The following is a 57,671-nucleotide window of genomic DNA, read 5'->3' as shown; positions in this document are numbered from 1 at the left end:
AATAGACGTAGCGTCAAAAAATCTGAAGTTGCTGCGCCGGTAGCTAATAATAAATATCCTAACAGCCAAGTAAGTGCCAAAGTAATAGATAGACGACTAATAGCAAGTTGTTCCCGACTACCCTGGCCTCGATAGAGAGTCCACAAGGAGGGAAAAAAGCCGATAATCGGAACTAAATATAAAAGCAACTGTGTTTTGGGGATGGGGTATGGGGGATTGGGCAGAAGAGGCAGAGAGGCTCTTTGCTGGGTGCAAGGGGGAGAATTAAAAATTACTTCTTTCCCCTCTGCTCCCTGCTCCCTGCTCCCTGCTTCCCTACTTCCCCACTCCCTAGTCTCTTTCGGTTGAAAATTTTCCATTAGGCTTAGTCTAACTCCTAAACTAGAGGGATGAATGAGACTCATATAGTTAGAGATAATAAGCTGTAAAGAAAGATTTCATTTAGTTCTATCCCGCAATCAGCTCAAAATGCAGACACGCAAGCTACTCGACTGGTGGCAAACATTCACACCTATAGCGCGAATCGTGGCGATCGCGTTATTCCTGCCGCTGTTAGTTCTCAATGGTTGGGCACTTTCGGTATTCTTTAATTATTTCCATTCTCTCATAGTCATTTTAGTTGGAGCCTCAGTGCTAGCATTTCTGCTCAACTACCCCGTGAGCTGGATGGAGCATCATGGTGCGAGGCGAGAGCAAGTTGCTATTTTAGTATTTCTCTTGGCTTTATCGATTTTATTGGCGTTGGGTGTTACACTTTTTCCGCTGGCCCTTACCCAAGCTCAACAACTGGTGGCTCGTTTGCCAGAGTTGATCGACTCTGGACGCTCTCAGTTGATGATATTAAACCAAAAAGCTGATACTTTTGGCTTACCGATTAACCTCGATGCTCTGGTAGTGCAAATCAACGATCGCGTCAAGGGACAATTGCAAGCGATCGCTGGACAAGTTTTAAATCTGGCGGTAGTTACAGTCACTAGTCTGCTAGATATTCTCTTGACGATGGTTTTGACTTTCTATCTTTTACAGCATGGGGGTGAACTCTGGCAAAGTCTAGTGGAATGGCTACCTGCTAAATTTCGCGATCCTTTTTCCAAAACAGTCCGCCTCAGCTTCCAAAATTTCTTCATCACCCAATTGATTTTATCTACTTGCATGGCCTCAGCCCTCATTCCTACCTTTTTGTGGCTGAAAGTGCCATTTGGGCTGCTATTTGGTCTAACTATTGGACTGATGGCTCTCGTCCCCTTTGGCGGTTCTGTAGGCATCGCCCTGACTACACTATTGGTAGCGCTGCAAGATTTCTCAATGGGTGTGAGAGTCTTGATAGCAGCAGTGATTGTACAGCAAATTCTTGAAAACTTAATTGCCCCCCGAATTTTAGGCAGCTTTACGGGTTTAAATCCAGTTTGGATTTTAATTTCAGTCTTAACAGGGGCAAGAATTGGCGGACTGTTGGGTGTAATTGTGGCAGTACCCACAGCTGTTGTGATTAAGACCGCTTTAAGTGCCTTGCGTCCTGGTAGCCAGACAAACGACAGCGCCACTGGGGAGATAACTGCACCCGTTGCAGCAAACGAGTCCCCGAAAGCTGACGCTAACAAGACTTTAAGTATTTCTGAAGCCACATTACCCTAAAATTAAATTTGAAATTCAGACTTCTCTGAAAATTCAAAATTCAAAATGAAGGAATTTTGGATTTTTTATTGTGGGTCAATGATCGAACCCATAAATAAAACGCTTCCCGTCTGATTATCCCTAATGGCACAGAAGAATGGATGGTCAACAATCATTCGGAATGGTTCTGGTTCCTGTCTCAAAGCTGTTAATACTATTCCCACTGAAGTAGCCGCAGCCGCTTCCGTGCCTTCTTCGTTCACTTCGACAAAAGTTTTATGCTTAACTTCGCTAATCTTAAGATTTTTACCAATGCCGGAAAAATTGGCTTTGCTGCTGAAAGCCTCCTCCATACCTAAAGTTTTTAAGGCATCATTGAGTGTAATATCATACTCTATTTTAAAGCGGGGTAAGCGAATAAACCCTTTTTGTTTGCTGAACTGAGTCATCCATTTTTCCCAGTTTTCAACATTCAAGTTCTGATAGAAGGCATTGAGGTTAGAGTTCTGTTTGGGCAGGAAGATATAAAAACTGAATTTACGATCTTTGCCGTAAGGTAAACTAACTGCCTGAAATTGTTTGTTTTCATAGTATCTATAGTCACCGCTCTGTGACATCATCGGGTGTTGTTTTTGTCTGCCAGATGTAATGTAAAAGGGGTATTGAGCGGTTTGATTTTTGTCAAATTCCTTACTCCATTTTCCTTTAAAATATATGGCATTAATCAGAAACAACACATCATTGGGTTTAATTGTTTCAACTATCTCAGTGATTTTGCCATTAGTATTCTCTTTTACCCAGTTATTGATAATACTAAGTGCAGCGGCATCTTTAAAGTTTAAATTGCTAACCTTGGCTTTATAGAAATACTGTACTCTCTGGAGGAAGTCTGGTCGAAAGCTATAATCTTGATTTGCCCAAAGTGAGTTAGCGATATTCAGTTGTACTTTCGCATCTGAATTGTCTAAAAGCTGCTTTAATGCCGCCGCGTAAGAAGAGTTGATTTCTTGCAGATTCATTCCCTGTAATTCCAGGGTTTTTGCGATCCCTAGTTGAGTCGTGCCGCTCGCGCCATTGTAGGTCATAGCTAGAGCGATCGCGACACTCGAAGGTGAGATAAAAACATTCTTCTCACCTTGATCATTTTTCAGAACTTCTGAAAACAGTTTGAAGCCAAACTTATTGCTAGACTCAACGATTTTTGCATCAGTCTTGAGTGTTTTTTTTTGCAATGGAGTTTCTGACTGAGGTAAACTAGATTGGGCAAGGGCACTTTTATTACTATCGACTTGAGAATACCCTAGTACACTAAATAGAACAACACTTGCAGCTGCCAGAGCATAACGTCTGCCAAGACTCACACCATAACGTCTTTGCATGAAATTTTCTCCCACACTACTATATTTCTGCGTGTTCATTATACCACCTCATTTGCCAAAGATTCCCGATCTGTGCTAAGAGTTGACGCAGATACTGTGTCAATGATTAACTATTGCATTTGCTCCAATAGAAACATGGGACTGTTACAGTTTTTGTAACAGCAAGTTAGTAGCTTAGAGAAATAAAACACAACTTGTGAGAGTTGCTGATTCCTAATTCAGGCGGCTATACAGGAGTTATGAAAAATTTTGATTTTTAGGAATTTTCATATTTATGTATAAACGTATTGTAAGCTACGTAATCACAAAATAACTACTTCTGTTGGGTTTTTATAGATAAAATAACCTTTCTCAGTTGTACGAAATACAGAACTTTCGTAGGGATGCACGGCTGTGCGCCCCTACAGGAAACTGTGCTTCAAATAGATGAAAAACGCTGTAAGTTCTACACAGATGACAGTTGTGCGCCCCTATTTCAATTGATAGGCACACTCCACCAAGCTAAACTATAGGTTTGAGTCGCTTCATTGAGCTTTTGACGAAACTGGATACGGATTTTGTAATTACCAGTAGCAGCAACGGGGCAGAAAATATGTTCTACACTATCGATTTGGCTGATTGAGGAGCAAACAGCACTAGTATCTGAATTTTGAGCATCAGCTTTTACTAAGTAGAGGTCGAGATTATTTAAACCGCGATCGCGAAAATTTTCGCCCACGTCATATTGCTGATTTTTATTTTTATCGTTGAGTTCTACCAATCGATCCCAAGTTAGGGTAATAGCAACAAAACTCCCCTGCTTTAACGGTTTTGCTAATATATAGTCAATAGATGCTCCAACATTGACTGTGCGATAATCCCAACCAATAGCCGGCACCGCAGCTGATGGCTGCCATTGACCAGCACTAAATTGCTGATAAGCGCGAAATACATTCAAATGACCCGCTCCCATTTGAGCATCCAAGGGAATCTTAGGATCTTTATAAGCATCTGAATCTAGCCAGTTTTGATTTTGTTTATCAATTAGCGTCCGGCTCATTCCCAACCTTAACCCATCACCGCTATCTTGGATTTTGTCTGCTGAATTCAGCAATACAGCTTTCATCACTTGATGATGCCGAGAATCGATGCTCCAGTGAGGTTGTTTTGTCCGCAACTGTCGGTCACCAAATTCCTGCAACAGAGCAACAGTAGCCGTAACTTGAGGTGCTGCAAAACTTGTCCCTGTAACCTTATTCAATTTGCCATCTGGATTGAGCAAAGGAATATTATTCCCAGGAGCAACTAAACTGATAGCGCGACGCCCACCAAGATCAAATTCCCTTCCAACTAGCTTTCCACTCACTCCTTGGTTCGCACTCGCGAGATTAGCCACGTCTACTTTGTTAAAAACTCCCCCTCTGCGGGATGAAAAAGCCACGTTCACTCCGTTAAAATTGTCTGTAGGAATGGGAATACCCCCCTTACCCTGGTTGCCAGCGATCGCATACAAAACATCATGAACGCGACTAGACCAGTCAACACATAAAGTTAGTAAAGCATTGCCGTCTAAAGTAGCGTCTGGTCTTGGATCGCGGCTCAAAGGTTCACCAAAGCTAAAGTTAATGGCACGGACATCGCCACTATTTTGTAGGGCTATGTGCTGTGCCGATAAGCACTCTTCTGCCTGACCCATGTTTTTAGTGGAACCCACCGCAGATGAATACAGTCGCGCTCCCGGAGCAACTCCTGGTAAAGCTTTGTTTTGACTCACCATGACACCAGCGACATTGTAGGCGTGGGAATCAACACCGCTATTTGATTTAGCTGGGCCATCGCGTAAGAATACTGCTGCTAAAGATATGGCGCGATTTTTAGACACCGCCTTATCCCACCCAAACATTCCCGGTCGGCCAATTTCCACTTGACCAATAGCAATCTTACGACCGATTAAATTATAAGGAGATTGGTGTAGCTTCAGAGCATCAATGCCATTAGTTCCCAGAGCAGATTCTAAAGCCGAAGCAATTACCGGCGCACTCAGACAAGAAGCACTTAATCCCCAAATTATCCAGGTTAGTTTTTTAGTCATTTGTCATTAGTCATTGGTCATTAGTCATTGGTCATTAGTTAGGAGTTAGGAGTTATTATTCTCCTCATCTCCTTCATCTCCCCATCTCCCAAAAAAGTCGGGATCAAAATTATGAGTCTTGCTCAATGTTTTGTTACAATGCGTACAGACGAGGACGCTTAAAACCCACTAGCCATGACCCAAAACCGATCTCAAAAGCCCATTGTAATTGCTCCATCTATCCTATCAGCCGATTTTAGTCGTCTGGGTGACGAAATTCGCGCCATAGACGCGGCTGGAGCAGATTGGATTCATGTTGATGTAATGGACGGTCGTTTTGTACCCAATATTACGATAGGTCCTCTGATTGTGGAGGCGATTCGTCCGATTACAACCAAGCCACTAGATGTCCACTTGATGATTGTGGAGCCAGAAAAGTATGTAGAGGATTTTGCTAAGGCGGGTGCCGATCATATCACCGTACACTGCGAGCATAATGCTTCCCCACACCTGCACCGCACGTTAGGGCAAATTAAAGAACTTGGTAAGAAAGCTGGAGTTGTACTTAATCCTGGTAGCCCTCTAGAGCTAATTGAATACGTTCTAGATTTGTGCGATTTAGTACTGATTATGAGCGTCAACCCTGGTTTTGGTGGTCAAAGCTTTATCCCTGGTGTATTACCCAAAATCCGCAAGCTGCGTCAAATGTGTGATGAACGCGGTCTTGACCCTTGGATTGAAGTGGATGGAGGACTGAAGGCAAATAATACCTGGCAAGTTTTGGAAGCGGGAGCTAATGCAATTGTCGCCGGTTCAGCTGTATTTAACGCTAAGGATTATGCTGAGGCTATTACAGCAATTCGCAATAGCAAGCGTCCTACGCCAGAATTAGCCAAGGTTTAATTTATTTTTAGATTAACTGTATTTCAAAAAAAGAAGGTGGCAAATTGCCCACCTTCTTTTTATTTATACATAAAAAACTGGAAGTTATTCAAATTTTGAACTTCCAGTAGTTGCTATATAAATTGAAAGTTTAGAAAGCAGAGATAATCCAGGTTGGGAGGACTAGGATTACAATAGTCGAAAGAGAAGCGTATGAGCTACTAGTTCTAACAGCGATGACAACGATTTCACCGAAACTTTTCTATTTCCGTTTCTGGTATTGATGTTAAGCGTTTGCTTTATTAACTAAAGCAACACCAACCACAGTATAGAAAGCTTTATAAGCATTACTTGCACCGTCTGCAGTCGGTGAAAGCTGTGTAAAGTTTGGATTGGGAGAAGCTACCGCTCCAAGTTCTCTTTGCTCAGACTTCCTCAGAAATAGAACCACCAGTAGCAACGGTTAGATCATCAGTCTTGGTGTAGGAGTTATTTACTCCATAAAATCCTGACTACTTTTGTAATCAGTTTGATTTATTTCAGAGTCAGAACTAATCATTGATTTAATTTTTTAAAATTAACTTGCTTGCCAATCACCTCTATTTTTGTTTAAGTTGTAGTTTTTATTAGTTTACCAATATCATTAGTATATATTTGCCATTTTGGCAGATTTTTGAAAAAACTATTAAATTAATCACTGATATAGAAAACCTGCCATGCTAGAAATGTTAAATTAGCATAGCAGGTTTTCAGACACTCAATCACCTCTAGGGCAGAATCTATTGATTCCAAATAGTTTTTAATTGAATCCACAACGTTTCAAGGAAATATCTTGAGTACTTTCTGGTTTTAATTGCGATTTACTTGATTGATGATCGTTGATTTGCTGTGGCATTCTCTGATCTAAACTACTACCACAAATTTCTGTTTTTTGCTTTCCAACTACCTCAAGATAAGCTCGGTCTTTGATTTTGCTTAAGCAGCTTGATGAACCATTGCTATCAGATATTGAATCATTAGCATGTTTCAGCATTTTTATATTTTCACTTTGCTGTTGATTTGTCCTACTGGCTTTAGAGTTTTCTTTTAACAATCGATTGTAGGTGCGATATGGAATGTAATGGAGAGGATTATAGCCAGCAAATCGCAGCATTAAAACACATGCCCACGAATATTTTCCAGCAAGAATTGCTTCAACTACTTTGTCAATTTGTTGAGCCTTCACTGTCTTATCTAAGTTACTACTAATGCCAGCAATGTCTTGATTCATCATAGTTTTTGGTTATCTGGGATGAAGTAAACTAGTTCAGTTTCTACGATTGTTGGTGTTTCAATTGAAATTTACAAACTGCACTAGCTTTTTTGCAGCTGTTTAATCACTGATCGGAAAATATGATCAATGGGAGTTAGAGGTAAAAATTTACCTTTTGTCTTGTATATGACTGGTAGGACAAAAGTCTCGCGTGGCTTTTGGTAAATGCAATTTTGTCCTCTTAAACTTTTTAACTCTTAATTCAATAAGTTTTACCTGTTCAACTGCTTGTATTTCTTACTACTGTTTAATTAAGCATTTTCCGGGAATTTTGCATATTGTTTTCAGCTAGTAGAGAAAATTTATTTATCTTTGAGCGTTAGCAAGGCTATTCGTATTTATACTATTTTTTGTCGCTAATGTCATCCACTAAATTAGCAGATTATTAAGCTAAATTTACTGAATATATTCCGATACGTACTTGCCTATTGTGCAACTTTGAATTTTGTCCCCCTTTACTCATTCATGAGGGGTCTTACCCCTCACACAATATCAATTTAAAGACTTTATTATTGTCGAGTCCCTAAAAAATATTAGCATGAACAATCAGGTAAAACAACTTATAAAAATAGGAATGTATAGAGACTTTAAAAACGCGATTAGCTATAGATAGGGAAAATATTTTTGAAATAATCTCCATTAAATAATATTATCTATTAGCCTTGGATGTCCTGATATATCAAGACTACAGCTTTAGCTTATCTAAATAAAATCGCTGTAAACTGCTCATGAATATTTCATAAGCATTAGCCAAGAATTAACAAATAGCTTATTTTAAAAGATAATTAGTGATTAGTCGTAAGATATATAGTTTTAATTATCATCAACTCAGTTAAGCAAAACACCGATAACGGGATGCTTTCACCAAAAAAGATGTAGCAGGCTAAACCTGTACAACCTTAGAAAATTCCCTAATAGAGAGAAAGCTAATTAACAGAGAATGTTGCTAAATCAACTTAGCAATAATTTGGATGTGTATTAATATCTAACAGATTTCTATAAGTGAGATTACAGATGCAGTTGCAATTGGGCTAAGTGGTAATAAAAACTGCCAATTGCTATGAGTTATTGATGAATGCCTTGCTCAACGAGGATACCTCGGTCTAGAACAAGGATATAGTCGCATGATGAAGATGGTACAAGCTTAATTAATCGGGGTTAAATTCTGTTGAAATTGGCGTTCCGACTGGATATCTAGCGCACTAATTGCTTCATCCAAAATCAGAATTGCTGGGTTCTTAATCAGTGCTTGATCGCTGGCAATTTTTTGTCGTTTTCCACCATAAATTATTGCACTGCGTTCTCCCACGAGGGTGTTATACCCCAAAGGCAGTTATTGATAAAGTCCTGTGCCTGGGCTAGTGTAAGCAGATGCGAACGCTTGTTCTAAAGTAAATTCCGAGCAACATCTGCCCACACATCACCAATAATTTTCAGATTAGGTATACGCTGTAACAGTTGTCTGAAGTGATAAATGTTAATTTGAGCTAGAAAACATGCACTTGCTGCGATCGCCCGATATGCTAAAGGTTGTTTGCAAAACAAATGGTCTACCCTAAAAGTTTGCTTAACTGATCAGCAACTGAGTTAAAATTTCTCGTCCAATAGTTGCGTTAAACGCAAGTAGTCATATTCGACCCTGCCAAACTAAGTACACAAGATTGTTATTGTCTTCAGTTTCCGCATCCATACCATAGATAGTTACATTGTCGCTTAGTTGAAACTCACGAAGAATCCAAACTTGGCTAAATTCCGATTCTAGATTTGTATTCCCTGCAACTATCCTCAAATTTTTGAGAATAGCCACTTTTGGATTGGGAGACTGCTGGTTAGTTATATATTTCACATCTCCCTGAACTCTTAATGACGAACAGGAGTTCATAGTTTGATTTCGGTTTTTTAGAAGATATTAGCAAGATTTATGCCTAAAGCTAGTAACATTTGCATTTTCTGAAAGAATAGTCTTGAATTCTCAATCCTTCAACTCTTACCATTACTGAAATTTTCCTTCGCTTCCGGAAACACTTGGAAAATAAAATCACAAATCTAGACTCTGCTTTTTTAGATGAAGACCGGAGCATCCCAAATGTGCAAGTTTATTTTCATACAGTATTTTGGCTTAGAGGGTGTTTGAAATAACATAGACGCTGACTTGACTTGCCGCAGCGAAAAGTGTATCGCGTCGTTTCCCGCTGTTGCCTGCGGCAACGCCAAAGGCGAACTGTTAGCGCTGCCTCTTCGACGCAGCACAAAGTCTGAGCCGTACCACTTCGTGGAAGCAAGCTACGCGAAGCGTCTCGTAGAGAGGCTTCCGACGCTCGCGGACTCGCTCTAAGCGTTGGCGCAGCCTCTCGAAGAGAAGCTATGCCGTTGGCGAAGCCTCTCGAAGAGAAGGCTTTACGTTGCGCTATCGGATTAGAACTTTGTAAGAGAGGAGCGTCACTTTTCAAGACAGGCTATTGCAAAGGACGCATACTTCTACGGAGAAGCAAGCTACGCGTAGCGTCTCGTAGAGAAGAACACAAACCAAAGAGGTTTGTACAAAGTTTTTGTACCAGTCCTATGTCTTTTGGCTTGCATTGGGATGCTTCCGATGAAAACAGGCTAAATTTGGCAACGTACATACTATACATGGAATACGACCGTTCGTAGGGCTACACATCTGTGCTACTCTACGTGTGTTGCATCAAAACGAGAACCGCTTTGATAGCCAATTAATTAATAACTAAGTAAATTCCCCAAATCGCCATTGCCCGTAAGTAAGTGCTAGCGCGGAAAGTACCAGCTGCGGTGATAGCTTCAGGCGTGCGAAATTGCAGACCATTGTCGTAAATTTGCTGCACCACAGCTTGCGTCAACCTCAACGCTTCATCCTTCATTCCCATCTGCACAAGAAAAGCCGCTAGCCCAAAGTTTATCCCCGTCCAGACTTCCAGGGGATGAGTAGCTTTGGGATTTTCTGGTGAACCGTCAGGACGAACACCATTAGCAGCACCAAACTCACCATTGCAGAATTTTAAAAAGCAAGCATCATAAACAGTTTTCAGGGCAGAAAGGGCGCGATCGCTCGGTACAATATCAGGTAAGTCCAGCAGACGGGCGTAGAATTGTCCGCACAATTGATCTGCCATTACCACATCGGAACCACTTTCACTATCAAGTCGATAATATTGCCCATTCCAAAGTTTTTCTTGGTAAATAGGAAGAGATTGGTGTAACCAAGTTTCATAAGTGGATTTTTGCGCTGCCAACTCTGCTGTCTTACCTGTCTGGTAAGTTAATAAAACATCGCTGATGGCGATTGCAGCCTCCAGCGCCGCTAACCACAACCCACCACAATAGGCGCTGACACCCTGCAACCGCCAATCATCAAAGGTTTGGTCAGGCGCACCAGAATTTTCCGGAATCCCATCGCCATCAAGGTCAAAAGTTTTCAAGTAGTCGAGAGTTTGAACGATCGCAGGCCAGCAATCTGCTAAAAATTCTACATCGTCAGCACCCGTGAGCAGAAAATCACGGTATACTTGCAGGACAAAATCACTACTTAAATCTTTCCATAAATTGCAGTCTTGATAGCTGGTGTAATTGGTTTTCTCCCAAACGTGTTCATTGGGTGCGCCTAAATCGTGGGGTGTTGCACCGGCGACTTTGCGAACTGCAATCGGGCTTTCTGCCTTAATTGTCATGTAATAGCCAATTATTCGGGGAGTATCATCACCTTGAGGAATCGCTCGTGCAAATGCCCGTATCACGGACTTTTCCAGTTCTGGAAACAGCATCAGCAGGGCAAAAGAGCCATACAGCCGTACATCTAGACTTTCATACCAACGGTAATCTAAGCACTCTAGCACTGCAAACTGACCGATGGGATCAAGTTCGGATGCTGCACTCCAAAGAGTACCGCCGCTAGTGAGGTCGTAAAGCTCATTAAATAGAGCCATCTTAAACCAGTTGGGTAAATCTTCCCGGTCGAGAATGGGTTTTTGCCAACTTTGAATTTGCGATCGCCAGATTTGGTATTCTTGTAGCGCAGTAGATGCGATCGCCCAAGCATTGTTACCACTTTTACCCCAAAAGTCTGTATATCTGCGGTAATAATTAACTCCAGCAGCAAATTCTGTGAGCGGCAAATCCCAAGCGACGACAAAGGGGATTTCGAGAGTTTCGCCTGGTTGGAGAGTAAAACGAAGTGCAATCGCAGCCCCTAATTGTGTATTTTCTGTTGCTGTCGTATCTAGATAATTAGGCAAAGAACCATCTTTAGCAAAGCTTTGCCACACCTCCTCACCCGTTCCTTCAGGATTCCACCGACTGTGGTGAAATACTTCCATCTGGGGATGCTTCAGTGTCGCAATACACCAGTTTCCATCGCCTTCTTGTAAAGCATCACTACTAACCCGACCGAAAAGACAGCCAAACTGTTGTGTATTTTCAACTATCTGGTTATAGTTCCCTTGACTTTCACCCCAGCGCGGTTGGTATTCGTAAACCGGACTACCATCATCGCGGACTCGCACTTGAGGAGATTTGAGAGCATTAGTAAACCAGCCCACCATATTTTGCCAACTGAGCATAATGCTGAGAGTAATCGGTGCATCTGTGGGGTTGTGGGCATTCCAGAGGAATATCGCCACAGGGTAGCTAGTTTCTTGGTAATTACCTGCCCAGATTGGTGAAAACTGCTCACAAGTCAACTGTGCTTGAAATACATTTTCATACACAAACCAGCTACGCGGGTATAGCGCGTGATAATTGCCCGTCCCCTCTGTGCCGATAAGTGTCGGATACCACTGCCAAGCCTTGAGAGTGCTGTCATCGGGCGTTTGCGTAGATAAAGCGTAGGCTTGGGAAGATGTGCTATTGGATTCAAATACACTGAATTGACAAGCGGGAACGTTTTTGAAGATATGCTCACCGCCGTCGATGTGCCACAGGTTAAAATCTCCCCGTGAAGAACGACCGATGCAACCTGCACCAAAGCCGCCTAAAGGCATACCATGCCAAGGGCCATCATCGGTATTACTTGCGTAGCGGACGGTATAAGGTTTCTCCCAGCCTAAGCCGATGGGACGGCTCCAAGTGCAAGAGGGAATTTCTAGGGAAAGTTGATTTGTCATCGCCTAATGTTACAGCGTGCAGTTACGTCAATGAAGACTAGCGCGATGTGCGATTTTTCTCAAGTTGTTTGTAAGCTAAACCACATCTAGTTTGTATAATCTGAAATTGTACATTTCTTGTGGGGTGGGCGACACGACATTCTCATGGCTATTCTCAACACCCTTATGTTGAGTTTAACTACTGAGCTTTAGCCACTTGACAAGTTTCTATTTTTCTTACAGCTATTTTCAGGTAAATAGACCACGCGGTAAGGGCACAGCATTGCTGTGCCCCTACGACAGATGTGGTTCAAATATATAAAAACTGCTGTAACTTGACACCAATGGCAGGATGCCCACCCCACAAGAATCGTCCGTTGATTCAGCAACGCCTTAATAAGCTTTGGTTGGCAGTTGTTCCTCTAATTTCAGCAATGCTGCAACTCGTACTTCTGTAGCGGGGTGACTGGAGAACAAATTGCCCAGAAACTGCCCAGAAATGGAATTGATAATTAACAACGGCTCAAATGCTGGATTGGCATTTAAAGGCATCTGCCTTGCTGAGGCTTCTAACCGTTGCAGCGCTCTGGCTAAGGCGCGAGGATTACCAGTTAATCTAGCAGAACCTGCATCCGCAGAGAATTCTCGTGTGCGTGAAATTGCTAGCTGAATAATCGTCGCAGCCACCGGCGCAAGCATTACTGTTAACAAAACACCCAAAGGATTTGCACCTCTGTTGTCATCTCGTGAACCACCACCAAACCATAAACTGTAACTCACCATTTGCGCTAGAAATGAGATAGCACCTGCAACAGTAGCAGCAACCGCTTGTGTGAGGGTGTCACGATTAATAATGTGGGTGAGTTCGTGGGCGATAACGCCTTCGAGTTCGTCCTCTGGCAATATATTCAAAATGCCTTCGGTGACAGCAACAGCAGCGTTTTCTGGATCGCGCCCTGTAGCGAAGGCGTTAGCACCAGGGCTTGGGACAATGTAAACTTTAGGCATGGGAATGTGAGCGCGATCGCTTAATCTCTGCACCATCCGATAAAGTTCTGGTGCTTCCCTTTCACTCACAGGCTGGGCCTGGTATACTGCCAGCGCAATCTTATCTGATTGATACCATGAAAACAGGTTTGTTACTGCTGCTAAAGCTATTCCTATTATTAAGCCACTACTACCGCCAATTACCCAGTAACTAATTGCAATTAGAAGACCACTTAGCGCAGCTAACAAAGCAGCCGTTTTGAATTGATTTGTCATATTTTTGCTCTCCTACTAATGCTGTGTAAATTTTTTAGAAAACAGCATTACTTAAGCTACATTTTGATTGTATCCAGCTAAACTTAGATATATGGTACAGAAAACCTCTCAGATAAGTACGGTTTTCTCACTTAATTTTTATAAATACTAATTTAGTTGTTTTTTGATTCTTTATCTATTGGTAGTAAAATTTATTTTTATAATTAACAAAAAGGCATCTATAAGCAAGTTTAGCAGAAGCTTCTCGATCATTTATTTGATGATGCATAATGTCGTTGCCAAGGCGATCGTCCATTCAGGGAAGGGGTGATCGCACAGAACAAAAAACTGCTCCTGTTTTAAATAACCTTCCTTGAGAACACTCTGATTCTACATACTTGCCCGAATAGCAGCGATCGCTGCATCATAGTTTGGCTCGGAAGCAATTTCTGGTATAATCTCGCGGTAAGTTACCTTACCACTTTGATCTACCACATAAATAGCATGGGTCAGTAGTCCTAATTCCTGAATTAGTAGTCCCCAGCCCCTGGCAAAATCCATGCTTCGGTAGTCTGAGAGCATAATGATATTTTCAATTCCTTCGGATACGCACCAGCGACTTTGAGCAAATGGCAAGTCTGCTGATACTGCATAGGCAACTATGGTAAACCATGACCGACAAAGACTCATGATACAAGCCCACGTAGGCTCCCTTACCTCGGCTTCGCCCTTCCCAATACCCAAATTGCGTGTAGTACTTATGTACAGTGGCTAGTTCCTAGAAGTTTTCCCTCGCTCCTATTTCCAAAGTTGGAAATAAAGATTTTCTTTAAAAATACTGTTGATAGTCGCAAACTGCCATGCCCCTTTCGTTGTTAGCTAGCAACGATCTCAACGAAAGTCGTAGTTAAGCTACGATTTTCGTTGAGCCAAAAGACAAGACTTTCTTCCGATGCTTCCAGCAAAGGTGAAGGCCTAATATAAAGCTATTAACTTCGTCAGCTTCCAATCAACATAGGCTTTATATGCCTTCAAAAGTTGTTGAGATATGATAATTCATCTTTTTTGAGAGGCTTAGTGAAACGTCTCTTTTTGCTGCTCACTTAAAGATAAAAAAATCGCTCTTTGTTTAACAAAATGCTACACCACCTTTATGACGATAGCAACAAGCAAAAATCTTACCTTGTTAAGTCAATGAAATGGATCTTAACAACTACTCTGATTTTAAGCAACACTACCCAATATTCAGCACAAGCAGCAGACCAAACTAAACAATCAGTCATTAATAAACAGCCTACACAACCAGTCAAAACACCTGCTTCACCTCAACAACCGACCTCTCGACCAGTTTTTAAATTGCCAAAAGCACCTGCTTTGTTAAGTCCTATATCTGGGCGTAGAGCAGGAATGGCTAGTCGAGATGATTGCCCTGCGGTTCCAACCCCGCTTACTGCCTTAGTACCATTTCAAGAGGGACAAAAGGTTGCGACCCAGACAAACAAATCAATTATCAGGGTTGTAGAGGGACTAACCACTTCTGAACGGCCTACATTTTGGTTTTACATCCCCTATACTAAGCATTTGTCTAACTCAAGCGCTGAATTTAGCTTACAGGATAGCGCAGAAAATGATGTTTATAGAAATGCGATCGCGCTACCTTCTAAGCCCAGTATCATTGGTATTTCTCTCCCTAGTACTGTTGCTTCATTAGAAGTAGATAAGACATATCACTGGTATTTAAAAGTACATTGTGATCAAGAAGCACCAAGCGTTCCTGTGTATGTAGAAGGAGGTATTAAAAGAATCAATTTAGATTCTCGTGTTATACAGCAATTGGAAGCAACAACTGATCCTCGACAGAAAATTATAATCTATGCCAAAGAAGGTATTTGGTTCGATGCTTTAAATATGCTGGCAAAAATACACATTTATAATTATAATAATGCATCTATTCAACAAGATTGGCAAAGTTTATTGCAATCCATCAATTTGGATAATATTGCTACGGCTCCTCTAGGAAATTTACCAAACCGCCAATAAGTTAATATCCAGCAAAGTATCTATAAGCCTAAATCTCTACAACCAATTACCAACTAAGATGTAGGGTGCCCAGTACATTGGACGGTTGTATTCAGAAGTTTTAAGTAGTTTTAATTGAGCAAAACGTAAAGCTTCTGCCGTAGTTTTACCAGCGATTAACTGGCGGTAAAATTCATCAATAAACAAAGCTGTGGAGTTATCACCAATTTCCCATAGGGAGGCTAAAGTACTCCGCGCACCAGCACGCAGGGCAACTCCTGCTAATCCCAATGTAGCTCGGTTATCTCCTGCTGCTGTTTCGCAAGCACTCAAAACAAGTAATTCAACTGGCTCTGTTCGTTTTTGCTCTCTACTTTTGAGCAAGCTATCTAATTCACTTACATTGATGCGTCCATCAGCTGCTAAAATAAAAGTGTCTTTTGCTTTAGAGCTAAATCGCCCGTGAGTTGCCAAGTGAACAATTCTAAAAGCTTGAGCGTTGATGGTTTTTGCTAAAGTCGTACTAGTAAAATTTTCATCCAATAATGTAGTTGTAGATACGCCTGATTCCTGAATTAATTTCAGTTCAATCTTAACGTTGGGAAGCGGTGCAAACTTTTCATTTTTGGGTGGTTGCGATAGTCCTCCAAGCAGGGCATTTAATTTTTTATGTGCTAGAGGTTTAGGAGTAAATAGTTGCAGTCCGGGGCTAACGGCTACAGAGTAGTTTTGGACTAAATATTCTTTGCCATCATATAATGCAGACATCGGGATATTTAGCAATAACCCGTCTGGGATAAAAACTATAGTATTCACTTTACTATTTTTGAGGTCTGTTTCAACTGGTTTAATTAACCAGTTATAAAGCTGTTGAGAAACTGCTTGAAATTGCTGATGAGCATCAGGTTCGACTATCGTATTTCGTATTTTTGTAATAGCTTGCTCTACTTGCTGACGGTTGACTTTAGAAGTTTTATGCATCAACGCTTGCTTGGGAAGTTTGATAATAATTTCTAAATGGTTATCTAGGATAATCGGGTAGAAAATTGCAGTATTCAGATTGTCGCGGTCTACTACTTTGTCCAATACCACAAATTGGTTGCTCAAGCAAGCTTCTCGGAAAAAATTGTCGAGTTCTGCAACTTGCAAAGCTTCCATTCGTTGACGTGCTTTATCTAAATCAGGCTTTCCTTGTCCTTTCTCTTGTAAAAGCAACTCTACAGACTGTCGATAAAGCGGTTCGATGCGATCGCGGAAATTCAACTGCACCTCTCGATTAACCGCAACTAAATCGCTGCGAAGAGACTCAAGAGTTATTACAGCAGCATCATAAGCAGATATAGCGGCTTCGATATTTCCCTGTACTTTGAGTAAGCGTCCTAACTGCCACTCAAGGCGATAAGTTATATCTGAGGCATCGATTTTTTGAGCCATAAACAACGCTTGCTGCGTCAAATCTTGCGCTTCTTGCCATTGAAAGTTATGCTCGTAAACTTCTCCCAAGCTGCCTAGTGCATAGGATTGGGCACGTTGATCACCGATTATTTTGGCTTGCTGAACGCTACTTGCCAAAATCTCTGCAATGTCTTTTTTGTTACCAATTTTGGTCAAAGTTTGAGCAAAATTGATCCGTGCATAAATACCAGCTTGATTAGTAGGCAGATTGGCTACTTGAGAGTGGATTGTGGGTATTAATGACTTTGCCTCAGCGATGCGTTCGTTTTCGACAAGCAAACTCAGCTGATTAATCAGGGCTTGAACTTTGGCCAGAGGGTTTGGTGCAATTTTGGCAGCATTTTCATAATGAGCGATCGCACCTTTAATATTACTTAACGACCTAGCAGTATTACCGAGGCTAAATTCCGTCAAACTAATTTCTAGAGGCAGTTGCAGACGTTGAGCGATTTCTAAGCTTTGTTGTAAGATTTTCTGGGATAACTCAAGTTCGCCTAATTGTTGTAAGACATTACCAAGCGATCGCAAAGCTGTTACTTTTACAAGTGAGTCAGGTTGGGAAAATAATTGTTGGGATACTTCCTTCAATATATCTAAGCTGCGGCGGTAAAAACCAGCAACTCGTAGAGCTTGTGCTTGGTTAATCCGGCTGCGCGTTACTCCAGCATTGTCACCTAATTTCTTCCAGATTTGTTCTGCTTGTTGTGATGTTTGAAAAGATGCATCAGTTTGTCCCTGTACTAGTTGCAATTCGCCCTGAATATTTAGAGTTTGTGCAAGAATTTCTAACAATTCAGATTTTGGATTATTGACATTTAATTTTTGATTTATCTCATCCCAGCCAAGTAAATTTAAGCTATTGTTAATAGTTGCATAAGCTTCTTTCCAAGAGCCGAGTTGCTGGTATACAAGACAGAGGTTAGTCAGGGCTGCGGCTTGTGCGAGGTTATTGCTTTCGCCTTGATAGATACGGACAGCTTGTTGTAGAACATTTACTGCTTCAGTAAAGTGTCCAGTTTGATAAAGTGCTTCTCCTTGCTCAAGAAGTGACTGTGATATTGTGGCTGTGGGTTTATTGGTTTGGACGTGAAACCCGTCTAGTGAATTTGTCTTTTGTTGTTGAGCAAATGTGCTAGGAATAATAGTCAGGAAAATAGCAAGGGTAAATAGGACTACGGGAGTTACCGCAAATCTAACGACTCGCTTCGGCAGCTGAAGTTTTGCCATATTTCACACCTCCTTGAGATACAGGACAGGAAGCAGGTGTTTGCCAAGGGCTGTGGGGTTTAAATTGAGGAACTTGTGCTACTAGTTCTATGTTTCCCTTACTATCAACTACCCAACCAGAAGCTTCTACAATTAGAGTTGTAGCAGCAATGGGAGTAGTTGAAAGTGCTGTTGGTTGTGGCACAGGCGTTGTATTTACCAAGTTTTCTGGTTTTGGTCTTAATCTCACCCATGCAGACACAGTACTTGAATCTTGTAATGGTTCAGTGGGACTCATGGGTAGTCCGCCGCGTCCTGTTGCCACAAATGTATTTTGAAATTGCCGAGTTCCAGGTGTGCAAGCATTATAAATTTGCCTAGAAGCATCAACTAGATTAGTGGGGAGTTCGACTAAGCCGCGAGTCGGGTCAATATCAAGTGTAGTGATTTGCACATTACCGCTCAACTCGCGAGTTGCTCCGGTAGCGGTGATGTCATTTGTGTTTGGGGAAGCTATATCCCGAAACTGAATGCCAAAGATACCTTTAGTATTGATTCTGACATTACCGCCACGAAAGTCATCAGAGTTGGCAGTAATATCGCTATTTTCAAAGGCGGCCAGGACATCAGCATTAATTTTTATGTTGCCACCGATGACATTTTCTCCTTTAGCGTCAGTCGTGATATTGCTGCTACGACCTAGTAATAATAAATCTTGCACTTGCAGGGTGATAGTTGCCTGTGGTTGATCGGGATCGGTGTTGATGCTGCGCGTGTTAGCGCTGAGAGTGCCATTGTCCATAAGGATGGTGACATTTTTCACGAATAAGTTGCCTGCATTTCCCAGTCCTAAACTGCTCACAAATACTCCTGCTTTATCTGTAACCAACAACTGTTGAGCATTAATCGTCAAATTTCCTGCATCCCCGGTTGAATCTGTATCACTATAGATAGCAGCACCAAAGCCATTCAATTGCACTGTATCAGCTTTAACACTCACATTTCCTCCCCTACCAGCACCTCTAGTACCAGCACCTAATTCAGCCTTTTGAAGGAGCAATTTTTGGGTAGTAATTGTTATGTCTCCTCCATTACTTGGACTTTTTCTACCAGCTCTTGCACCAGCAAAGACCAATGCTCCATCTTGCACTAGCAACTCATTGGAGTTAATCGTTATGTTACCCCCGTTTCCAGTTGCACCTATATCAGCATTAGAATCGGCCTTATCAGCATTGGCAAACAAGCCGCCAGGAGAACCATCAACAGCGTTGCTACCTATAACTTCTACAGTATCAGCATTTATTGTCAAATTTCCTCCCTTGCCTGTACCGAATGTGCCAGTGCCAACTTGTGCCCCATCCCGTACTAGTAAGGTTTTAGTGTTAATTGTCAAATCTCCTGCATTCCCTGTTGTGCCTTGGTTCTGAGTAGTCAACTTACTAGAAGAACCACCAACAGTATTGCTACCAATAACTTCCACAGTGTCAGCATTTACCTTTAAATTCCCGCTTGAACCTGCACCGAATGCGCCAGTGGCAACTTGTGCGCCATCCCGTACTAACAAGGTTTTCGTAGTAATTGTCAAATCTCCTGCATTCCCTGTTGCACCTTGGTAATTTTGAGTAGTCAACTTACTGGAAGAACCATCAACAGTATTGCTACCAATAACTTCTACAGTGTCAGCATTGACCTTCAAATTCCCGCCCTCACTTGCACCGAATGTGCCAGTGCTAACTTGTGCGCCATCCTGTACTAGCAAGGTTTTAGTGTTAATCGTCAAATCTCCTACATTTCCTTTTGCGCCTTGAGTATTTTGTTGAGCAAACAAGCCGCTTGCACCAATGATTTTAGTTGTGTCGGCATTTACAGTTAAAGAACCTCCCTTGCCTGCACCAAATGTGTCAGTGCTAACCTGTGCCCCATCCCGAACCAGTAACGAACCAGCTTTTATCGTCAAGTTTCCCCCATTACCGATTGCGTTTGCGTTTGTGGCAGCATACAAGTGACTTCTAAACTTACCATCGGCAGATGTACCAATCAATTGCATATTTTGTGCCGAAACATCCAAATTTCCAGCATTTCCGCTACCATATGTGCTAGCACCAACCTGTGCCCCATCCTGTACCAGTAATTCACGCGTATTAACAGTTAAATTCCCTCCATTGCCCACTGCTTGCGATCGCACCCTATTGAAGACATAGCTTCCAGACCCTACAACTTTTATTTCCCCTGTGGCATCGAGCGTAATATCTCCCGCAACAGAATTAACTGACCCCAAACCACTTCCTATTCCAGCACTCACTACGCTTTTGCCCGAAACTTCTAAATTCCGAGCGTTAACTGCAATACTTCCACCACCAGCAGCTTCTACATGTACACTAGATTTATTAGCTAAAGAAACATCTGCTCGCGTACTTTCAGCAGGAAAGCCCAAGCGAAAGTTGTTACCATCTATCTGAAGCCCTACAGTTCCGCTTGATCTCAATCCTCCCAACTCGACTCGACCACCATAAGCATTTAATTGACCACCATCCATATTGACATTGCCGCCTACTAGCAACAAACTCTTTCCATCTTCAACTCGTAAACCAGATACTTTAAAACCTGCTGGGTCTTTTCTTGCTGGCGCAGTTGAACTATTTTTAATCGGGGAAGCCGCAATTTGATTGAATAATAAGGCATTTGGATTTACTGTTAATAAGGGTGAAGGTGCTTCTGGATTCAAGGCGCTGAAAAATCCAAAATTGCCAAACCCAATGGCATTGGCTGTTGTGGCGACAAAGGAACCGCCGATGTTCAAACTAGCATGTTTACCAAAAATAATCCCATTGGGATTAAGTAGGAATAAGTTTGCTTTACCGTTAGCACGAATTAAGCCATCAATATTAGAAATTGACTTACCTGTTACTCGTGTCAAGATGTTCTGAATATCCAGTGGATTATTGAAGAAAGCAGTACTGCCATTGGGAACAGAGAACTCCCCAAAGCTGTGGAACAGATTAGCACCTCTTATGGTTCCACCCTCAATAATCCTGGTATTGCCCTCTAATTTCACATTGGAATTATTTGGCAGAGTACCGTCTGGGATGATTTGGGCAACTGAGATATTTGCATATAAGGCGATCGCACTGACAATGGCAATTCCTAGAGCTTGTAACCAGTCCAAACGCGCAGTTCTAAAAGACATTGCACTCTCCTATAGAAAAGGAAATTTAGCTTGTCAGCCTTAATCTTGAGTAGAAGTCAGAACTAGCCCTTTCAAGGTGACTCATAAAATAAGATTGTTTTTCTCAGCGCTACGGGCAGTTTGCTCAAGTCGGGAAACCCGCCCACGCAACTGCCCTCCTCTGTGCATCTGCGGTGTAAAAGTAATTTATTTAACCGCAGATGCACAGAGAACACAGAGATAAGAGGTTAAGGAAGAATTTATGGACTAAGATTTCCACCCACCTTGAAAGGGCTAGTCCTGTAAGTATCAAGACAATCAACCTATGTACAAGAAAGGATATTAGCAAATTGGCGTTACTGAATCAAGTGAATAAAATCATGTCACTGCTACCAATTAAAAATTAGTAAGGTTAGCAAGCTGGAAACAACTCTGATTCCCAACAGTGAATAAAATCATGTCACTGCTACCAATTAAGAATCAGAAGGAAGAAAACAAGCTTACCTTCAGTTCAAACCCCAATCTAAAACTCAGGGGAAAAACAATGTCTAACATCAAAAACCACGGAGTAGATATGAACAACAAGCAAATCAAAGACCTCTACAGCATCGAAGCTGTGCAAGACCTTGACCATGAAGCCGCTGCCACTATTAGTGGTGGTAGCTTAGACCTTTCCAACTTGAAGGATGGTAAAGGAAGGCGGTTAGATAATATCGCAAACCCACGACCCAGTTTAGGCAACTTTAACAATAAAGCATCTTGGTACGAGGTGACGGGTAAAAGAGATTGGATTGTCTACACTGGTCAGAAATTTACAGGTGAACACAGACGTCTGAAAGCAGGTACAAAAGGTAACTTCACTGGTCCTTTTAACAACGACATCGAATCTGTCAGACCTGCATAATCAGTTCTGGTCTATTTCATACCGTGTACTCGAATCCTTCAAAACCTCAAAGAAAAAAGAATGCTCTCACATAAGCTTTTAGCTGAGTAACATTCTTCTCTTGCAGTTCGTAGGAGCGAGGTCGTTTTCGCTCCTACTTTTTCATTCATATCAAGATAGCACAAATAAACGTAAACGGGTTCCCCCTTTTTTAAGGGGAGCCAGCGCTAGGACAGGGGTCTCCCCAAATGTAGTGATTGGCGTGGGTTAGGGAGAATCTAAAAGTGTCTAAAGTTACAGTAAAACACTTTTCAAACAACCTCTCAGTTCAAAGCCCAATCTAAAACTCAGAAGAGAAGCAATGTCTAACATCAATAAACACCGAGTAGATATGAACAACAACATATTAGCCCAATTGAACTTGAGCGCAGTTAATCAACTTAACGATGAGGTAGCTGCTACCTGTAGTGGTGGCGGGGTAGGAGGCCGTAACCCAGATGTAATTTTATTCAAAGATCCGGGTGAGAAAGGCGATCGCTTAGGACTCAAATCAAAGAAAGGTAAAGGCATTGCCAACATCGGGCTAGATAACGAAGGCAATCCTAACGGTTTCAACGATCAAACCTCATCGATTAAGATTATACGGGGTAGGTGGAATTTCTTTAGCGACTCAAATTTTAAAGGACAGTCCACTGGTGTTCTCGGACCAGGAAACTATGCTCTTGGGGCTAATAACGACGATATCACTTCCGCCTTGCGTGTAGGATAGATTTGACAAAAGAGCAATCTTAATAGTGATTTTTGTCTAGAGGGCAAAGCTGCCTCAGAGTATAGATTTCTGAGGCAGTCGAATATCCTGATTTTTGACAGTGAATAAACTAATCTCACTGCTATTAATTAAGAATTAGTAAGGTTAGCAAGCCGGAAACAACTCTGATTCCCAACAGTGAATAAAATTCAATCACTGCTACCAATTAAGAATCAGAAGGAAAAAAATAAGCTTACCTTCAATTCAAATTCCAATTTACAACTCAGGAGAAAAACAATGTCTAAACATCAACAACAACAGAGTAAGTATGAACAAGATTGAGCTGAGTCCACATCTTCAAGAACTTAGTTGTAAAAATGTTGCAGTCCCAGCGGCTTGAACCTAAAATTGTAAGCTTTTGTAACAGTTGAATAATTCTTGGCTGCGGTGGTGAAGAAAGCATAGAGCATAACCAAACTATTTTGCACTGGCTAAATGCTAATTCCGTAGAGAACCGAAACCGTGCAGCGCGACTGTCTTTACAGTCATTCTACAATCATCTTATTTTTTCAAGGAGGAAAATGTTATGAGTTTTTTGAAAAGATCTTTTAATCCAACTGCATGTTTAATATGTTTAGGATTTTTTACATTTACTGCATTACCTGCTTTAGCTGATAATTGCTCGAAAGAAGATAGAGTACCGTTGCCAGGATGTGTTAATGCAAAAATTATTCGTGGTGGAGCCAATATAATTAATAACTGTAATCATCCAGTTACTATAAAAGTTGATATAGCTGACAAAACCGATAAACGGGTAACTATTGGTGCCCACAAAAGAACTTTAGTCCCTGTTAGCGGTAGATATAAGTTGAGTTGTTGTCCCAGATATAATAAATGCAGTGGTTAACAATACGGCGTTGCTGAAAGCATGATGATTTTCAAGCTGTTGTTTACGGAAGCATTAGAGTAACACATTCCACATTTGCTAGATTTCATTATAAAATTGTACAGTGACTTTTCTCAGATAGTATTAACAGTGTTCAGCTATCAGTTACTTAAATATCAATAACTCAGTTAGTAGTTGTTCACTTTTAATTGAAGTCCAAGCTACCGCAGAACTACTTGAGAAATTAAATGAAGTTCCCTTACCAGCGATCATTCACTCGAAAGGCTGCCACTGGGTGGTATTTTCCGAGTCAAATTCAAGCTCAAAGCGATCGCACTGACAATCGCAATTTCTAAAGCTTGTAACTAGTCCAAACGCGCAGTTATAAAAGACATTGCACTCTCCTATAGAAAAGGAAATTTAGCTTGTCAGCCTCAATTAAGAGTATAAGTTAGGACTGACCCTTTCAAGGTGAACGTTTGTACTATCAAAAAAATAGCGTTCTTAACCCGATTTTGGTATTTTGACGATTGCGATGGCTACGCCTGCTGTTGGCAAAGCCTCTCGTAGAGAAGGCATCGCTTAATTTACAGTTCAAAAACAAAGGAGTTTAATGCATAAATTCTTTGTTCAATTTCAGCCGATGCCTAAAATGCTGTAAAAACTTTGATAGTACATATGCTCACCTTGAAAGGGGTAGGACTGTAAGTGTTAGGACAATCAACTTATACATACTTGTAGGGTTAAGAAGTTTTCCCTCGCTCCTATTTCTAAAATTGGAAATGCTATTTCCAAAATTGGAAATGTAGTTTCCGCTCATGACGATGCTTTCTTAGCTGACTTGGATTTATTCTTCTAGTTGTGAGGCAAACAGGAAATATCGCAGTCACAGAAGCATGTAAGAAAGAAGGTTACACCTTATTTACATAATTCTCACAGTGAATAAACCAACCTCACTGCTACCAATTAAGAATCAGAAGGAAGTAAGCAAGCTTACCCTCAGTTACAACCCCAATCTGAAACTCAGGAGAGAAACAATGTCTAACATCAACAACAACGGAGTAGATATGAACAAGAAAACATTAGCAGAATTGAGTTTCACCGCAGTGAAGGAACTTAACGATGAGATGGCTGCTACCTGTAGTGGTGGCGACGTAGGAGGCCCTGACCCAGATGTACTTTTGTTCAAAGATCCAAATCAGACAGGCCAGAGCTTAGGACTCAATTCAAAGACAGGTGAAGGCATTGCCAACATCGGGCTAGATAATGAAGGCAATGATAACGGTTTCAACGATCAAACCTCATCAATTAGGATTCTACGGGGTAGCTGGAATTTCTTTAGCGACTCAGATTTTAAAGGACAGTCTACTGGTGTTCTCGGACCAGGAAACTATGCTCTTGGGGCTAATAACGACAATATCACTTCTGCCTTGCGTGTAGCAGCCTAGATTTGACTTAAGAGCAACCTTTTGAGTGATTTTCGTCTAGAGGGCAAAGCTGCCTCAGAGTATAGATTTCTGAGGCAGTCTCAACAGTTTTCAACTATCAGTTATCAGTAAACTAATATCAATAACTTTACTAGTAATTGTTCCCGGTTCGCTGATAACTGTTTATTGTTCACTGATTTTTTAAACAATGAAATACTAAAGCGTACTGCAACACAATGAAGAAGATTGTGGTGCAGTAAGCCTAGCCAAAGTCGCCAAATACTAAGTTCCAATACCCAACCGAGTAGATATGAAAATAACACATTAGCCCAATTGAACTTGATCACAGTTAAAGAACTTAATGATGAGGTGGCTGTTACCTGTAGTGGGGGCGTTTTTTACAAAAATGGCCCTGATCCAGATGTAATTTTCTACAGAGATCCAAATTTACAAGGGGGTGAACTAAGGCTCAATGCATCGATAGGTGATGGCAATCCCAACATCGGGATAGAGAACGGCCGTGAAAATGGTTTCAAAGATAAAACCTCATCTATTAGGGTTCTACGGGGTATCTGGAATTTCTTTAAGGGCGCAGGTTTTAAAGGATAGTCTACTGGTATTTTGTCGCCAGGAAACTATAATCTTGGGAGTGAATACACAATCAATTCCGCCTTCCGTGTAGGGTAGATTTGACTTAAGAGCAACCTTAAGAGTGATTTTTGTCTAGAGGGCAAAGCTACCTCAGAGTATAGATTTCTGAGGCAGTTGAATATCCGTATTGATCTGTGTTGCCTCTACAGCATCAAAAACTTCAGTAATTTAACTATGAAATATTACAGCGTACTGCAACATAGTCAGGAAGACTGTGGGGCTGCAAGCCTAGCCACAGTTGCCAAACACTACGGACGCACCTTTGCCCTCAACCGCGTGCGAGAAGCAGTCGGCACAGGAGCGCGGGGAACCACGCTACTAGGTTTGAGACGAGGAGCAGAAACCCTGGGGTTCCATGCCCGTCAAGTTCAAGCTAGCCCAGAACTGTTTGAGAAATTAAATGAAGTTCCTTTGCCTGCCATCATTCACTGGAAAGGCTACCACTGGGTAGTATTTTACGGCCTAAAAGGGAAAAAATATGTGATTTCTGACCCCGCAGTTGGTATCCGTTATCTCACCTTAAAAGAGTTAATGGCGGGTTGGAGTGATGGTGTGATGCTGCTGCTGATGCCAGACGATAGCCGCTTTTATGAACAATCATCAGATAAAATTGGCGGTTTTGGGCGCTTCATTGCCCGGATAAAGCCCTATCGTAACCTTCTGATTCAGGCGATCGCAATCAACTTTGCGATCGGGTTGTTGTCCCTGGCTTCCCCTTTAATGATGCAACTCCTCACCGATGACGTGTTAGTGCGGGGAGATACTCAACTGCTAACAACGGTGGCAATTGGTGTGATTGCTATGAACCTAATTCAAAATGCCATTGGTTTAGTACAATCTCACCTGATTGGTCATTTTGGTCAACGGTTGCAATACGGGCTAATTCTAGAATACGGGCGAAAACTGTTGCGCTTACCCTTATCATATTTTGAAGCTCGTCGCAGTGGGGAAGTTGTTAGCCGGATTGCTGATGTTCATACCATCAATAATCTAGTTTCCCAAATTGTCCTTGGTTTACCCAGTCAATTTTTTGTGGCTCTGGTTTCCTTGGGTTTCATGCTTTTCTATAGTTGGGAACTTACTCTCGCTTCCGTTGCCGCCTTTATCATTGTCACAGGAGTCAACCTGCTTTTTCTTCCCGCCTTGCGCCAGAAAACTCGCAGCCTGATCGTTAAAGGTACAGAAAATCAAGGCTTTTTAGTCGAAACCTTTCGCGGTGTTCAAGTCCTGAAAACCACCCAAGCGACTCCGCAAGCTTGGCAAGAGTATCAGACAAATTTTGGTCGCATTGCAAACTTAGGCTGGACTACGATGAAGTTGGAGCTTTACAGCGGCACAGTCACTAGTATTCTTTCCAGATTGACGAGTATTGGCATACTTTGGTTAGGTTCTAGCTTAGTAATTAATCAGACATTATCCATCGGTCAATTGCTAGCGTACAGCGGTATGAGTGGTAGCTTTCTTGGCTTTTTATCGTCAGTAGTCGGACTAATTGATGAATTTATCACTGCTCAAATTGTCGTTCAACGCTTGACAGAAGTGATAGATTCTACGCCAGAAGATGAAAATGACTTTAAAAAACCTTGGGCAGAAATTCCTGGCAATGCAGATATTACTTGTTCTCAAGTTAACTTTCACCATGCTGGTAGAACTGACCTTTTAGAAAATTTTTCTTTAACTATCCCTGGTGGTAAAGTAATAGCCTTAATCGGTGAATCTGGCTGTGGGAAAAGCTCGTTAGGCAAATTAATTACTGGTTTATATCAAGTTCAATCTGGTAACATTCGTTATGGCATATACAACCAGCAAGACTTATCTTTAGAATGTTTGCGGCAGCAAGTCGTATTAGTTCCCCAAGAGCCTCATTTTTGGAGTCGTTCAATTGTTGAAAATTTTCACTTAAGTTATCCTAACATTAATTTTGAGCAGATAGTCCTTGCTTGCCAAATTGCTGGTGCAGATGAATTTATTAGCAAATTACCCGATAAATATCAAACTGTTTTAGGCGAATTTGGTGCAAATATTTCTGGTGGACAAAGACAGAGATTAGCTATAGCTAGAGCAATTGTGACTGACCCACCTGTATTAATTTTAGATGAATCCACAGGCGCTCTTGACCCAGTAAGTGAAACCAAAGTTTTGGATAGATTACTCAATCACCGTCAAGGTAGAACCACAATTATGATTAGCCACCGTCCTCAAGTTATCAAACGGGCTGATTGGATTGTGTTCCTTGAAGATGGACGCTTAAAAATTCAAGGAACTCCAGATGAATTACGTCATATTCCCGGAGAGCATTTAAGCTTTATTGATGAAATTTCTCCTTCTAATAATGGTAATGGATTGAAATCTTCTTTGATTTTTCGCAATTAGTTAATAGTTGTTGGTCAGTTTATATATACTCAACAGTTATGATTAGTAAATCTCCAAAAAACTTTTTACCTTTAGTTCAAGACAACGAGTTTCTCCCACCTATTAGCCGTTGGACTACATTTGGCGGACTAATTATCCTGTTTGTGTTATTGTTAGCTGTTCCGGTGGCTGCGGTTGTTAAATATAAAGTTACTGTCAAAGGGCAAGCTGTTGTCCGTCCTGCGGGTGAATTGCCAATTGTGCAAGCTGCGACAGAAGGACAGGTAATGCAGATTTACGTCAAAGAAAATCAAACGCTGCGAAAAGGAGATACAATTGCTACTATTGATGACTCTCGACTGCAAACCAAAAAAAACGAGCTGCAAACCAATATTCAACAAGCTAGGTTACAACTAATTCAAACCGTTCCCCAAATTAATGCAATAAATAGTCAAATTCGAGCCGAAAATGATCGCACCAATCGGACTATCGCCTCTGCGAAAGCTGAATTGCAGGGACGCGATCGCGATCATCAAGACAAAAAAATTACCACTATCACTGAACTTCAAGAAGCATCAGCCAATGTCAAAATGGCCCAAGAAGAATTATATGCAGGAGAAGCACAGTTACAATCAGCCCTAGCTAATCTCTACGCTACTGAGGCGGCTTTAGGAGCAGCGACATCAAAGCAGAACCGATATGAAAGTGCTGCCAGACAAGGGGCATTATCCCGCGACCAAGTAGAAGAAGTACAGCTGGCTGTCAAACAGCAACAACAAGCTGTACAGGCGCAAAAAGCAACTTATAAAGCCCAAGAAAAAACAAATGAACGGCTAAAACAAGCTGTTAATGGGGCTATTGCTAAACGCGATCGTGCTATTGCAGCTCTAAACCCAAGCAATGCAGATGTAGCAATTGCAACTGAACACATTTCTCAAGAAAAAGCCTCTGGGGAAGTGAATAAAGCAACCTTAGAAAGAGAACGTCAAACACTTATAAAGGAGAAAATTGAAACTGAAAAACAATTAGAGCGCCAAGAGAACGAACTCAAGCAAGTTGAAATCGACCTGAAGCAAACTACTATTACGGCTACAGCAGACGGGATTATTTCCAAGCTAAATTTGAGAAACCCCGGTCAAACTCTCCGGGCAGGGGAGGAAGTTGTCCAAATTGTTCCCGCTCATGCACCTTTAGTTATCAAAGCCGCTGTAGGTTCTGAGGAAAAAGGTAAGATAAAAATCGGTCAAAAGGTGCAAATGCGAGTTAGTGCTTGTCCTTATCCCGATTACGGCACTCTTAAAGGCGAAGTAAAAGCGATTTCCCCAGATGCTATTAGTTCGCAAAAAAACGATGCAAATGCTGATACAAACTCTACTCCTAAAGCAACTGCTGTTGGCGCTTTTTACGAAGTCACTATTCAGCCAGAGAAACTTACATTAGGTCGCACTTCAAAGAAATGTCAAATTCAATTGGGTATGGATGGCAGAGTTGATATTATTACCCGCGAAGAAACTGTACTGCAATTCTTGCTCCGCATGGCAAGATTAATTACGGATTTGTGACGTTGACGAAGGTTTCAATTGACCTCTTCGCCACTATAGCGCTTCTCGTTTGTATGCAATACACTCTGACCTCTCTCCTAAAGGAGAGAGGCTTTAAAACTTACTCCCCTTCCCTTGCAGGGAAGGGGCTGTTCTTGTTAGGTCTGTATTCCATGCAATTGAGAAGTGCTATATTACAGTTTACTCGTTGCAGCCTCGCTACTTTTACCCCTTCTTATAATTCAGGACTTACGCAAAAAGGCAGTGAAGGCTTTGATTTACCGTAGAGGCAATTCATGAATTGCCCCTACATTTCGTACTTGATGCGTAAGTCCTATAATTAATAGAAGATAGTTTTACATTACTCAATTAATGATTGTGGAGTAGTGGAAAACTCCCGGCGATTTTGAATAAATATAACTACAACACCACTTGCAACTACGCTAAAAGCTGAGGGAATAAATGGTGTCCATAACCCTTGTTTTAAAAGAGCGATCGCACAAACTCCATATAAAATCACAACTGTCACAAAGATGGCGCCTCTATTATCTGACCGCGAACGAACGCGCCAAACAATCAGACTCCCAACTACAGACCAGCCGCATATCCAGAGAATATCACCCCAGAAAGGCAAAACCCAAAAAATTGGACGTTTATCTAAAACTGCGCTCAAAACTTGGCTGACCATTTGTGCTTGTATAAATACCCCCGGTATTTGTTGGTAATCTTGCTGTGCAGTACTGTAGGGAGTTGACCAAGTATCGCTGACAGGGTTAGCTGTCACTCCAATGATAACTACCTTATCTTTAAGTAGATCAGGATTAACTTTATCGCTCAATACATCTTCAAGGGAAACTCTCTGATAATCAGTATTACGGTAATTGACAAGTATTTGATTGCCGCCTAAATTAACTCCTTGTTGATAGCCACCACTGCGACCAAATTTTAAACCTTTAAAGACTTTAGAGCCAAACTGTATATAATTTTCATTAACTTTAGGTTGAATATTTTCGTAAGATAAGTAACCAGCAGCTAATTGCAACGAGAGCGAATAAGGCGTTGTACAAGTCGAAGAAGGCTCTTGTGGCATCATCAAAATTTGGCGACGGACGATACCATCTGGGTCTTGAATTGCGTCAGCAAAACCCTGACGTTCTACAGGTACTTCTTTCGGAGGTTTAACACCTTGGGGGTCATATTTACTATCGGGGGTTTTGCAGGTAACAAGAACATTCTCTTTGCTAATTTCTGTGGAAAGTTTTATTGGTTGTAGTTTATTTGGTGGGTCGGCAAAGTCTCTGTAAATATCTATTCCAATAACTCGCGGTTGATACTTTTGTAATTTCTTAAGTAATGTCGCTAAGGTACTATCCGAAATTGATTTATGCCCTAGCGTTGTCTCTTGTCGAGATTGAATATCTTTTTCAGTGATTTCTACAATTATTAACCTTGGATCTGGGTCTTCCTTGGGTCGCAGCCGTAGCATTTGATCAAAAGTTTGCAGTTCGATTTTCTCAAAGGCTCCCAAGTATCTCAAACCTACTGTTGAAACAGCCACAATAAAAGTACTAATTAGTACAGTCCAAAATTTCGTTTTTGGGATTGCAATTTTACCTTTTGTCGAAACTTGACCCCTAAATTTAGTATCACCAAAATTGCCAGATAGTTCTTGCCACGTAGTAGGAACAGTTGTAGGATTTTGACAGATGACTGGCAACCAACTGGCGCAAGGAAATTCATTTTCCAATCCCTGAAGTCTTTCTCGTGCTTCTCGTACAGCTAGGTAAAGTGGTTTGCCACCTGCAAAGGCAATAAGAAAGTTTTTTAATAACTCCTGTGCTATTAAATCTGGCACCCTTTCCCGCATTATAATTATTTGGGGAATGTTCAAATCAGCTAAATTTATTGCCAAACCAATTCCGTCACAAGAATTGAAAATTGCCAGTTTTAAGCCACGACTAATTGCTGTATTAAGTGCATTTTTAAGCTGGGGAATTGTTAAACTTTCTGTCTGATTGATGTAAATTTTTCCTATTTCTCCATGAGCAATACTAGTACTGTGTCCTGCAAAAAATAGGATATCCCAATCTAGATCCCATAGATGCTCATCAAGTTCTTTACGTGTTGGTTCGATAAGAAACGTAGTTTGGGCACCTGTTAAACCTTGTAACAAAGCGCCGTCTTGCTCAATATCAATACCAACGCTATTGCCTAGAATTGCCAAAATCTTGACTTTACCTGTAGGAGATTTTGGCAATACCTGAGGAGACACATATTGATGATTGCTTAAAGCTAATTCAGCTTGAGGGTAATCTTTAAAAAAATCCCACAGATGCCAAGGCAACCGATGCACTAGAACTATATCCGTTTCAATAATAATTCTAATTTCATCATCCCGATTAAGTAGAGTCCGCAACTGCCGCTCAATATTCTGAAATGACTCAAATTTCAACCAAGCATTCATATTTGCTTGCAGCTGTTGACACACTTCATCGAAGTCATTCACAGAAATATTGGTTATATCTTGCGAATGCACTTTTATACGCTGATTGCTACCCAGATGTTGATGCACAGCTTCGTAGAGTAACTGCCATCTGTGGTAGAGTTGGCTTAGTTCTGGTACTGCTGGCAGACTCCCTGTTAATTTTACGAGTAAAAATTGGTTATGATGCCAAAGTTGAGCTGTGACAACAGGAAATCCCTTATTTAAATCTCCTCCTAACAAACTGAATATAACTAGCTTATTCATAAGTCAAGTGAACTCTGCGATTTGTAGTTAACTAATGACTAATCAACGCCAATTTGACGCCGCTAGCTCTCAGGGCAAACCCATCTAAAGTATAATAATCCTTGAATAGCAAGGGTTTGCGCGTTTCATTATTTAGGCTATTTTTTCATTAAGATCCTTATTTAACAAAGGTTTCAAGGATTACGTGCGTTTGCCTTGCACAACCTTCAAAAACATTGTCCAATAATTTCTTTATTTTTCTAGAGAATTAGCTTCTATTACCTATTCAAATTCTTCAGCAATTTATTGCTCGTGTGATTGATACAGTTTCTGGAAAAAGTCATAGGAGTTATGCATTTTCTGTCAACAAATGCCATCGGACTATTAGCTCTAGTATTTATTGGGCAGCTAGCTGCTATATCAGCTAGCTGGCATTGCGCGTAGCTATTGTCCTGAATTTTTACTTGCTTATGCTCAATTTGAAATTTCATGAGGATGCACCTGGGGTAATCTTTGGGAATTGGGTGTGAATCAACCAAGCGTAGGATTAGCTGTAAGGAGTTGAAAACAAGGAAATGATTAGTACTACAACTTTAAACGGTTGCAACGATCTGTTCAATCCGCTTTATTAATATATTATAAGGTTTAATACAAACAACGCATTAACCTTCTGTGGCAAGTTAATGGCCTAACTCAGCTAACCCAATTACAGACTTATGCAATCAAGTTGGCATAAGTGTGAAATGTATTGTCTACCTGATCTCTATACCTTATAAAAGTCACAATAATCAATATGCTATCGCTAAATCCCCGACTTATAGCCATGATTATTATCTTTTCAGATAAATTAAATTCCGATAGTGTGAGTTGGTCAACACAATCGCTTAAAATGCTATATTTTGTAAGGTTTTGAGTGATTAGATGAGCAGTTTTGTGTTCGTAAAACTTTAACTTTTTCTCAAGATAAATTTAGTTTTATATACCCAATAAATGAGTTTTATTAATCTTAATAAAGAATTATTCAGTTTGAGATAAACTAATTCATACTTTGGGAAAACAGTTGATTTATTATACTTATAGTTACATCAATTTTTAGAATTATCTAGATAATTCTAAAATCTTTGTTAGTTTTTATCAGTAAATAAGATGCGTTTACCCTGGCTGGCTCCTAATGACTAAATCATGAAATTTTCTGTTATTTGATCATTATTCAGAGCAACCTGGATGCTAAAACATTCTCCCACTTTCCCATCAAAGAGTTTCAATTGCACGTAGATATCTTGAACTCTTACTTGTACTTGTTGAATTATTTCCCCTTGATCGGAAAGTAGAACTAGCTTGCTATTAGCAGGTAGATAAGGTTGATTACAAACTGGATGTAGCTGCACGCGAATACTAACTTGTTGGTTTGCCTTTGGTATTAAAGCAACTAATAAAATAACTTTTTGAGCCTCTATTTCCATTCCTAAGTCAATCAGCTTGGCGCGTTTGATAGCGGCAGCATTGAATCCAGAATAACTACGGAAATTAAAAGTTAGGTTACTGGAGTTTGGCTCAAAAAAAGTCTCTAGAGCTTGCCAAGAAGTATCGTAAATCTGCTCCAGCCAACGACTGAGATTCACTTGTACTTGGGGAAATTGCGCTCGCTGTAGCTGTTGATACAACCATTGTCTCCACTGTTCATTCTCTAGTAGCATTCCCCAGGTTGTAAATGGTACTGCCAGTCTAAAAAAGGTTACAGAGGAATTGCTTAACAGTTGCTGCACATATTCTACTTCAGCAGTCGATAATTCTGGTAGTGGAGCGATCGCAGCTTTCATCTCCTCTGTTGGACAAAATTGGTAGGTCATCCAAAAAGCATTAAGGTCTTTAATTAAGTGCCGTGCATCTATACAATAAGTCCTATCTACTTGGTCATAGTGTGCCAATGATTTAAGTTCAGTATGGGTTATGTAGCCCCAAATTCTTACCCACTCGCCATCTGGTGTGACTTGTACTGCTAAATAATAGTCTGCTGCCCAAGTGGGAATGTCTACCCATTCTTGAGGAACTTCTAGCTCGCTATCATCAATTGCCTCGCTGGGAATTAAAACGACTCGCTTTTCTTTTAACAAAATTGCTGTGCCATTGACAAATTCCCAAAAAGCAGGAATACCAGGGGAACTGTACCAGATACTTGCTTGTGGAACATATTCAGCTTTTACCCAATTCAAAAACGCATGAAGGCAAATTTGATTCATGTAAGCACGCCAGCGACTGCTAGGTGTGGCGTAAATTTGGCTTTCTTGCCAAGAACTCCTCTGTAATGATGGTAATATTTCTAACAATAGTTCCTGCGGTTCTGTAAAAGCCAAAGTCATTTTTTCTACCTCATCTTTCATCACGTTAGATAGCCTCGCCATACTTAACTTTCAACCATTCTTCCAAAGCGCTACTCATATTATTAACTAGGTTGGAAGTCACAGAAATATTGAGGGTATCTTGACTCCATTGGATCAATGCTGCCAGCATTGATTCTCTAGCTTTCATCAGCCGGCGAGAAACAGTAGACTGACTCATTTGTAAGCGTTGTATAATTTGTGGCTGAGTCAGCCCCTGTTGATAGTAAAGTTGAAGTATTTCCTGGGTTATTACATCCATATTTTGTAAAGCTTTTAACAAGACAGCTTGAATCTGAAATTGTTGATTTTGTAGGTTTTGGGCATCCTCTTGGGCTATCATCTCAGCGATTAATGAGTCAGAAGATGGATCTGGCAAATCAAAAGTTGTTGTGGCATCATTTTCTGATATCACTAAATTTAAAGAACTAACGGGTGGATACAGATAAGCACGCACGTAGATAGCTGACTGGGTTAACCACTGTTCAATTTTCTCTCTCGTGCATTGTGGAGTTGGTTGAGTTAATTGATTTTGTCGTTCGCGGTTGTAGAGGTTGGCAACAGCTTCCCAAAGCTGGCGCTCTGGTTCAGGTAGTGCCCTTGTGCCTCCTGGTTGGTTTTGGACATACAGTTCTTTGAAACAAGTCCAAGCTAGCCGATATTGGGCAATTAGAATAGGTGATAATCCTGCTTGCTCAAGGGCTTCTAAGAACTGCTTTTTGCTTATTTTGCGTAACAATGCCCAATTTGTGCAAATATCAGCTTCCTTGCGTTGACGTAAAATGTCTTTTAACCGACTAGGAATTGCTATAATGGTATAGGCTTTTAAACTAGAGCATTTTTCTGGGTTAAAGTTTTTGAGAATTGTTTCGATTTCAGCATTCGCCATTTGAAAATAATCTGCTAGGCTGTATTGGCTATTTGTAAATCTGGCAATTGTTTTTTTGGCAGCCCAATAATTTGGTTCCTGTAAATAAGCAGACAGATGCATTCTAGCAAGGCTATTAAATTGCTCTCGCCATTGCTTGTACCAATGTAACGCCCAAAAGTTTTCTGAGTTAGGGACGAATGGTGAACACTGCAAACAAGTTTGGATACTTCGATACAGTTTGGTATCAATCAGCCATTTGCTGAATCTGTCTCCTTCCAACTCAACGAAGGTTGAGAACATCTCCGTAATTTCTTGGCGAGGACGCATAAGCAGTTAAAAATTTAAATTGATCCGAACTTCAGCAATTATCAAATAGATATTTTTATTTAGCTTTTCATATCATCAAGCAAGATTACGCACATTTTACAGTATGATGGGTAAAGGTTTCTGTCTAACTAGGATTTGACTGTCTAAATAGTATGAATTATTACCTGTTAAACTCATCTCGATAATCTCCTAGTTTAGAATGCAGGCGCGATCGTGCCTTTGTAGGTAGCGTTTATAAAACTTTTTCCATGAACCTATCCCACTAATAAAACTCTTTGAATCCAAATATGAATAGTAGCAAGATCAAGAAATGCATCAAAATATACTTTTCGACGTTCCCAGCGAACAACTAAACGACGGTGTTTCCGTTGATACCAAGCAAAATAACGTTCTTGCTGGTATCTTGTCACAGATATCTTGATGGGTCTACCAATATGTTTTCTTAGTTTTCCAAACTATGAATTGGTATTTGGGGTCGAATCCCTCGTTTGCGTAGACTCGCACGTTGTTGTTTCGAGTCATACCCCTTATTGGCAGCCAAAACTCTAACTCATAACCGATGTCTACCGCGTTTCAAGGTTTTTAATTTGACTTTATCTAGTAAAGGTAATATCTGTTCCCTTTCCTCGTCGATGATTTTTGTGGGTGATACTCTTTTGAAGGAGAATTATTGGTTAGAGTTTGATTATAAATTATTCTATATATGTAATATGGCTATCAAACATCCTGTTTTACTTGCACTGTTACCACTCTCGATTATCTGTGTTGGTAAGGGTTCCAGCTCTGCACTCCATTCGCCAATACCAACAGTACTAGCACTGACCAAGGACAACCAAAAGTCTCCATCAATTATTTTCTTCCTGCCCAAGGAACGCCCTCAGCCTGGAGTCGGCTGGTCAATCACCACTACTTCTGGGAAGGCAGAATTAGCCCTGGCACGCCATTTAGTGAATATAGGTGCAAAGGAATATGTCGCGTGGTGGTGTCCGCACTGTCACGAACAGAAGCAGCTTTTTGGCAAACAAGCCTACCAGATTATCAACGACAGTATTAAAGTTGAGTGCGACCGCCGTGGTATCAATCCCCACCCAGACTTGTGCAAGGCAGCGAAAGTCCCCGGTGTACCAACTTGGATTATCAATGGACATCAGTATAGTGGCGTACAAAATCTGAAAGACTTAGCTAAAGCTTCTGGTTATAACGGGGATATGAACTTTCGGTACATCCAAAGCGAATAAAGAGTGTGTGTCGTGCAGTGTGGTTGCCATATTTTTGATATCATCCCGGTGTGCGCCTGATTTTCGCAGGGTTTCGCTGTGCTGCTGATTAAGTAACGGGTTAGCAATAGCACTTAAGCACTTACTTGCTATCATCCTATTGGGAAAATGCCTAAAAATAGCTCTAAAGCTTGAGCAATATAGCTCAGGCATGATTTTATTAGCTATGACTATGTGTTTCACTGATTGGGGTAAAGGTCTGCCATCAAAAGTAACCTATTACGGCAAGCATACGGAGGTTTCATGTCGATATCTAAAGCTGTTAACAGCAAGGTTACTTCTCAAAACAGCGTTGAAAAACGCTTACAGATAAAGCGTTTGGTAGGAGCAACTCAAATAGTTGCACCTAATGCTGGGAGTGATGTAGTTAAGGGATTAACTCAAACACCTAAATCTCTACCCCCCTGTTACTTTTATGATGACCGTGGTTCTAATCTGTTTGAGCAAATTTGTGATTTACCAGAATATTATCTCACACGCACAGAAACAACGATTTTACAGCAGTATGCTGGCGAAATTGCCAAGATAACTGGCGCTTGTGAATTGGTAGAACTTGGCAGTGGCAGTTCTAGCAAAACCCGCATTTTACTAGATGCCTACCAGCAGCTAGGCTATCCCCTGCACTACCTACCAATTGATGTATGTGCAGGTATATTGGAAAGTAGTGCTAAACAGTTATTAGAAGATTATCCCTTACTGCAAGTTTATGCACTAGCGGGAACCTATGAATTAGCCCTTGCACAACTCCTACCAACGCAATTACCCAGTAGGATGATTTGTTTTATTGGTAGCACTTTAGGTAATCTGACACCTGGTGAGTGTGATATGTTCTTCTCTCAAATTACAGAAGCCTTACAAGTAGGTGAGTATTTCTTGTTAGGGATAGATTTACGAAAGCCGAAACAGATTTTGGAACCAGCTTATAACGACAGCCAAGGAGTGACGGCAGCATTTAACCTCAATATGCTGGAACATTTAAATCAGCGATTTGAGGGGAATTTTGACACCACCCAGTTTGAACACTGGGCATTTTACAATGAAAGTGAGCATCAAATAGAAATGCATTTACGCAGCCTGCGATCGCAAGTTGTACAATTACGCGCTCTTAACCTCAAGCTTAATTTTGCATTAGGTGAGACTATCCTCACCGAAATTTCTCGCAAATTTGACCTTAATACTATCAAGCAGCAACTCACTGCACAGGGTTTATTACCTCTTGATGTGTGGACAGATCCAAATCAATGGTTTGGTTTACTGCTGTGTCAACTGCAAGCATAAAGCAAATCAGGCTATGCCTCACATATATAGGGATTCTCAGTTGAGTCCAATATAGACTTAACAAAAATAGCTCCTTCCCTACAAGCGTTGGGAAGTAACACTCCAAGCCTCTCTCCTAAAAGGAGAGAGGCTTGGAGAGAAGTCAAAGTATATTGCATCAAAACAATAACTGTGATAAATGATATTTGTCCCACCCTAACAAGAGAGAACAATTAAAATCTCTCTTATTAGGGTAATATTTTCACTAGGTAATGTTGTATATCATGTATTAATGCATATCCCTATCAGCTCAAACAAGTAAACTAAATCTTTAGCTACTAATTATTGTTGCATCGAAGGTGTGGGAAAAATTCTACTGAATATAGGAACCCGTGGCTTAGGCTTAGTTACAGTTATATTCGCATTAGCAGCAGAAGAGTTATTAGCTGCCTCAGAGAGGATAGGTGGTTTGCTATTAGTAGAATTTGCAAAATCACTCAATTGGATAGCGGATGGTGAATTTAAAGATACGGAAGTAATATTATTAGTATTTTGGCTGTTGGATTTTACCGGAGTTTGAGCTTGAGATGGAGTAACGATGAAAGTTGAACTTGTTCCTATTACCAGTATTAGCAGATTAGAAATATATTGTGGCATGGGAATTTAGAAAATGGGTTGATAAATATTCAAAGATTAAAGAAGTTGTGTTTGTTCTTAATTGGAAATAAAACCGTTATTTTCCAAAATAAATGATTCCGCTGTCAAATAAAACCTGATTCCAGCGATTTTTAAATAAATAGATTACTAGCGTATGCTTCACATTTGAACATAGCTTAGTACATTGATTCACTCACAAAAACCTAACCCCCTCAGTTACCTTGACTACAAGGTAAGAAGAAGCTAAACTTCTGTCTTTTAAAAGGAGAGCGGTTATTCTTGGATTACGGAATCGGTCTTATAGAGAGTCTATAAATAGAGACACGTGAAATAATTGAAGTTTTGTCATCAACTAAGCCAGCACAACTATTAATAATTTAGTTGTATTTATCTTGTTACTAAAAGAGAAATTTTACTGAAATTTTTGAAATAGCTGATTTTCAGTAAATCAGCTATTAATTCGCATATTTGATAAATGACAACAAACAATATATAAAGTTTTCATAAAACGTGAGTTTTATGAAGTTCCTTTCATAAAAAATATGTGTAGGCGTCCAGGGACGGATACTAATCTGACTATGTTATAGAAATACTGAAAAAATTGTTTGCTGACAGATGCTGTCGCGCTCGGTTGATGATCGGTGAAGGAGACAAACAGCACAATCACAGCAGCCGAGCTTACGAAAACTAGAAAGCCATAAAAGCTTGATTCACTCGAAAAGCTCATTCGCTGCTGTGTTTGGTCTGTACGTCTGGGTTGGACTCCAGACCGCGACGTGAGATGATCTTACGTTTTGCCAGTGAGTTATTCCGGCTCATCAGGCGGGGTAATTTTGGTAAAGTAGATTTTAGATTTGGTATTTGTATGTGGCGATCGCGTTTAAGGGATGAGCGCGATGGCGCGTAATTACTGAAGCGAATCTATATAGTATTGCGCGGTTAGCCATAACTACTTCGTATTCATCCTCCCAGCCTCTGGTGTCAATCTTTTCCCAGGTGTTGTGAGCATTAGGATCTGCTGCTGACGCGGGAACGTCTACTAATCCGAGGTAGTTCCCCAAAAGACCATCTTCGGAATCTCATTGCCGACAAGATAATTCTTCGTGCATCGTGAATCATTAGCCACTTAGACTCTTGCACGAGTTGCACTGATGCCATTAGCGCCAGACTGTAGCTAATGCCCTTGGCAATTGCCGGAACTGGAGAAAGTGCCGTTAGCCAAAAAGCGGCTGCGTTAACTAGCAAACAGTTGGTTTTTCCCCACTGAGAAGCCATGAAAGCACCCTTCCCAAAACAATCAAAACTGCGATCGCAATAAGCAAGGCATAATAATCTGGTGACGATAGCTTCAGAAACGGACGGATGGCATCATCAGTAAGCAGTGCAAGGACTAACCCAACACTAGACATAATATAGAGGGAGCAACGCGAATATGGCATGATCACCCCGATTGCAAGATTACCTGCATCAAAAAAAGGACGTTCTTAAGAACGTCCCCGTAGTAAAATTCACAAACAATCGATATTAGAGATATTGGAGAGCGACTATAGCTCCTTCAAGAAATCAATTATCGCTTGTTGATCATAAGGTGTCAGATAACGGAAACGACCGATAACTTCGCGTGCTTCACTTCGATGAGTTTTTGAAATAGCACTGTTATAAGGTGGGCAAATGACATCCTTAGGCGATGAGCCATAGTTGATAACATTGCCGATTTTATTGAAGACTTTGCCACCCGGAGGAACAGGGCATCCTCCACCCGGCAGCTTAGAGGTCTTATAGTCATCGGGTGCAGGCAGGTCATGTAGCTCAATCGCTGCCCGAAGCGCATCGTCTACCGAACGAACAACCAATGGTGCATTGGTCACTTCCCTATTGGTAAACACAGTACCCGCAGGCGTTGTGTCACGGGTGAGGGTACTCAAGTAGACGCTACCATCATGCAAGAATGGAGGACCAACCTTACCAATCCCCATCAGAGGCGGTGTACGGAACTCTTCACCCTTAGCAGTTGCTTTCTGGTTTGAGAAGATATCATCAGTTAGGTTACGAGGCAGATCATACGTTTTGAAGTTCAATCGGTTACTACGAACAACCGTGGTTCGGCTCACAAGGATTGGATCACGTGGAGTTGGTGCAAACCGTTCAGCATCAATAATGGGGCCTTTATGCAGAATCAGATCCGAGAAAATTGGTGCCCAACGGTAACTAAGAATGTCTACAACCGCTGCTGCATCAGTACCCAAGGATGGATCACCAGCAGCAGGCGATCGACCAGTTCTTTGAACTGGAGTATGGCAGCTTACACAACTCACCATGCGATCGCTCTGGTTAATGGCATTGGGATCACGACCATCGCCCCTGCTAGGCATACGACCGGGGATCATCCGGTTGGCAAAGGCAGTGAGATCAATACCAAAAAGCTGCGCTCCCCGTTGAACACTGGCTGCACGACTGTAGTCAGAACGAGGTTGAGAGGGATTTTTGGAATTTAGCACCGCCAAGAGGTTGGAGCCAAATTCTGGGGGAGCCGTCAGGCGCAAGAAATTGCGCTCACTGAATGGGGTGCTAAGGTGAAACTCCGGATCATCTATTGGATTTTTGCAGTTCTTATTGTAGGGAGCAATCTTGGGATCAGCAATTTTGATCTCATTATTGTTAGCCAAGCTTGTAATGCCAAGCTCACCTTGCAAGCCCCCAATGATAAACTGTAGTATCTCCGCGCCATTGGCACGTAAGCCAAAACGCCCTACCCCAGAGACTAGGGCGTTGGGTTGGTTAGGTGGCGCATTGGCAGGAATCATATTCACCTTACCTGTGACACAATCACCGTTGCACTGGAATACAGCAGTTTTCAAAGACGATTTGCCGCCTCGAGTGTCAGAGGGATCAGGAGCGTTTGTAATGTCCTGGTTTGGAACAGCCTCCATCAGCCCACGACCGATATAGGGGGGGCCAGCGCGTTCACCGACACCACGTCTAAATCCACTTGAACTCAGGCCCGTAGTTGGATTAATTGTGCCAAGGTTTCGGTCTTGGGCGATGCTTGGGATTGCATCTGGTTTGCAATCTATACTGCGATCAAAAGCTTTAAGTTCAGCAATCGGAGGGCGTGTATGCTGCACAAAACCACCAAAATTCTGTGCATTACCTGTGATGGGATTTTTAGTACCATCTAGCTGATCGTAAGATTTGGTCGGATCGACCGCTTCAACCGACGGTGAAAAGTCCCCGAAAATCGTAAAGGCTGCGGTTCGCCCGGTATTATTGATCGCATCCAAGGCTGGGTCGGCCTTACTAACGATATTCGAGTAAACATAACCGTTTGGATCGACTGGATCTAAGCGAACACCAGCCGATCTACCACCATTCTTGGTATCACCCGACGTAAAACTGAAGTTGGTGGGGGTTGACCGTCCAGCTCGAGTGACGTTAGAGATACCCGTGACCAGCCCCGCATCGGGAACCGACTCAAGGTTATTCAAGTGACAGCCCGCGCATCGGGTTTGGTTAGCCATCGCCCCTGCGCCTTCCTTAACGGTCTCTGGGTTGGTAAAAAACCACGACCCTTCTACCAGTTTCTGGCGAGCTGATTGCGAAACAGAAGGATAAAGCAATCGATCTAACTGGGGCGCCGTCCTCAGGGGAGCAAGTCCCACGTCGCCATAGGTATCGCGACGGAGACGCTCTGCTGGACGAAGAGGTTTATTCGGAGGTGCAACCACGAAGCCTGAACTAACTTCGGCTCGTCGCTGTGCAAGTAACGTGGCATCATTGGGAATGTTGGTACGAAACTGACCAAAAACTTTGTGTGGGAAAACAAAAGAAATGAACACTGAAAGGCTAAGTGATAAACCTACTATCAACAAAACACTCAGAAGTTTAAGTCTTCGCATTACGTTTTTCAGCCTTATTCAAGATTGACTAAGACATGCTGAAAATCACAAATCCCATATTTGGATTTTTAGCCTGTCTATGCTACTAAGTATGAAAACTAACAAGCTATTGGTACCAATGCTCAGACCTAGATTTCGCAAAACCTAAGAGTAATTACATATAGACTTTACGACAATACTAAAGTCAAGCGATTTAGTCTAAATATTTCTACATAAAAAGTCCACTTGAGTGTCGAAGGAATTTATAGTGTTGTGTCCATTTTGACTGGGGTTTTACGTTTTGCCTTACTTTGTATTGACACTCTTGTGTTGGGCTATTTTGGCAAAAGCTAGACTAACTCGGCTTTGTTGGCGAAAGTATTGCTATATACCAATACGCTTGGGTTGTAGCTTGCTTGTCTAGTAGGGGTACGTAGTGAAACCCAACAAAGTCCCAAAAAATGTTGGGTTACTCTTCTCCTGTCGGAGACGCTACGCGAACGAGAAGCCGCCCTCCGGGCGTCTACGCCCCTCAAACGCCACTTGCTTCTCCCTACAGCCCTTTGGGCATCCTACGGCAGGCGCTAGCCTCTCCCAATGTGAGAAGGGGAGACGCGCAAGGGACAAGCCGGGAAACCCGTTCAACACAGTGGTTCCCCAACCTAAGTAGGTTAAGGTTTTTGGCTTTAACTCAAGCGTATTGTGCTATATACTAGAGCAGTTGTTCTTATTTTAATATTATCAAAAGGGCGTATTTGCTTGTAAATGCAAGGTTTTTTCTAACTGCGGATGCTTGAAGCGAAGTTCCCTAGCGTGCAAATGTAAGCGCCTGGTAACTGCACAGCATCCGTAAAGCTGATCGCCTAAAATAGCTACCCCAAGTCCTCGCACATCAGCTGCATGAACCCTCAACTGATGAGTGCGTCCTGTTAGCGGCGTAAATTCTACGCGGGTGTAGTCTCCTTGTCTCGCCATTACCTGGAAGTGTGTCAAGCTGGGTTTACCATGCTGCCAATCAACTTTTTGCTCAGGGCGATTTTCCGGATCTCCCCACAATGGCAAGTCAATCACACCTTGCTCAACTGTTACAGCACCGGAAAGTATCGCTTCATAAACCTTATGAACTTGCCGTTGCTGAAACTGCTGGCTGAGTTGCCGATGGGTTTGGCGATCGCGTGCCAACAACAGAATCCCAGAAGTTTCCTGATCTAGGCGATGCACAGATGCAAGCGCCATGCCATCAGCTAACAAATGACGTAAGCGACTCAAAACACTATCTTGGCGATCGCGATAACGACCAGGCACCGAAAGTAACCCAGCAGGCTTGTTTACAGCAATCAGCCATTCGTCTTGATAAATAATCGGGATCTCTGCCTTGATAGGGGAGAAGGCTGGAAAATTACAACGTTTTTCATTGGAGTCAAACACATTGGATCTATGCAAATGTGTTAATGTACTTAATAAGAATGGGGTTGTTGTATGAAAATCTTTATTAGGGATGGAAATACGTCTTAACCCTGAGAGCAAAAACCCCATCAATGGCTGACATCGCTCGGCACATGCTCCATAAAATTCTCCCTGGATTTTATTCTGATTTACTGAAGACGCACCCCACCAAAATTCCGCCATTGCCAGTGGTTTGAGATTATGTGTTGCCGCATAATGTAGCAGCTTGGGGGCACAACAGTCTCCTGTGCCAGTGGGGAAGCCTCCTGACATCAATTGCTGCAATGATCGCGATCGCCCGGAAAAATTGGTCAGGCTGTAGCTAGCGTGCATCTGAGCTTGGAGTTGACAGGACAGTGCTTTACGCTGTTGTTTGAGTTCGCTAATTCGCACATCCGTCGCTGCAATTAACTGCTGGAGGGGCTGTAATACCGCATTTTGCTGGCGTTTAAGTTGTCGTCGCTCAATTTTCTGCTGACGACTCTCTTCGTCGAGTTGTTCAAGGGCAATAGTGAGTGCTTTTGGAGTGAGTGTATTGCAAATTTGCTGACGTTTTTCTTGTCGTTGATGTTTGCAATGGCGATGGCGATCGCTCATTGTTTGCAACTGCTGCTCAAACTCATCAAACAGGGTTTCATAGTGCTGGCGTTCAGTTAGTTGCTTCAAGGTAATAATTTCTTGTTTAATCGCGTCCAACTGTGCCAGAGTGCGGGCTTCCTCTAAAGCAACTTCCTCTCTTCCTGGAATTGGCGGCACCCAACCCTCAACCACACTGCAACCATTCAAAAGACCGGAAAAGGCTTTGAGTACCCGTTGTTCGCCATTAGAAAATTCAACCAATAGTATCCCATACATCTTGCCTTCAGAAGAATAACAGTCATTGTTGGCAAGATGTTGCATTAGTCCGTGGGCGATCGCTTCCGACATTGAGGTGCGGGGTAATCTTAGGCGATCGCCACTTTCAGGACAACGCCCTTCGTACCAATAGCTACAAGATGAGTCGCTGATAGCAAAATCGCAGTCGATGAAATCTGAAAGTCTGTGCATAAGTAAATCGGCGTAAATAATTATCCTTGGGATAAGGCAGTTCTTGCTGGGGGCAATAAGCAGATTGCTGGAAACAAACCTTCGGGATCGTCACCAGATAGGGTAAAGGCGTCGGTATGACAAACCCCGCTAGCTTTAACCTCAACTAAGACTTCGCCGGCTTGTGGTCTTGATAGTTGAACGGTTTCAATCGTCAACGGCTTACCTGCGCTGTAAGCTACTGCTGCTTTAACTTCCAACGTCAGTCCTCCTGATAGTTTTTTGACGTTCTCTCCAATGATGAAGCACGGGGATTATTTCACTTAAACATATTGAGCGTATGATAAACTTTTGTATCACTTCATCGTATTTACTAAGCATGATCGCCGCTATAACGATAAATATCACTTTGTGAAAATATCATTCTCTAGCTAAATTGGTTAAAGGCGGCAACAGCTGTTTTGGCAACGATGTAAACTTGATCTCAGCAGCAACCCCAAAATAATTTGTCCACCTCTCAATTAATACATTTTGTCACAGCTTATGAACCCTGCCCTAACTCAAATTGGCGCTCAAATGTCCAACCTGACTGGCGTAAGAGCAATCATGAAGGATATTATCGAAACATTACGAGCGGGTACAGAGCAGCAGTTTATTAATTTGAGTGCTGGTAATCCGTTGATTTTGCCAGAGGTAGAGCAGTTATGGCGGGATTGTACTGCACAGCTTTTAGCTAGCCCAGAATATGGTGAGGTAGTTTGTCGCTACGGCTCAAGTCAGGGCTATGCACCATTTGTTGAAGCGATCGCTAATGATTTTAACAAACGCTACGGGTTAAACTTAAGCGATCGCAATATCCTGATCACCCCCGGTAGTCAAACCCTCTACTTCTACGCTGCGAATACATTCGGTGGCTATACTCCCAGCGGCGAGTTAAAACAAATTGTTTTGCCCCTCTGTCCTGACTACACAGGTTACGGTGGTATCTGCTTAGTTCCAAAAGCCCTAATCGCTCACAAACCGACTCTTGATATTGATGCAGCTGCCCACCGATTTAAATATCGCCCCGACTTCAGCCAACTGTCGATTACAGAAAACACGGGTTGTGTCCTCTTCTCTCGCCCCTGTAATCCCACTGGTAACGTCTTCAGCGATGATGAGGTGAAAAAGATTGCCGCCCTGGCTGCGCCTTATAATCTACCCGTGTTAATTGACTCGGCTTATGCGCCTCCCTTCCCAGCATTAAACTTTACTGAAATGACACCAGTGTTTGGTAATAACATCCTCCACTGCATGAGTTTATCGAAAGCCGGATTACCAGGAGAAAGGATTGGTATTGCCATTGGGGATGAAAAGTGGATTGAACTGCTGGAGTGTTTTCAGGCAAATATAAGTCTCCATTCTTCACGTTACGGTCAAGCGATCGCAGCTTTTGCAATCAATTCTGGTGCTTTAGTGGAAATTTCTCACACTGTAATCCGTCCATTTTACCAAAATAAGTTTACCGTTTTAGAAACTAGCTTAGAACAAGCAATGCCCAAGAATTTACCTTGGTTTCTCCATCGCGGTGAAGGGGCAATTTTTGCTTGGTTGTGGTTACAAGATTTACCCATTAGTGACTGGGAATTTTACCAACGCTTCAAGCAAGTAGGTGTAATTATTGTCCCAGGAAGTAGCTTCTTCCCTGGTTTAGAGGAAGAGTGGGCACACAAGCACCAATGTTTCCGCATCAGCCTTACAGGTACAGATGAAGAGATAACCACTGCTATGCAACGTTTAGCAAAAGTGGCTGAGGAAGTTTATAAGGGTGCGGCTGTGACTGCCTGATTAAGGGAAGTAGGGAGAAATCAATTCAAAATTCAAAATGACGCTCGCGGACTCGCTAACGCTGCGCTAACAAAATTCAAAATTGTACTCCTACAAAGAAGCAAGCTACGCGCAGCGTCTCGTAGAGAAGAAAAAGACTGGAAAGATGTAGCTTTAGCTTTCCGCAGGGTGGAAGATGAGGGAGATGAACCAATACCCATGCCCAATGACAAATGACTAATGACAAATGACTAATGACAAATTAGATGATTGGCTAGAAATTGGTAAGATTGTTGCCCCTCAAGGATTATCTGGGGAATTACGAGTTTATCCTGTATCTGACTTTCCTGAAAGATTTGAGGTGCCGGGAAAACGTTGGTTGTTGTGTTCCGGTGAAACAGAACCGCAGCCAATCGAATTATTGACAGGACGTTATATCAGTAATAAAAACTTGTATGTGATCAAATTAGCTGGTGTGGAAAATTGCGATCAGGCGGAGGCGTTACGCGGTTGTAAGTTAATGGTGCCAGCAAGCGATCGCCCCCAATTAGGCGAAGATGAATATCATGTCCTCGATTTGATTGGCTTGGAAGTTTTCATGCAAGCATCTGGCGAACTCGTTGGTACGGTGGTAGATATCATCCCCGCCGGCAATGATTTGTTAGAAGTGAAGTTGCATGAATCCTTTGTGATTGACAAAGGACAAAGGACAAATGACAAAAAGCAAAAGACTATTTTGATTCCATTTGTACAAGCGATCACACCAGTAGTAGACTTGAAATCTAATCGCATTGAAATTACGCCACCGCCTGGGTTATTGGAAATCAATAATTAGGTTATTCCTCGATCTACCTTTAGCTAGTTTCGCTGTACTGGATACTTCAAGCCCTACTTGGTTCTACAGTTGGTGCAATTGAAGACCTTAACAAATGGGTGACTAAGCAATTAGAAGTTTATCAAAACTAGAAGTTTATCAAAACTGGGAGCATCCCAAATGTGTAAAAACATAATTTGTCATTGCGAGCGGAACGTAGTCAAGCAAAGCAATCGCAAAGTACAGATAAAGCGAATTGCTTCATTTTGCAACTCTTGGAGACGCTCCGCGAACCCTTCATTCGCAATGACAAATAACGATTTTTATAAATTTGCTTGCATTGGGATGCTCCCTAGTCTTGTCCTACTTAAAACGAAAAATCAAGTCTTTTCAGCCCCGATTTCCGTTTTCGTTCTTATCTCGGCTCAATACCAATCTCGCTCAGAAACTTAAGCTGTATATTAACTTCTCTCCCGCATTTCATCCTTACCCTCACCTGGTTGAAGCTATAAGAATATATTTCGATAATTAATAGCAAGCCCAAATCTTTGTGGAATACTAGGGAGCCAGAAAGGTGGTGGTTGAGAGCGGCAAATATGTCCATATATAGTACCTAGAATACTGGAGAGAACTACCTGATTTCTGCACCTTAACTTGGTGTTGTTTGATTTACCGAATGAGTTGATTAACTACGACACAAAACGTAGTCAAGACCATTTTGGCAACACAACCCGATTTGAGGAATTAACATAGTTTATTGACAATAAGAGGTGTAATTGAGAATTAAATCCCGATCTCACTTTTTTGCATTGCTCCCAGTATTGACTAAGTGAAACAACCTTAAAAAACATAAAATAGACCTAACTTTCCAGCCCCTGTTACAGTTTCAGTAAAGGGAAGTCAAAGCCTCTCTCCTAAAACGAGAGAGGTCTGATATTTAATGAAAATTGAGTTACTTAAAATATATCTAGACAGTCGTAAGGTAGTGACTATAAATAGTTTCTAGCCTACAGACGTTATTCGCTATCTATACGTTTTTTAACTGAGGAATCAACAATGATGTAGATGACACCGTTATCATCAGCATCGGGTGTTGAGGCTGTAACCCATACTCTACATTGATACAATTGAAAGGGTGAATTTTCAAATTTAAACCTTCAATCGGCTTTATTGGCATCACTTTGCCGGAAACTCTGTGATACGTCAGGAGTTCCTGGAGCTTATTAATATTCTTAAGCAATGTCTCTACAGTATCTGGTGGAAGCTTTGCAAAAGCTTGCTCTGTGGATGCAGAGACGATAAACGAGTCAACATCTTTGAGAGTATCTATCAAATTGGCAGCCTTGATTGCATCAACTAGGGTGCTAAAAGAATTAGCAGTAACGGCAGTATCAATAATGTCAGCCATTCATTTCACTTGGTTGTGTGTAATTTGCTAATTATTTTGAGTATGACCTCCTAGTGTTAGAAATCATGTTTGCATAAGCGGTTGAGTAGCGTATAAGTTGTATGATATGAGTTAAAAAATTTAAATAATTAAAATACAGCAGAATTTAGGATTTATTCAATTTTAGATTTTTAATTTTGGATTGAAGGAAAAATCTAAAATCTAAAATCCAAAATTATTTATCCGGTTTGTGGTGCATTGCAGAAGCAATAACATATTCTCCACCATCTTCAATTATTTGGGAGCAATGCGATTTTGTTAGATGACCGAGATCATGTCACCTTGCCAAGGCTACTCTTCACCCCACCCTCACTCAGCAATTTTGGGTTAGTCGAGTACTAGTAAACCCCAAAAGCATTTGCATAATTTTTAACCTTGCAGTGAAAAGTCCTTTAAGTTACTTAATGCATCAACCGCTACCTACTTTTATGGTTAGCGCTAAGATAGCTATGTATTTTTTGGAAGTATAAATATGGCTCAGACTTTTTATGTAAATCCAGTATCAGGTAGAGATACCAACCTTGGTAGCCAACAAGCCCCGTTCAAAACTATTACCCAAGCCCTCAAGGTAGCTACAGATAAGACTAAAATTCAACTAACAGATGGGAATTATAATGCTGCTAGCGGTGAAGCCTTTCCGCTAACGGTTCCATCTGGTGTAACAGTGGTGGGTAATGAAACCAATAAAGGCAATGGCATTTTGATTGAAGGGAGTGGTAGCTATCTGAGCCGTACTTTTGCTGCTCAGAATGTCACATTTGTACTGCTCGACAAAGCCGAAGTACGCGGAGTGACTGTAACAAATTTGGCTAGCCGTGGTAGTGGTGTCTGGATTGAATCAACTGCTCCTACTGTTGTTAATAGCACCTTCACTAATTGTAAGCGCGAGGGAGTTTTTGCTACAGGCGATGCTAACCCAGTTATTCTAGGTAATGTGTTTAGTGAGAATGTAGCCAATGGGATTGCGATCGCTAAAAATTCCAAAGGTCAAATTCAAGATAATACCTTCTTCAAAACAGGTTTTGGCATTGCCATTAGTGATACTGCATCACCCTTACTTCGAGATAACAAAATTTCCGAAAACCGTTCTGGAATAGTCATCTCTGGCAGTACTCGTCCTGTATTGCGTAACAATGTCTGTGAAAATAACACTGACGATGGGATCACAGTGATCGGAACTGCCCTACCCGATATCGGCAGTACCAATAATCCAGGCGGCAATACTCTACAAAATAACGGTAAATTTGATTTACAAAATGCCAGTTCCAACAAGCTGGTTTCTGTGGGAAATAAAATAAATGCGTCTAAAGTCAAGGGAAATGTAGAGTTTGCAGATAGTTCGGTTCCGACACCCACTCCCACTCCCACGCCGACTCCCACTCCCACTCCCACGCCGACTCCCACTCCGACTCCCACGCCAACTCCAACTCCGACTCCCACTCCCACGCCGACTCCCACGCCAACTCCCACTCCCACGCCGACTCCCACTCCCACGCCGACACCTACACCTACGCCAACACCTACGCCTACTATCGAATTAACCGATATTGCGAATCATTGGGCAGGTGTGTTTATTCGGGAATTAGTCAAATTGGGGATAGTTAATGGTTTTCCCGATCGCACATTTAAACCCGATGCTACGATGACACGGGCGCAATACGCCGCATTACTGGTAAAAGCTTTCAACCCATCGCCAAACCGCCCCGTGGTCAAATTCAAAGATGTACCAGCAGACTTCTGGGCATCGAAAGTAATTCAGCAGGCATATCAAGGTTTATTTCTCTCTGGTTTTCCCGACAATACCTTCGGCCCCAACAAAAATATCCAGCGCGTGCAAGTGATTGTTTCCTTGGTGAATGGATTGGGATTATCTGCTGATAGTGCAACCGCCATCAAAACTTTCGATGACCAAGCAAAGATTCCTGATTATGCTAAGGATGAAGTAATTAAGGCTGCTCAAAAGGAGATTATCGTCAATCACCCGAACCTCAAACAACTCAATCCTACCCGCGATGCTACACGCGCTGAGGTAAGTGTGATGGTATATCAAGCCTTGGTAGACGCTGGTCGTGTAGCGGCGATCGACTCACCTTATATTGTGACTGCTTGATTGGTAAACTAGTACCGCAAGGCGGAAGTCAGCCCCTTCTGGTGCGTCCGCTACGCGTAGCTTGCTTGGACGTAGGAGTACGGATAAGTCAAAAGTCAAAGTTTGTTTTGCAAAATCGGATGATTTTTGTAGGGGCAATTAATTAATTGCCCCTACAAAAAAGGTTCTAAATTAGAGGCAGAGCAAATTCATACTTAATTTCAACAAACGCGGTTTTTAGTTTCTACTCGAACTGCGGCAAATTATTGGGATTAATACCCTGAGATTGCAAATAAGCAATCAGTCGTTCTTTTTGCTGGCGTTCTTGTTCGGCGCGTTGGCATTCTTGTTCGGCGCGTTGGCGTTCTTGTTCAATCTGTTCCACAGCCCAAGGTAACAAATTACCAGCTTTATCCCACCAGCGCAACCAATAACCAGTACGAGCTTCTTTTGTTCCTTGCCAAGTTCCCAAAAATAAGCCCATAACATCAATCCAATGATGACCATTTTCGTCAGGTAGCTTTAACTCATAGCGTCTATTTTCCAGTTGATAATATTCTAATAAACCGCTATCTGGTTCAAAAATTATGTAGATGGGAATCTGCAAAATTTGCTCGTAGAAAAACCATTTTCCTGGTGGATAAGTTCGCTTTACCGAATATTCTCCACCCTCAGTCTCGGATAAAAATTCGATGGCGATCGCTGGGATATCTCCTTCTAAATTTGGTGTATAACTTTTACGAGTGCCCACAACTTGATTAACCGAGGGCACATAAACCCAGTCAGGTGCTTTGGCAATAAATTGCCCGTTGAGAGTCGCACAAAGACCAAAGTTTGAAGCTATCAACATCTGGGGTTGGATGAATCCACTGATTTCTAGGCTTTCACGCAAAGCACCAGCCAAAAGTGGTTGACCCGTATTTTCCACTGGTTCATCCTCTAGTTGAAAATCCTTGGGTAAAGCTTCCCAAGAGATTACCAGTTCAGTTTGGGATTTGGCTTCACTGAGTTGGGTTGCCATAAACACAGCATGAATTTATTTTTGATTTTATCGCTTCTAGGACGGTATGAAGGCGATACCAGTATCAAAAAAGGGGCAAAAAACCCCCCTCTCTATATACTGCGGGTATTGATGCGATCGCATGATGGCGGATATGATCTTCAATAAAACTGGCGATAAAATAATAACTGTGGTCATAGCCTTCAGGGTAACGCAAATTTAGCGACTGATTAACATCTGCACAAGCTTGCTCAAACACCTCTGGCAGTAATTGTTCAGCTAAAAATTTATCAGCAGTCCCTTGATCAATAAGAATTAGACTGTGATATGCTACTTGCTTGACCAATTCACTAGCATCATAAGCACGCCAACTTCCCTGATTGCTGCCAAGATAACCACTAAAAGCCTTTTGACCCCAAGGACAACGCATAGGTGCAGTGATCAGTGCGATCGCTGATACTGATTTGTAGAGTTCTGGGTTTCTCATCGCACAGACTAGCGCCCCGTGTCCCCCCATCGAATGACCGAAAATGCCTTGTTTCTCAGGTTAGGTGGGGAAATTTGCGGTAATTAAAGCAGGTAATTCTTGGATAATATAACTATACATTCTCAGCCGCGTAGCGTTGCGCCCCTGCCTTCCCCATAAAATTTTCTTCAGTGCAAGTTAAACCAGAGAGGAAATAGAGAACTGGTACTGGCTGTTGAGTTGCTTGTGGTGGTTGATAAACAGCAAAGCGCATTTCACTGTTGCAGGTTGAGAAGGAATGACTGTAAAAGCCGAGTTTGCCACCAAAGCTTTTATATTCTGAGATCAGGTTGAGGTTAGGCATTGGTTATATTCTCTTTCCTGAGCGGCTGCTGGAGAATGATTATTTTAGCGTGAACTATCCACAATTAGCTTCTAATTGCACCTTTTCAATCAACCCTGCGACTAAGTAACTTAGTCCCGCACCTTTTACAAAACCCAGCATCTAGATCATGGAAAGCCAAACCACAACCTGAACAAACTGTTTCTATCTGATTAGCAGTTTTCACCACTCGCTTAATTAAATCCCCCACTTGCCAAGGAATCAGCGCAATTCCTGTAAAAATCATCAATAATGTTAGCAAGCGACCTAATTCAGAAATTGGAATAACATCCCCAAATCCCACAGTTGTCATTGTGACAACAGAAAAATAAAAGGCATCCAAAAATGTACCATAATTTTGAGGATTAACCGGATGTTCGACTTGATAAATTAAGCCAGAGTAAATAAAAACAATTGCAAATAATGTAAACAATATTCGCGCAAAAATCATCCCGTCTTCAGTGCTGATACTGGCGAATAAAAATTTCCTATCTATAAATCTGATTAATCGTAAAATCCGAAACCATCGTAGTAGGCGGATAAAGCTAATATCCACCATTCCTAGAAAGAATGGCAAAATCGCCATTAAGTCAATTATCGAATAAAAGCTAAAAATATATTTAATTTTATTTTCTGCACTCCACAGGCGGAGTGAATATTCTACCGCGAAGATGATGACGATCGCAGTATCAGCTACATTCAACTGAAACCGCACGTAATCAGGAATATTATAAGTTTCTGCTACAAAAATTCCTGATGATAGTAGCACCATCGCAGCAAGTGTTAAATTAATTGCTTTACCTAATGGTGTTTCCAGGTCTGTTAAGTAAAATTCTGTTTCTTGTCTGCTCAGTAACATATTCGACCATTAACTAATCTTAATTCCCAGTTATAGCATTAGAAATACGATATTATTAATCATTATCCTTATGTTAACCTCAGCTTATATGAACCCAGAATATTTTATGCGTTTAGCATTAGCAGAAGCAAAAGAAGGTGATGCGCCTTACGGTGCAGTGATTGTTAAAGATAAGGAAGTCATGGCAGTAGCTCATAATACCGTGAGGAGAGACAAAGATCCATCAGCCCATGCGGAAATTAACGTCATTCGCAGTTTAACAGCTAAACTGAAAAATCCTTCTTTAGAAGGTTATAGCATATATACAACTGGCGAACCTTGTCCGATGTGTGCAACTGCTTGTATTTGGAGTGGTTTATCAGAAATTGTATATGGTGCTTCAATTCAAGATTTAATTTTGTTAAATCAATCACAAATTAGTATATCTTGTGAAGAAGTCATTGCTAAGTCATTTAGGAAAATAAAAGTCGCCAAAGGCGTTTTAAAGCACGAATGTTTGGAATTATTTAAATAAGCTATCAAACAACTTATTTTTAGGAATATAGGACTCCGATTTGATTTGTGAAAATATACTGAGACTGAAAAGCCGATTTTATCAGGGTTTTATCTGAAATCTTGTTCAAAAATCAGATATGAGTCCTATAGTCCTTCCAAACTAACTCGAAAAATCTCGTTATTTCTCTCTATGCCACAGATACTTTGATCAAGTCGGAAAACCTTCCCAAGTAAGTGTTATACTCAGTGACTGTGCGGTTTAAAGTAATTTATCTAACCAATATTCATTTACTTCGGTCAATGCGTAAGTCCTAAAATATTTGTATATATTCCATAGTTTTCTGGATCATAACAGCAAAAAATTATTCTTTGTGGACGACCATTCTTTTGTAACTGTTCATCACATATTTTCACTGCCACCTCAGCTGCTAAAGTTTTAGGATATTTATAAATGCCAGTACTAATGCAGGAAAATGCCAAACTATTAAACTCTTTATCTGCGGCAATTTGCATACATTTATAGTAACACTGAGCTAGAAGTTCGGGTTCTCCGTGATTACCTCCTCGCCATACTGGACCTACGGTATGAATGATGAAGCTTGCAGGCAAGCGATATCCTTTGGTTAGTTTAGCATCCCCAATCTTACATCCTCTAAGTGACCTACACTCATCAACTAGGTCTGATCCAGATGCTTTGTGTATCGCTCCATCTACGCCACCACCTCCAAGCAGACTAGTATTTGCGGCATTGACGATCGCATCAACTTCTAACTTTGTGATATCACCCAAAATTACTTCCATAAAACAATTAAACGTAATCAAGACTAATTTATATACTACAAGTGTGTTATGTAGATGCCCATCATACAGTTTTAGCTTCAAGCTAAACGATCAGTCTGCTTAAAGTGATGAGCGATCGCAAACAATGGTAAGTTCGCAATTTCTAGGATCGCCTGCTTTTTCCTGATTTATTCAATCATTTTTTGTTTACTTTATCAATGGGTAAGTTATGATTTTTTCATTGTATAAGTAGCTCGACGAAGAATTACGAATTATTTAACTTGGCTCATTCAAATAGGATAAATATGTATTTGCCCAAATAGCAGCTTGAGTGCGATCGCGCAAGTTCAACCTGTTTAAAATATTCGTCACATGATTTTTTACTGTTCCCTCAGAAATGTATAGTTTCTGAGCAATTTCTCGGTTACTAGCGCCTGTAGCAATTAACCGCAAAACCTCTTTTTCTCTAGGAGTAAGTTCAGCTAGACTAGATGGTACAGCCGATGACTGGGTTGATGTACCATTAGAAAACTGAGTTAACAGCTTTTTAACTATACCTGGGCCTAATTGAGTATATCCTTTATGAACGGCACGAATAGCAACAGCTAATTCTTCTGATGGTGTATCTTTTAATAAATAACCCATTGCTCCATTTTGCAATGCTGCTGACACATATTCATTATCATCAAAAGTCGTCAATACTAAAATCTTGGTTTTGGCAAAACGTTTTTTAATTTCCCGCGTGGCTGCAACTCCATCCATAATTGGCATTCTGATATCTAGTAATACTACATCTGGTTGAAATTCAGCAACCAAATTAATTGCCTGTTCACCGTTTTCTGCTTCTCCCACTATCTCTAAATCTGGTTCTAGTTCCAATAAAGCTTTTAATCCTTGACGAATTAAACTTTGGTCATCTACCAACAACACTTTAATCATTATATAAACCTTGTTAATGGAATATTAACTGTAATTTTGCAACCGCAACCAAGAGCGCTATTAATATTAAACTCCCCTCCAAGTGCTAAAGTGCGATCGCGCATACTATGAAGTCCAAAACCAGTAGTATTTTGCCCTAAATCAAAACCTTTACCATTATCCTGAATTATCAATCGTAAATTCCCTCTTGTCGTAATGAGTTCCAGTTTCACCTCGGTTGCATATGCATATTTAGATATATTAGTCAATGATTCTTGAGTAATCCGGTAAATAGCGGTATTGATTTCAGGTGGTAGAGAATATTCAATGTTGATTTGATAAATTGGTAAAATGCCATTTGAGCGATGAAAATTTTCTAAAAGACTAGCGATCGCCCGTTCTAAAGATTGCTCTTGTAAGGGATTAGAACGCATAGTAGAAACAGATTGACGGACATCTTTTAGCGCTTTGGAACCTAATTCCTTTGCTGTTGCTAAAAATGTTTCAGCCTTACCTGGATTAGATTGCCACAGTTTTAAAGCAGTTTCTAATTGCAGATTTAAAGCAGTCAGAGAGTGACCTAATGAATCATGAATTTCACGAGCAATGCGGTTACGTTCTTCTAAAGTAGCTTGATTTTCAATCCTCATGGCATATTGACCGAGTTTTTCGTTAGCAATGGCCAACTTCTCTCGACTGTGCCGTTCAGATAATACTGCATTCATCATCAACAATACAAAAACCAAACTTAAGCCAAATACCAGCGACGAATTCAAAATCAGAAATCGATATCGTTCTTGTGCTTGTGGTGATGTTTGAAAATTGAATAACTGATATTTGAGTTGTGTAGTAACTAAAAATAAG

Annotated in this window: 42 protein-coding genes and 3 pseudogenes (2 of these 45 cut by a window edge); 17 read left to right on the top strand and 28 right to left on the bottom strand. The window is 41.3% G+C overall.

Features of this window, described 5'->3' with window-relative positions:
- Positions 1–359, bottom strand: the 5' portion of a protein-coding gene (locus tag V7L29_RS19545) for a hypothetical protein (RefSeq protein WP_334736545.1). 139 nt of this gene lie to the left of the window's left edge; the window shows 359 of its 498 coding nt (coding positions 1–359); the start codon lies at positions 357–359; its stop codon lies off the left edge, out of view.
- A gap of 109 nt (positions 360–468) precedes the next feature.
- Here V7L29_RS19545 and V7L29_RS19540 point away from each other — a divergent pair, with 109 nt between their 5' ends.
- Positions 469–1,635 carry an AI-2E family transporter gene (locus V7L29_RS19540; protein WP_334693377.1) on the top strand — a complete coding sequence of 389 codons (1,167 nt, stop codon included), beginning with the start codon at positions 469–471 and terminating at the stop codon, positions 1,633–1,635.
- A 65-nt stretch (positions 1,636–1,700) separates the two neighbouring features.
- On the opposite strand, the gene V7L29_RS19535 is transcribed toward V7L29_RS19540, so the two are convergent.
- Both V7L29_RS19535 and V7L29_RS19530 read right to left on the bottom strand, forming a co-directional pair.
- Positions 1,701–3,032, bottom strand: coding sequence for a serpin family protein (locus V7L29_RS19535; RefSeq protein ID WP_334736544.1), 1,332 nt, complete (start codon positions 3,030–3,032; stop codon positions 1,701–1,703).
- A 436-nt stretch (positions 3,033–3,468) separates the two neighbouring features.
- Entirely contained in the window at positions 3,469–5,064 is a 1,596-nt protein-coding gene (locus V7L29_RS19530; RefSeq protein WP_334736543.1) for a S8 family serine peptidase, read from the bottom strand.
- A 174-nt stretch (positions 5,065–5,238) separates the two neighbouring features.
- On the opposite strand from V7L29_RS19530, the gene rpe reads away from it, so the two are divergent.
- A complete protein-coding gene (gene rpe, locus V7L29_RS19525; protein ID WP_334693374.1) occupies positions 5,239–5,946 on the top strand; it encodes a ribulose-phosphate 3-epimerase in 708 nt (235 codons plus the stop codon).
- Positions 5,947–6,724: 778 nt separating this feature from the next.
- On the opposite strand, the gene V7L29_RS19520 is transcribed toward rpe, so the two are convergent.
- The 7 genes from V7L29_RS19520 to V7L29_RS19490 all read right to left on the bottom strand — a co-directional run bounded on the left by V7L29_RS19520 (position 6,725) and on the right by V7L29_RS19490 (position 14,265).
- Positions 6,725–7,195: a HetP family heterocyst commitment protein gene (locus tag V7L29_RS19520; RefSeq protein ID WP_334736559.1), complete on the bottom strand. Its 471-nt coding sequence runs from the start codon at positions 7,193–7,195 to the stop codon at positions 6,725–6,727.
- A 1,186-nt stretch (positions 7,196–8,381) separates the two neighbouring features.
- Entirely contained in the window at positions 8,382–8,564 is a 183-nt protein-coding gene (locus tag V7L29_RS19515; protein ID WP_334736542.1) for a hypothetical protein, read from the bottom strand.
- Between the two features lie 59 nt (positions 8,565–8,623).
- Entirely contained in the window at positions 8,624–8,782 is a 159-nt protein-coding gene (locus V7L29_RS19510) for a hypothetical protein (protein WP_334736541.1), read from the bottom strand.
- A gap of 82 nt (positions 8,783–8,864) precedes the next feature.
- On the bottom strand, positions 8,865–9,119 hold the full coding sequence (locus tag V7L29_RS19505) for a hypothetical protein (RefSeq protein WP_334736540.1): 255 nt from the start codon (positions 9,117–9,119) through the stop codon (positions 8,865–8,867).
- An 832-nt stretch (positions 9,120–9,951) separates the two neighbouring features.
- Positions 9,952–12,354, bottom strand: a complete 2,403-nt coding sequence (locus tag V7L29_RS19500) for a GH116 family glycosyl hydrolase (RefSeq protein WP_334691809.1) — start codon at positions 12,352–12,354, stop codon at positions 9,952–9,954.
- Positions 12,355–12,726: 372 nt separating this feature from the next.
- Entirely contained in the window at positions 12,727–13,596 is an 870-nt protein-coding gene (locus V7L29_RS19495) for a zinc metalloprotease HtpX (RefSeq protein WP_334691810.1), read from the bottom strand.
- A gap of 369 nt (positions 13,597–13,965) precedes the next feature.
- The gene (locus V7L29_RS19490) at positions 13,966–14,265 is read right to left on the bottom strand and encodes a redoxin family protein (protein WP_334691811.1); all 300 of its coding nucleotides are present in this window, start codon (positions 14,263–14,265) and stop codon (positions 13,966–13,968) included.
- Positions 14,266–14,769: 504 nt separating this feature from the next.
- Here V7L29_RS19490 and V7L29_RS19485 point away from each other — a divergent pair.
- Positions 14,770–15,615 (top strand): DUF928 domain-containing protein, encoded by an 846-nt coding sequence (locus tag V7L29_RS19485; RefSeq protein ID WP_334736539.1) that lies wholly within the window; start codon positions 14,770–14,772, stop codon positions 15,613–15,615.
- Between the two features lie 36 nt (positions 15,616–15,651).
- On the opposite strand, the gene V7L29_RS19480 is transcribed toward V7L29_RS19485, so the two are convergent.
- Entirely contained in the window at positions 15,652–18,276 is a 2,625-nt protein-coding gene (locus V7L29_RS19480) for a CHAT domain-containing protein (protein ID WP_334736538.1), read from the bottom strand.
- Positions 18,242–21,442 (bottom strand): two-partner secretion domain-containing protein, encoded by a 3,201-nt coding sequence (locus V7L29_RS19475; RefSeq protein ID WP_334736537.1) that lies wholly within the window; start codon positions 21,440–21,442, stop codon positions 18,242–18,244. Before V7L29_RS19475 ends, V7L29_RS19480 begins: the two co-directional genes overlap by 35 nt.
- A 523-nt stretch (positions 21,443–21,965) precedes the next feature.
- Between V7L29_RS19475 and V7L29_RS19470 the strand changes: the two genes are divergently transcribed.
- From V7L29_RS19470 to V7L29_RS19440, 7 genes are all read left to right on the top strand, one after another.
- On the top strand, positions 21,966–22,325 hold the full coding sequence (locus V7L29_RS19470; RefSeq protein ID WP_334691815.1) for a hypothetical protein: 360 nt from the start codon (positions 21,966–21,968) through the stop codon (positions 22,323–22,325).
- 340 nt (positions 22,326–22,665) lie between these two features.
- A complete protein-coding gene (locus tag V7L29_RS19465; protein ID WP_334691816.1) occupies positions 22,666–23,073 on the top strand; it encodes a beta/gamma crystallin-related protein in 408 nt (135 codons plus the stop codon).
- A 565-nt stretch (positions 23,074–23,638) separates the two neighbouring features.
- Positions 23,639–23,959, top strand: coding sequence for a hypothetical protein (locus V7L29_RS19460; protein ID WP_334691817.1), 321 nt, complete (start codon positions 23,639–23,641; stop codon positions 23,957–23,959).
- 1,016 nt (positions 23,960–24,975) lie between these two features.
- A complete protein-coding gene (locus V7L29_RS19455; RefSeq protein ID WP_334736536.1) occupies positions 24,976–25,386 on the top strand; it encodes a beta/gamma crystallin-related protein in 411 nt (136 codons plus the stop codon).
- A gap of 312 nt (positions 25,387–25,698) precedes the next feature.
- A complete protein-coding gene (locus tag V7L29_RS19450) occupies positions 25,699–25,974 on the top strand; it encodes a hypothetical protein (RefSeq protein ID WP_334736535.1) in 276 nt (91 codons plus the stop codon).
- A gap of 216 nt (positions 25,975–26,190) precedes the next feature.
- A complete protein-coding gene (locus V7L29_RS19445) occupies positions 26,191–28,389 on the top strand; it encodes a peptidase domain-containing ABC transporter (protein WP_334691819.1) in 2,199 nt (732 codons plus the stop codon).
- A gap of 38 nt (positions 28,390–28,427) precedes the next feature.
- A complete protein-coding gene (locus tag V7L29_RS19440; protein ID WP_334736534.1) occupies positions 28,428–29,930 on the top strand; it encodes an HlyD family efflux transporter periplasmic adaptor subunit in 1,503 nt (500 codons plus the stop codon).
- Positions 29,931–30,270: 340 nt separating this feature from the next.
- Here V7L29_RS19440 and V7L29_RS19435 read toward each other — a convergent pair whose 3' ends face one another.
- From V7L29_RS19435 to V7L29_RS19420, 4 genes are all read right to left on the bottom strand, one after another.
- Positions 30,271–32,658, bottom strand: a complete 2,388-nt coding sequence (locus V7L29_RS19435; protein WP_334691821.1) for a CHASE2 domain-containing protein — start codon at positions 32,656–32,658, stop codon at positions 30,271–30,273.
- 1,154 nt (positions 32,659–33,812) lie between these two features.
- The gene (locus V7L29_RS19430) at positions 33,813–34,997 is read right to left on the bottom strand and encodes a DUF1822 family protein (protein WP_334736533.1); all 1,185 of its coding nucleotides are present in this window, start codon (positions 34,995–34,997) and stop codon (positions 33,813–33,815) included.
- Between the two features lie 25 nt (positions 34,998–35,022).
- Positions 35,023–36,213 carry a sigma-70 family RNA polymerase sigma factor gene (locus tag V7L29_RS19425; protein ID WP_334736532.1) on the bottom strand — a complete coding sequence of 397 codons (1,191 nt, stop codon included), beginning with the start codon at positions 36,211–36,213 and terminating at the stop codon, positions 35,023–35,025.
- Between the two features lie 254 nt (positions 36,214–36,467).
- Complete coding sequence (locus V7L29_RS19420; protein ID WP_334736531.1) at positions 36,468–36,623, bottom strand: hypothetical protein; 156 nt, start codon at positions 36,621–36,623, stop codon at positions 36,468–36,470.
- A gap of 300 nt (positions 36,624–36,923) precedes the next feature.
- Here V7L29_RS19420 and V7L29_RS19415 point away from each other — a divergent pair, with 300 nt between their 5' ends.
- The 3 genes from V7L29_RS19415 (at position 36,924) to V7L29_RS19405 (ending at position 39,327) form a co-directional block, all read left to right on the top strand.
- Positions 36,924–37,451: a hypothetical protein gene (locus tag V7L29_RS19415; protein ID WP_334736530.1), complete on the top strand. Its 528-nt coding sequence runs from the start codon at positions 36,924–36,926 to the stop codon at positions 37,449–37,451.
- A gap of 282 nt (positions 37,452–37,733) precedes the next feature.
- Complete coding sequence (gene egtD, locus V7L29_RS19410; RefSeq protein ID WP_334691826.1) at positions 37,734–38,768, top strand: L-histidine N(alpha)-methyltransferase; 1,035 nt, start codon at positions 37,734–37,736, stop codon at positions 38,766–38,768.
- A 340-nt stretch (positions 38,769–39,108) separates the two neighbouring features.
- Positions 39,109–39,327, top strand: coding sequence for a hypothetical protein (locus V7L29_RS19405; protein WP_334736529.1), 219 nt, complete (start codon positions 39,109–39,111; stop codon positions 39,325–39,327).
- Between the two features lie 1,085 nt (positions 39,328–40,412).
- Here V7L29_RS19405 and V7L29_RS19400 read toward each other — a convergent pair.
- From V7L29_RS19400 to V7L29_RS19380, 5 genes and pseudogenes are all read right to left on the bottom strand, one after another.
- Positions 40,413–40,679, bottom strand: a complete 267-nt coding sequence (locus tag V7L29_RS19400; RefSeq protein ID WP_334736528.1) for a hypothetical protein — start codon at positions 40,677–40,679, stop codon at positions 40,413–40,415.
- Positions 40,643–40,813 carry a hypothetical protein gene (locus V7L29_RS19395; RefSeq protein WP_334736527.1) on the bottom strand — a complete coding sequence of 57 codons (171 nt, stop codon included), beginning with the start codon at positions 40,811–40,813 and terminating at the stop codon, positions 40,643–40,645. Before V7L29_RS19395 ends, V7L29_RS19400 begins: the two co-directional genes overlap by 37 nt.
- Positions 40,814–40,948: 135 nt before the next feature.
- Positions 40,949–43,300 (bottom strand): di-heme oxidoredictase family protein, encoded by a 2,352-nt coding sequence (locus V7L29_RS19390; RefSeq protein ID WP_334736526.1) that lies wholly within the window; start codon positions 43,298–43,300, stop codon positions 40,949–40,951.
- 720 nt (positions 43,301–44,020) lie between these two features.
- Entirely contained in the window at positions 44,021–45,772 is a 1,752-nt protein-coding gene (locus V7L29_RS19385) for an RluA family pseudouridine synthase (protein WP_334736525.1), read from the bottom strand.
- 62 nt (positions 45,773–45,834) lie between these two features.
- Positions 45,835–46,011 (bottom strand): annotated as a pseudogene (locus V7L29_RS19380) (S-(hydroxymethyl)glutathione dehydrogenase); the annotation flags it as partial.
- A 283-nt stretch (positions 46,012–46,294) separates the two neighbouring features.
- Here V7L29_RS19380 and V7L29_RS19375 point away from each other — a divergent pair.
- The gene (locus V7L29_RS19375) at positions 46,295–47,578 is read left to right on the top strand and encodes a valine--pyruvate transaminase (protein WP_334736524.1); all 1,284 of its coding nucleotides are present in this window, start codon (positions 46,295–46,297) and stop codon (positions 47,576–47,578) included.
- A gap of 226 nt (positions 47,579–47,804) precedes the next feature.
- Positions 47,805–48,392 carry a ribosome maturation factor RimM gene (rimM, locus tag V7L29_RS19370; RefSeq protein WP_334736523.1) on the top strand — a complete coding sequence of 196 codons (588 nt, stop codon included), beginning with the start codon at positions 47,805–47,807 and terminating at the stop codon, positions 48,390–48,392.
- 995 nt (positions 48,393–49,387) lie between these two features.
- On the opposite strand, the pseudogene V7L29_RS19365 reads toward rimM, so the two are convergent.
- A pseudogene (locus V7L29_RS19365) lies at positions 49,388–49,779 on the bottom strand (fasciclin domain-containing protein).
- Positions 49,780–50,290: 511 nt separating this feature from the next.
- Here V7L29_RS19365 and V7L29_RS19360 point away from each other — a divergent pair.
- Positions 50,291–51,928, top strand: coding sequence for a DUF1565 domain-containing protein (locus V7L29_RS19360; protein ID WP_334736521.1), 1,638 nt, complete (start codon positions 50,291–50,293; stop codon positions 51,926–51,928).
- Between the two features lie 223 nt (positions 51,929–52,151).
- Here the strand turns inward: V7L29_RS19360 and V7L29_RS19355 are convergent, their stop codons facing one another.
- The 3 genes and pseudogenes from V7L29_RS19355 to V7L29_RS19345 all read right to left on the bottom strand — a co-directional run bounded on the left by V7L29_RS19355 (position 52,152) and on the right by V7L29_RS19345 (position 54,614).
- Positions 52,152–52,928 (bottom strand): Uma2 family endonuclease, encoded by a 777-nt coding sequence (locus V7L29_RS19355; RefSeq protein ID WP_334736520.1) that lies wholly within the window; start codon positions 52,926–52,928, stop codon positions 52,152–52,154.
- A 64-nt stretch (positions 52,929–52,992) separates the two neighbouring features.
- Positions 52,993–53,737: pseudogene (locus tag V7L29_RS19350) on the bottom strand (alpha/beta hydrolase-fold protein).
- A gap of 85 nt (positions 53,738–53,822) precedes the next feature.
- Positions 53,823–54,614 (bottom strand): ion transporter, encoded by a 792-nt coding sequence (locus tag V7L29_RS19345; protein WP_334691842.1) that lies wholly within the window; start codon positions 54,612–54,614, stop codon positions 53,823–53,825.
- A gap of 88 nt (positions 54,615–54,702) precedes the next feature.
- On the opposite strand from V7L29_RS19345, the gene V7L29_RS19340 reads away from it, so the two are divergent.
- On the top strand, positions 54,703–55,128 hold the full coding sequence (locus V7L29_RS19340) for a nucleoside deaminase (RefSeq protein WP_334691843.1): 426 nt from the start codon (positions 54,703–54,705) through the stop codon (positions 55,126–55,128).
- A gap of 278 nt (positions 55,129–55,406) precedes the next feature.
- Here the strand turns inward: V7L29_RS19340 and V7L29_RS19335 are convergent, their stop codons facing one another.
- The 3 genes from V7L29_RS19335 to V7L29_RS19325 all read right to left on the bottom strand — a co-directional run.
- Positions 55,407–55,898 (bottom strand): O-acetyl-ADP-ribose deacetylase, encoded by a 492-nt coding sequence (locus tag V7L29_RS19335; RefSeq protein ID WP_334736519.1) that lies wholly within the window; start codon positions 55,896–55,898, stop codon positions 55,407–55,409.
- Between the two features lie 267 nt (positions 55,899–56,165).
- Entirely contained in the window at positions 56,166–56,828 is a 663-nt protein-coding gene (locus V7L29_RS19330; protein ID WP_334693086.1) for a response regulator transcription factor, read from the bottom strand.
- A protein-coding gene (locus V7L29_RS19325; protein ID WP_334693087.1) for a sensor histidine kinase crosses the window boundary here: on the bottom strand, positions 56,828–57,671 show its 3' portion. 422 nt of this gene lie beyond the right edge of the window; only the last 844 of its 1,266 coding nucleotides appear in the window; its start codon lies beyond the right edge, outside the window; its stop codon occupies positions 56,828–56,830. Before V7L29_RS19325 ends, V7L29_RS19330 begins: the two co-directional genes overlap by 1 nt.

The sequence above is a fragment of the Nostoc sp. genome, assembly GCF_036916575.1.
GTDB lineage: Bacteria > Cyanobacteriota > Cyanobacteriia > Cyanobacteriales > Nostocaceae > Nostoc.
This window is presented reverse-complemented; position numbering and strand designations above follow the sequence as displayed.

What these genes read in the sequence shown, in the direction of transcription:
- V7L29_RS19415 (WP_334736530.1), top strand. Translation starts at nt 36,924, where the DNA reads ATGGCTATCAAACATCCTGTTTTACTTGCACTGTTACCACTCTCGATT.
- V7L29_RS19435 (WP_334691821.1), bottom strand. Translation starts at nt 32,658, where the DNA reads ATGAATAAGCTAGTTATATTCAGTTTGTTAGGAGGAGATTTAAATAAG.
- V7L29_RS19330 (WP_334693086.1), bottom strand. Translation starts at nt 56,828, where the DNA reads ATGATTAAAGTGTTGTTGGTAGATGACCAAAGTTTAATTCGTCAAGGA.
- rpe (WP_334693374.1), top strand. Translation starts at nt 5,239, where the DNA reads ATGACCCAAAACCGATCTCAAAAGCCCATTGTAATTGCTCCATCTATC.
- V7L29_RS19440 (WP_334736534.1), top strand. Translation starts at nt 28,428, where the DNA reads ATGATTAGTAAATCTCCAAAAAACTTTTTACCTTTAGTTCAAGACAAC.
- V7L29_RS19475 (WP_334736537.1), bottom strand. Translation starts at nt 21,442, where the DNA reads ATGTCTTTTAGAACTGCGCGTTTGGACTGGTTACAAGCTCTAGGAATT.
- V7L29_RS19360 (WP_334736521.1), top strand. Translation starts at nt 50,291, where the DNA reads ATGGCTCAGACTTTTTATGTAAATCCAGTATCAGGTAGAGATACCAAC.
- V7L29_RS19520 (WP_334736559.1), bottom strand. Translation starts at nt 7,195, where the DNA reads ATGAATCAAGACATTGCTGGCATTAGTAGTAACTTAGATAAGACAGTG.
- V7L29_RS19490 (WP_334691811.1), bottom strand. Translation starts at nt 14,265, where the DNA reads ATGAGTCTTTGTCGGTCATGGTTTACCATAGTTGCCTATGCAGTATCA.
- V7L29_RS19455 (WP_334736536.1), top strand. Translation starts at nt 24,976, where the DNA reads ATGTCTAACATCAACAACAACGGAGTAGATATGAACAAGAAAACATTA.
- V7L29_RS19470 (WP_334691815.1), top strand. Translation starts at nt 21,966, where the DNA reads ATGTCTAACATCAAAAACCACGGAGTAGATATGAACAACAAGCAAATC.
- V7L29_RS19355 (WP_334736520.1), bottom strand. Translation starts at nt 52,928, where the DNA reads ATGGCAACCCAACTCAGTGAAGCCAAATCCCAAACTGAACTGGTAATC.
- V7L29_RS19390 (WP_334736526.1), bottom strand. Translation starts at nt 43,300, where the DNA reads ATGCGAAGACTTAAACTTCTGAGTGTTTTGTTGATAGTAGGTTTATCA.
- V7L29_RS19345 (WP_334691842.1), bottom strand. Translation starts at nt 54,614, where the DNA reads ATGTTACTGAGCAGACAAGAAACAGAATTTTACTTAACAGACCTGGAA.
- V7L29_RS19385 (WP_334736525.1), bottom strand. Translation starts at nt 45,772, where the DNA reads ATGCACAGACTTTCAGATTTCATCGACTGCGATTTTGCTATCAGCGAC.
- V7L29_RS19500 (WP_334691809.1), bottom strand. Translation starts at nt 12,354, where the DNA reads ATGACAAATCAACTTTCCCTAGAAATTCCCTCTTGCACTTGGAGCCGT.
- rimM (WP_334736523.1), top strand. Translation starts at nt 47,805, where the DNA reads ATGACTAATGACAAATTAGATGATTGGCTAGAAATTGGTAAGATTGTT.
- V7L29_RS19535 (WP_334736544.1), bottom strand. Translation starts at nt 3,032, where the DNA reads ATGAACACGCAGAAATATAGTAGTGTGGGAGAAAATTTCATGCAAAGA.
- egtD (WP_334691826.1), top strand. Translation starts at nt 37,734, where the DNA reads ATGTCGATATCTAAAGCTGTTAACAGCAAGGTTACTTCTCAAAACAGC.
- V7L29_RS19445 (WP_334691819.1), top strand. Translation starts at nt 26,191, where the DNA reads ATGAAATATTACAGCGTACTGCAACATAGTCAGGAAGACTGTGGGGCT.
- V7L29_RS19395 (WP_334736527.1), bottom strand. Translation starts at nt 40,813, where the DNA reads ATGTCTAGTGTTGGGTTAGTCCTTGCACTGCTTACTGATGATGCCATC.
- V7L29_RS19375 (WP_334736524.1), top strand. Translation starts at nt 46,295, where the DNA reads ATGAACCCTGCCCTAACTCAAATTGGCGCTCAAATGTCCAACCTGACT.
- V7L29_RS19430 (WP_334736533.1), bottom strand. Translation starts at nt 34,997, where the DNA reads ATGACTTTGGCTTTTACAGAACCGCAGGAACTATTGTTAGAAATATTA.
- V7L29_RS19465 (WP_334691816.1), top strand. Translation starts at nt 22,666, where the DNA reads ATGTCTAACATCAATAAACACCGAGTAGATATGAACAACAACATATTA.
- V7L29_RS19425 (WP_334736532.1), bottom strand. Translation starts at nt 36,213, where the DNA reads ATGCGTCCTCGCCAAGAAATTACGGAGATGTTCTCAACCTTCGTTGAG.
- V7L29_RS19540 (WP_334693377.1), top strand. Translation starts at nt 469, where the DNA reads ATGCAGACACGCAAGCTACTCGACTGGTGGCAAACATTCACACCTATA.
- V7L29_RS19495 (WP_334691810.1), bottom strand. Translation starts at nt 13,596, where the DNA reads ATGACAAATCAATTCAAAACGGCTGCTTTGTTAGCTGCGCTAAGTGGT.
- V7L29_RS19485 (WP_334736539.1), top strand. Translation starts at nt 14,770, where the DNA reads ATGAAATGGATCTTAACAACTACTCTGATTTTAAGCAACACTACCCAA.
- V7L29_RS19480 (WP_334736538.1), bottom strand. Translation starts at nt 18,276, where the DNA reads ATGGCAAAACTTCAGCTGCCGAAGCGAGTCGTTAGATTTGCGGTAACT.
- V7L29_RS19400 (WP_334736528.1), bottom strand. Translation starts at nt 40,679, where the DNA reads ATGGCTTCTCAGTGGGGAAAAACCAACTGTTTGCTAGTTAACGCAGCC.
- V7L29_RS19340 (WP_334691843.1), top strand. Translation starts at nt 54,703, where the DNA reads ATGAACCCAGAATATTTTATGCGTTTAGCATTAGCAGAAGCAAAAGAA.
- V7L29_RS19505 (WP_334736540.1), bottom strand. Translation starts at nt 9,119, where the DNA reads ATGAACTCCTGTTCGTCATTAAGAGTTCAGGGAGATGTGAAATATATA.
- V7L29_RS19460 (WP_334691817.1), top strand. Translation starts at nt 23,639, where the DNA reads ATGAGTTTTTTGAAAAGATCTTTTAATCCAACTGCATGTTTAATATGT.
- V7L29_RS19530 (WP_334736543.1), bottom strand. Translation starts at nt 5,064, where the DNA reads ATGACTAAAAAACTAACCTGGATAATTTGGGGATTAAGTGCTTCTTGT.